Origin of the sequence: Streptomyces sp. NPDC058307, from assembly GCF_042880295.1 — a bacterium.
In the GTDB taxonomy this organism is placed as follows: domain Bacteria; phylum Actinomycetota; class Actinomycetes; order Streptomycetales; family Streptomycetaceae; genus Streptomyces.
In genome coordinates, this window is the sequence record NZ_JBHVYZ010000050.1 from 1 (window position 1) to 55466 (window position 55466).

Consider the following 55466-nt stretch of genomic DNA (forward strand, 5'->3'; position numbering starts at 1 on the left):
CAGCGCCGATGGTACTGCAGGGGGGACCCTGTGGGAGAGTAGGACACCGCCGAACTCCTTTTAGAGCTCCGGCTCTTGGGCACCAGCCCAAGAGCCGGAGCTTTTTTGCGTTGAGGTAGGGTCAGGGGGCATCATCGGCACGTTTCCCACAGGAGGCCCCCGGGTGGAGGTCCAGGAGACCCGAGTCCAAACAGACCGGGTCCTCACCATCCCCAACATCCTCAGCATGGCGCGGCTCGCTGGGGTGCCGCTCTTCCTGTGGCTGATCCTCAGGCCCGAGTTCGGAGGGCCGAAGAGTGACACCTGGGCGTTGCTGGTACTGGCTCTGAGCGGGATCAGCGACTACCTGGACGGCAAGCTCGCCCGGCGGTGGAACCAGATCAGCAGCCTCGGCCGGCTGCTCGACCCCGCTGCCGACCGCCTCTACATTCTCTCGACTCTGGTCGGCCTCACCTGGCGCGAGATTCTGCCAATCTGGTTGACGGCTGCACTGCTCTTGCGAGAGCTGATGCTCCTGGTGATGGTGGGCATCCTCAGGCGTCACGGTTATCCGCCGCCCCAGGTGAACTTCCTCGGCAAGGCCGCCACCTTCAACCTGATGTACGCCTTCCCGCTGCTCTTGCTCAGTGACGGAACTGGATGGATCTCGTCACTCGCTGCTATTTTCGGATGGGCGTTCGCCGGATGGGGTACAACGCTCTACTGGTGGGCAGGAGTGCTCTACGTGGTACAAGTCCGCCGCCTGGTCCGTGCGGACGCCAAGGCCGACTGAACTCGCCCATTGGCACGGCCGTGGCGGCTTGATGGCCCCCGGCAGAAAAGTGCGGGACAATCTGGACGGGTGAAGTCGGCTAGACCGTATCTCTCAAGGAGGACGCTTCCGACATGAAGGCCGTCGTGATGGCCGGAGGCGAAGGCACACGCCTTCGTCCCATGACCTCGAGCATGCCCAAGCCGCTCCTGCCGGTGGTGAACCGGCCGATCATGGAGCATGTGCTGCGGCTGCTCAAAAGGCATGGGCTCAACGAGACCGTCGTCACCGTCCAGTTCCTGGCCTCACTGGTCAAGAACTACTTCGGTGACGGTGAAGAGCTCGGAATGGAGCTCACCTATGCCAATGAGGAGAAGCCACTCGGTACCGCCGGAAGCGTCAAGAACGCCGAAGAGGCGTTGAAGGACGATGCTTTCCTCGTCATCTCCGGTGATGCCCTGACCGACTTCGACCTCACCGAGCTCATCAACTTCCACAAGGAAAAGGGCGCGCTGGTCACCGTCTGTCTGACCCGTGTGCCCAATCCCCTCGAATTCGGCATCACCATCGTCGACGAGGAAGGCAAGGTCGAGCGCTTCCTGGAGAAGCCGACCTGGGGCCAGGTCTTCTCGGACACCGTGAACACGGGCATCTATGTCATGGAACCCGAGGTCTTCGACTACGTCGACCCCGATGTGCCCGTGGACTGGTCCGGCGATGTCTTCCCGCAGCTGATGAAGGAAGGCAAGCCGGTCTACGGCTATGTCGCGGAGGGGTACTGGGAGGACGTCGGCACGCACGAGAGCTATGTGAAGGCACAGGCCGACGTCCTGGAGGGCAAGGTCGACGTCGAGATCGACGGCTTCGAGCTCTCCCCGGGCGTATGGGTCGCCGAGGGCGCCGAGGTGCATCCCGATGCCGTTCTGCGTGGTCCGCTGTACATCGGCGACTACGCCAAGGTCGAGGCCGGCGCCGAGATCCGCGAGCACACCGTCGTGGGCTCCAACGTCGTCGTGAAGAGCGGGGCGTTTCTGCACAAGGCCGTCGTGCACGACAACGTGTATGTCGGGCAGCAGAGCAACCTCCGTGGCTGTGTCGTCGGGAAGAACACCGACATCATGCGGGCGGCTCGAATCGAGGACGGCGCGGTCATCGGCGACGAGTGCCTCATCGGCGAGGAATCGATCATTCAGGGGAATGTGCGGGTCTACCCGTTCAAGACCGTCGAAGCCGGTGCCTTCGTCAATACCTCGGTCATCTGGGAGTCCAGGGGCCAGGCGCATCTCTTCGGCGCCCGTGGCGTCTCCGGCATCCTCAATGTCGAGATCACCCCGGAACTCGTGGTCCGGCTGGCAGGCGCCTACGCGACGACCCTCAAGAAGGGTTCGACCGTCACCACCGCCCGCGACCACTCCCGGGGCGCTCGGGCGCTGAAGCGGGCGGTCATCTCCGCTCTGCAGACCAGCGCCATCGACGTACGCGATCTGGAGAACGTGCCGCTGCCCGTGGCGCGGCAGCAGACCGCGCGGGGGAGCGCCGGCGGGATCATGATCCGGACCACGCCCGGGGTGCCGGACTCCGTGGACATCATGTTCTTCGACGGGCAGGGCGCGGACCTCTCGCAGGGCAGCCAGCGAAAGCTGGACCGGGTGTTCGCCCGGCAGGAGTACCGGCGGGCGTTCCCCGGCGAGATCGGGGACCTGCACTTCCCCGCCAGCGTGTTCGATTCGTACACCGGTTCACTGCTGCGGAACGTCGACATCACCGGCGTTTCCGAGGCTGGGCTGAAGGTCGTCGTGGACGCGTCGAACGGCAGCGCCGGGCTCGTGCTGCCCAGCCTGCTCGGGAAGCTCGGCGTGGACTCGCTGACCATCAACCCGGGTCTCGACGAGTCCAGGCCGACGGAGACGGCGGATGCCCGACGGTCGGGGCTGGTGCGGCTGGGCGAGATCGTGGCGTCCGCGCGGGCCGCGTTCGGGGTGCGGTTCGACCCCGTGGGTGAGCGGCTGTCCCTCGTCGACGAAAAGGGACGGATCATCGAGGACGACCGGGCGCTGCTCGTCATGCTCGATCTTGTCGCCGCCGAGCGGCGCAGCGGCCGGGTTGCGCTGCCGGTGACCACCACGCGGATCGGCGAGCAGGTGGCGGCGTACCACGGGACGCAGGTCGAGTGGACGACCACGTCGCCCGACGATCTGACAAGGGTCGGACGCGATGACTCGACGATCTTCGGTGGTGACGGCAAGGGTGCCTTCATCATCCCGGAGTTCAGCAGCGTCTTCGACGGTACGGCGGCCTTCGTACGGCTGATCGGGCTCGTCGCGCGGACGCAGCTGACGCTGAGCCAGATCGACGCGCGGATTCCGCGGGCCCATGTCCTCAAGCGGGATCTGGCGACCCCGTGGGCCGTCAAGGGGCTGGTGATGCGCAGGGTCGTGGAGGCGGCGGGCGATCGCTTTGTCGACACGACCGACGGTGTCCGGGTCGTCGAGACCGACGGACGCTGGGTGATGGTGCTGCCGGACCCGGCGGAGGCGGTCACCCATCTGTGGGCCGAGGGACCCGATGACGCGTCCGCGCAGGCCCTGCTGGACGAGTGGTCGGCGGTCGTGGACAGCGCCGGCCGCTGAGCCACGCACGCGCGCGTGCCGGACATGTGTCCCCAAAGGGGCCTGTCCGGCACGCCGATGGGGCCATTCGGAGGTAGGGGCCGCGACGTGCGACGATGTGCGGCATGCCGCAGCAGCCCCCCGTTCGGAGCACCCCCACGCGCCCGTCGCGCCCGGACGCCTCCATGTCGCTGCTCACCAACGTCATGGACCACAGCCTCGACGACGGGTACGCCGAGGCCGCGGCCCGCAAGAAGGCCGTCGGCGACGGCAAGTTGCCCAAGACATTGCGGGCGAGGCTGGGTCTGGCCCTCGGCCTGGTGCTCGCCGCTCTCGTGGTCACCGTGGGGGCGGCGCAGGCACGGGTGGCCGCCCCGGTCGTGGCCAAGGAGCGCGAGGAGCTCATCGACCGCATCGACCGCGAGACCGGGACGGCGGACAAGCTCGAGAAGAGCGTCGACCAGCTGCGTGACGACGTGAGCACACGGCAGCGCGAGGCTCTCAAGCACAGTGGCGACAGTGGCCAGGCCGATCTCGTGGGCATCCTGTCGGGGGCCGTGGAAGTGCACGGCCCGGGCGTCAAACTGGTCGTGAACGACGCCAAGGAAGCCAGCACGGGCGGCGGTGACGGGAACCCGCGGGAGACGACGGGGTTCTCCGATACCGGACGGGTGCGCGACCGCGACATGCAGCGGGTCGTGAACGGGCTGTGGGCGTCGGGCGCCGAGGCCATCTCCATCAACGGGCAGCGGCTGACCGCGCTGTCGGCGATCAGGGCCGCGGGTGACGCGATACTGGTCGACAACAAGCCGCTGGTTCCGCCCTATACGGTGCTTGCCGTGGGGGACGGGCAGCGGCTGAGCACCAGGTTCCAGGACAGCGCCGACGGGTTGTATCTGCACGCCCTGGAAGAGAACTACGGCATCCGGACCGCCATCTCCGTGGAGGACGACCTCCGGCTGCCGGCCGCACCGAGTGTGATCGTACGTACAGCAGAGCCGAGAACTGAGAAGGGCACATCGTGATCGCCGTACTGGGCCTCGTCGTGGGAGTCGTGGCCGGCCTGTTGGTCCGGCCTGAGGTTCCGGCGGTTGTCGAGCCTTATCTGCCGATCGCCGTGGTGGCGGCGCTCGACGCCGTCTTCGGGGGGCTGCGGGCCATGCTGGACGGCATCTTCGACGACAAGGTCTTCGTGGTGTCGTTCCTGTCGAACGTGGTCGTGGCCGCGCTGATCGTGTTCCTGGGCGACAAGCTGGGCGTGGGCGCCCAGCTGTCGACCGGTGTCGTCGTGGTGCTCGGCATCCGGATCTTCTCGAACGCCGCGGCGATCCGCCGGCACGTCTTCCGGGCGTGAGGCCGATGAGCGAACAGGAAGAGACGCCCGGCAACGGCCTGCGCAAAGAACTGCCGGAGGAACTCCCGGTGACGCCCGCCGAGGAGACCGAGGCGCCCCCCACGGCTGCTGTCGAGCCCGGGCTGACCGGCCGTCAGCGGCTGGTGCAGGGGCTGTGGCCGCCGCGCCTGACGCGGGCCCAACTCATCGTCGCGGTGTTGCTGTTCGGCCTCGGATTCGGCCTCGCGGTCCAGGTGGCGTCGAACAGCAACAGTGACAGTGCGCTCCGGGGGGCGAGGCAGGAAGATCTCGTACGCATCCTCGATGAACTGGGCGACCGTACTCAGCGTCTTCAAGACGAGAAGCAGGGCCTCGAGAAGCAGCGGGACGAGCTGGAGAACAGCTCTGACCAGGCAGAGGAGGCCCGGAAGCAGACGGTCGAGAAGGAGCGGCAACTCGGCATCCTCGCGGGCACGGTGGCCGCGCAGGGGCCGGGCATCACGATGACGATCGAGGACACCAAGGGGACGGTCGAGGCGGACATGCTGCTCGACGCGATCCAGGAGCTGCGAGCGGCCGGGGCGGAGGCGATCCAGGTGAACGGCGTACGGGTCGTCGCGGGCACCTATCTGTCGGATTCGGACAAGAGCGTGAGCGTCGACGGGAACAAGATCACCGCGCCTTTTCGTTTCAAGGTCATCGGTAATCCGCAGGACCTCGAACCGGCGCTGAACATCCCTGGAGGCGTGGTGCAGACTCTCGAGAAGGAGCAGGCCACCGTTGCCGTCGAGCGGTCGGACAAGATCGTCGTGGACGCCTTGCGAGCGGTGAAGCGGCCTGACTACGCTCGGTCGTCCTCCCGGTGAACCGGCGGCGCATGGGGGGCATTCGGCCAGGGCATGAGCTTGCGGGGGGTCGGCGCACCGAATGGGTGGTGCGTGGTGGAAACTGTCTGGTGGAAACGGACGTTGTGAGGGTGTCCGGGTCGACCGGTGTGTTCAATCAGGGTTCGTCCTGCCCCACGGGCGGGTCTGTTTCGGTCAAGGGGAATCGCCCGTGAAGTTGTTTGCGAAGTTGTTCGGCAAGAGCGCGCGAGAAGGTAGCGACAACGCGACCGCTCGTCATCGCGCACAGCCCGAGGCCGAGGGCCAGCGCCCGCTGTTCCGGGACCAGGTCGGCGGTCAGGGCGGTGACGTTTCCGGAGGTCAGGGCGTGCCGTCTGTTGACCCTGCCCAGTCCGGCGGCATAGGTTTCGGACAACCGTCAACCTCAAGTACGGGTGGAGGGTTTTCCCCTATGTCGGCCCTGGTGTGTACGAGGTGCGGTAACCGCAACGCGGAGAACAGCCGCTTCTGCTCCAACTGCGGCGCCCCGCTGCGCGCCGGAGCCGTGCCCGAGCGCCCCTCGGAGACGACCTCCACCATCTCCATCTCGGGACTCGAGGCCTACGACTCCGAGGTCACCGGCCAGACGCAGATGCCGGCGCTCTCCCCGGAGGCACAGGCGGCCGTCGACGCGCTCCCGCTGGGCTCCGCGCTCCTGGTGGTGCGCCGCGGGCCCAACTCAGGCAGCCGCTTCCTGCTGGACGGCGAGCTGACCACGGCCGGCCGGCACCCGCAGAGCGACATCTTCCTCGACGACGTCACGGTCTCGCGCCGGCACGTGGAGTTCCGCCGCGGTCAGGACGGCTCGTTCACGGTGTCCGACGTGGGCAGTCTCAACGGCACGTACGTCAACCGCGAGCGGATCGACTCGGTCGCTCTGAACAACGGCGACGAGGTGCAGATCGGCAAGTACCGGCTGGTGTTCTACGCGAGCCAGCAGGGCTACTGACCCTCCCAGGGAAGGTCCATGCTTCAAACACCGAGCGGCGGTGCCGGACACGGCACCGCCGCCACGGACAGTGGGCTGATGAGCATCGGCACAGTACTGAACGTGCTGCGCGACGAGTTCCCCGAAGTCACCATCTCCAAGATCCGGTTCCTGGAGTCCGAGGGCCTCATCGAGCCGCAGCGGACCCCTTCCGGATACCGCAAGTTCAGCAACCGGGACGTCGAGCGCCTCGGCCACGTCCTGAGGATGCAGCGGGACCACTATCTGCCGCTCAAGGTGATCCGGGAGCACCTGGACGCCATGGAGCGCGGCGAGGCCGTCGCGCTGCCCACGGTGGGCCGCCAGCGGGACGGAGAAACGGTCCTGGAGGTCTCCGAAGGCCCCACCGCCGTCCGGATCGGCCGCTCCGAGCTGCTGGCCGCCGCCGAGATCGACGAGTCGCAGCTGGCGGAGTGGGAGGCGTACGGCCTCATCACGCCGCTGCCGGACGGGGCCTACGGCGCCGAGGCGGTGACGGTGGCGGCGCTCGTCGTGGAGCTGGGGCGGTTCGGGATCGAGCCGCGGCATCTGCGCGCGATGAAGGCGGCCGCCGACCGTGAGGCCGGGCTCGTGGACCAGGTGGTCGCCCCGCTGAAGCGCCACCGCAACCCGCAGACCCGCGCACACGCGGAAGCCCGTGCCAAGGAGCTCGCCGGGCTGACGGTGAAGCTGCACGCGGCACTTGTACAGACCGCGCTCGGCGTGCGCCTGCCCTGAGGTCGCCGGGCGCCGGATCGGCACCCGTTTCCTGCCCGACTACCCAAACGTCCCGGGCACGGCCTAGGGTTGCTGTGTGAACGAGCTCGATGTCGTAGGTGTCCGGGTCGAAATGCCCTCCAACCAACCGATCGTGCTCCTGCGTGAAGTGGGAGGCGACCGCTACCTCCCCATCTGGATCGGGCCGGGGGAGGCGACGGCCATCGCCTTCGCGCAGCAGGGCATGGCCCCCGCACGACCGCTGACCCACGACCTGTTCAAGGACGTACTGGAGGCGGTCGGCCAGGAGCTCACCGAAGTGCGCATCACGGACCTGCGTGAAGGCGTCTTCTACGCGGAGCTGGTCTTCGCCAGCGGGGTCGAGGTGAGCGCGCGGCCGTCCGACGCCATAGCGCTGGCCCTGCGCACCGGAACGCCGATCTACGGCAGCGACGGGGTGCTCGACGACGCCGGTATCGCCATTCCGGACGAGCAGGAGGACGAGGTGGAGAAATTCCGCGAGTTCCTCGACCAGATCTCCCCCGAGGACTTCGGCACCAGCAGTCAGTGAGACGGATGCGGCCGAGTCGGCGGATCAGTGGTCCGTGACGGCTGGGCCGTGTCCGGTCGTCACGGAAATGCCGGCATTTGCCACCGGCGCGTGAGAGCGTCCTGCGGCCCGTTCGGAGCGCATTCGGCTAGCCTTTCCCCGCGGTGGGGTACGGGAAACCACTCCTAGGGTGATTATCACTCGGCGTGCCGAGTGTGGCGATCGTTGACGCACCCCTGGTGACTGCCTACCGTCGAGAAGGCAGGTCAAGGACGGAGGTCGGCGTGAGAAGCAGCGGCGACGGTACGGCTGGGGGTGCCCCCGGACGGAGTCTCGGGGCAAGCGGTCCGTACCCTCCCCCAAGCTCTCAACTGCGTTCGAGTTGGGGGGATCCCCATCACGGCAGCCCGTTTCAGGGCAGCGCGGCCGATCACGCTCCGCAGCGACCGGCGGCCGTGCCGAGCAGCGGAGGGGCGACGTCCATGGCGTCCGAGGAGATCGGCTATCGCGGTCCTACGGCCTGCGCGGCGGCCGGCATCACCTACCGGCAACTGGACTACTGGGCGCGCACCGGGCTCGTGGAGCCGAGCGTGCGGCCCGCCCACGGGTCGGGGACGCAGCGGCTCTACAGCTTCCGGGACGTCGTCGTCCTGAAGATCGTCAAGCGATTTCTGGACACCGGTGTGTCGCTGCAGAACATCCGCACCACGGTCCAGCACCTGCGTGAGCGCGGTTTCCAGGACCTGGAGCGCATGACGCTCATGAGCGACGGTGCCACGGTCTACGAGTGCACCTCGCCCGACGAGGTCCACGCGCTGCTCCAAGGCGGCCAGGGGGTCTTCGGGATCGCCGTGGGCGTCGTGTGGCGGGATGTCGAGAGCGCCCTGTCGCAGCTGCACGGGGAGCGCGTCGACACCGGAGAGACGCTCATCGGACACAACCCGGCGGACGAGCTGGCCAGACGCCGCAACCGAGCGGTCTGACGCCTGCCCCGATCGCCTCGGCGGGGCATTGTCAGTGGCGTAGGGCAGCATCGGACATGTGAGAAAAGCGCCCACGATCCTGCATCTCGACATGGACGCCTTCTACGCCTCGGCGGAGCAGGCGTCCAAGCCGAGCCTGCGCGGGAAGGCCGTCGTCGTGGGAGGGCTGGGGCCGCGCGGTGTGGTGGCCACCGCGTCCTACGAGGCCCGGGTGTTCGGGGTGCACTCGGCGATGCCCATGGCCCAGGCAAGACGCCTCGCGCCGAACGCCGCGTATCTCGTGCCGCGCTTCGGGCTCTACAAGGCGATCAGCGAGCAGGTGATGGCGCTCCTGCGGGAGCTGTCGCCGCTGGTGGAGCCACTGAGCCTGGACGAGGCGTTCGTGGATCTGGAGGCCGCTGGAGCGGCTTGGGACGAGGCGTCGGCGCGACTGGTCGGGGCGAAGCTGCGGGCCGACATACGGACCGGCACGGGGCTCACGGGGTCGGTGGGGCTGGCCGCGTCCAAGATGCTCGCGAAGATCGCCTCCGAGCAGGCCAAGCCGGACGGCTTGGTGGTGATCGAGCCGGGCACCGAGCGGGCGCTGCTCGGACCGATGTCGGTACGGACCCTGCCCGGGGTGGGGCCGGCGACCGGGGACCACCTGCGGCGGGCCGGGATCCATACCGTCGACGAGATCGTCGAGGCGGGTGAGGACGAGCTCGTACGGCTGCTCGGGAAGGCGCACGGGCACGGGCTGTACGCCATGGCGCTGGCGCGGGACGAGCGGTCCGTGGTGGCGGAGCGGGAGACGAAGTCGGTGTCGGTGGAGGACACGTACGACGTGGACATCCATGACCGGGTCCGGGTGGGCCTTGAGGTGCAGCGGTTGGCGGACCGGTGTGTCCGCAGGTTGCGGGAGGCGCGGTTGTCGGGGCGGACCATCGTGTTGAAGGTGCGGCGGTACGACTTCTCGACGCTGACGCGGTCCGAGACCTTGCGGGGGCCCACGGATGATCCCGCGGTGGTGAAGGAGGCCGCTCTGCGGTTGCTGGAGGGAGTCGACTCGACGGGGGGTGTGCGACTGCTGGGGGTGGGGGTTTCCGGGCTTGCCGACTTCACCCAGGAGGATCTGTTCGCCCAGGCCGCGGGGGAGAGAGTGGATCATCACGCCGTCGAGGAGGTGGGTGATGAGGTCCCGGTGGAGGAGCGGGACGTGGTCGTCGAGCGGCGGTGGGTGGCCGGGCATGACGTGCGGCACGCCGAGTACGGGCATGGGTGGGTGCAGGGCAGTGGGCTGGGGCGGGTGACCGTGCGGTTCGAGACGCCGACGGATTCCGAGCCGGGGCGGGTGCGGACGTTTCCTGTCGACGATCCTCGGCTGGAGTCGGCCGAGCCGTTGCCGTTGGTCGAGGTGATGAGTTCCCCTAGGGCGGTCGGGGGGCCCGGGGCGGGCGCCTGACGGGGCTCGCGCGGGCGGCCGCTGAGGGGACGGGTCGGTGCATGCACAGCGTAGGGGTGCTGGTGGCGCCGGGATCGAAGAGGTCAGGCCTCCACGTCCCCCGTGCCCGCCAGCTTGCCGAAGTTCCGGTCCGGGAACGGGGGCGGGGCCGCCGCGTCGAGGCCGTAGTGGTGGTAGAGCTGGAGTTCCTGCTCGGGCGAGAGGTGGCGGCCCACGCCGAAGTCCGGGGCGTCCTTGATGAGGGTGCGGTCGAAGGGGACGTGCAGGGTGCCGTCGACCAGTTCGCTCGGCTCCAGGGGGACGAAGGCGTCCCGGGAGAAGAGGCCGGTGCGTATGGCAGCCCACTCCGGTACGCCCGTGGCGTCGTCGAGGTAGACCTCGTCGACGGTGCCGATCTTGGTGCCGTTGCGGTCGAACGCCTTGCGGCCGATCAGGTTGCGCGGATCGATGTCGGTCTGCACGGGTCCTCCACTGGTCGCACCTCATCCGAAGCGGTCGTAAGCACTACGAAAGAGCACATCGGGGTGTGCGGCCACTCGAAGACTCGTGCGGCGGCCTCGCTGGTAGGCTTGCCAGCGGCTGCTGATCCCGTGCGGGAGAGTCCTCCGGACACCATCGGAGGCGCCGAAGGAGCAAATCCTCCCCGGAATCTCTCAGGCTCACGTACCGCACGGACGAGGTCACTCTGGAAAGCAGGGCGGGTGTCGACGGCTTCCGCTCTCACCGACGGGGAAAGCCGGCGGCCTTCGGGCGGCCGGTGAAGCTCTCAGGTCGAGATGACAGAGGGGGAGGCCGTCGGGGTACCCGTGCCGGGGTACCCCTCGAAGGTCGCGTCAGACCAGGAGGCCTCCGCAATGACCGCCCACCGCATTCCGCTCTCCGAGCTCGAACAGGGCATCCCCTTCGAGCAGCGTCACATCGGCCCTGATCACGAGGCTTGCGCCAAGATGCTCGCGCAGGTCGGCTACGGCTCGCTGGACGAGCTCACCGCGGCCGCGGTGCCGGATGTGATCAAGAACGCCGATGCGCTGGAACTGCCCGGTGCGCGCACCGAGGCCGAGGTGCTGGCCGAGCTGCGGTCGCTGGCCGACCGGAACCAGGTGCTCGACTCCATGATCGGGCTCGGGTACTACGGCACCTTCACTCCGCCCGTCATCCTGCGCAACGTCATGGAGAACCCGGCCTGGTACACGGCCTACACGCCGTATCAGCCCGAGATCTCGCAGGGACGGCTCGAGGCTCTTCTCAACTTCCAGACCATGGTCGCCGACCTCACCGGGCTGCCCACCTCCGGTGCCTCGCTGCTCGACGAGGGGACCGCGGCGGCCGAGGCCATGGCACTGTCCCGCCGGATGGGGAAGAACAAGAAGGGCCTCTTCCTCGTCGACGCCGACGCGCTGCCGCAGACCATCGCCGTGATCCAGACCCGCGCCGAGCCGACCGGTCTGGAGGTCGTGGTAGCCGACCTCAGCGACGGGATCCCGGCCGAGGTCGCCGGGCGTGAGATCAACGGGGTGCTCGTCCAGTACCCCGGCGCCTCCGGGGCCGTACGGGACATCAAGCCGCTCATCGACCAGGCTCACGAGCTCGGCGCGCTCGTGACCGTGGCCGCCGATCTGCTCGCGTTGACCCTGCTGAAGTCGCCGGGCGAGCTCGGGGCGGACATCGCGGTCGGGACCACGCAGCGGTTCGGTGTGCCGATGGGATTCGGCGGACCGCACGCCGGATACATGGCCGTGCAGGAGAAGTTCGCCAGGAGCCTGCCCGGGCGGCTCGTGGGCGTGTCCGTGGACGCCGACGGCAACAAGGCCTACCGGCTCGCGCTGCAGACGCGTGAGCAGCACATCCGGCGGGAGAAGGCGACCAGCAACATCTGCACCGCGCAGGTGCTGCTCGCGGTCATGGCCGGGATGTACGGCGTCTATCACGGGCCCGACGGGCTGAAGGGCATCGCGCGGCGGACGCACCGCTACGCGAACATCCTCGCCGCGGGGCTGACGGCCGGCGGGGTCGAGGTCGTGCACGGGTCCTACTTCGACACGCTGACCGTGCGGGTGCCCGCGAAGGCCGCCGAGGTCGTCGCCGCGGCCCGGCGCAACGGCGTCAACCTCCACCTCGTCGACGCCGACCATGTGTCCATCGCATGTGACGAGACCACCGCGCGGGCCCAGGTGAGCGCCGTGTGGAACGCCTTCGGGGTCGAGGCCGACATCGAGGCGCTGGACGCGGCGACCGAGGAGGCGCTGCCGGACGCGCTGCTGCGCGGCGACGCCTTCCTCACCCACCCCGTCTTCCACCAGCACCGCTCCGAGACCGCGATGCTGCGCTACCTGCGCCGCCTGGCCGACCGGGACTACGCGCTCGACCGGGGCATGATCCCGCTGGGCTCCTGCACCATGAAGCTCAACGCGACCACGGAGATGGAGCCGGTCACCTGGCCCGAGTTCGGCCAGCTGCACCCCTTCGCTCCCGCCGAGCAGGCGCAGGGCTACCTCACCCTCATCCGCGAGCTGGAGGAACAGCTCGCCGAGGTCACCGGGTACGACAAGGTGTCGCTGCAGCCCAACGCGGGGTCGCAGGGCGAGCTGGCCGGGCTGCTCGCCGTACGCGGGTACCACCGGGCCAACGGTGACGAGCAGCGGACCGTGTGTCTGATCCCGTCCTCCGCGCACGGGACCAATGCCGCCAGCGCCGTGATGGCGGGCATGAAGGTCGTCGTCGTCAAGACCGCCGAGGACGGTGAGATCGACGTCGAGGACCTGCGGGCCAAGATCGAGCAGTACCGCGACGAGCTCTCGGTGCTGATGATCACGTACCCCTCGACGCACGGGGTGTTCGAGGAACACGTCGCCGACATCTGCGCCCAGGTGCACGAGGCGGGCGGGCAGGTGTACGTCGACGGGGCCAACCTCAACGCCCTGGTGGGGCTGGCCAAGCCGGGGCACTTCGGCGGTGACGTCTCCCACCTGAACCTGCACAAGACCTTCTGCATCCCGCACGGGGGCGGCGGTCCGGGCGTCGGCCCGGTCGGCGTACGGGCGCACCTGGCGCCGTATCTGCCGAACCACCCCATGCAGCCCGCGGCCGGTCCGGAGACGGGCGTCGGGCCCGTCTCGGCCGCGCCCTGGGGGTCCGCGGGCATTCTGCCGATCTCGTGGGCGTACGTCCGGCTCATGGGAGGTGAGGGGCTCAAGCGGGCCACGCAGGTGGCGGTCCTGTCCGCCAACTACATCGCCAAGCGTCTCGAGCCGCACTACCCCGTGCTCTACACCGGCCCCGGCGGGCTGGTCGCGCACGAGTGCATCGTCGACCTGCGGCCGCTGACCAAGGCGACCGGGGTGAGCGTCGACGACGTGGCCAAGCGGCTCATCGACTACGGCTTCCACGCGCCGACCATGTCGTTCCCGGTGGCCGGGACGCTGATGATCGAGCCGACCGAGTCCGAGGACCTGACCGAGCTCGACCGGTTCTGTGAGGCGATGATCGCCATCCGCGGGGAGATCGAGAAGGTCGGCACCAGGGAGTGGGCCGCCGACGACAATCCGCTGTGCAACGCCCCGCACACCGCCGGTGCGCTGGGCGGGGAGTGGGAGCACGCGTACACGCGCGAGGAGGCCGTGTTCCCGGCCGGGGTGTCGGTCGCGGACAAGTACTGGCCGCCGGTGCGGCGGATCGACCAGGCCTTCGGTGACCGCAACCTGGTGTGTTCGTGCCCGCCGCTGGACGCGTACGAGGACTGACGTCAGAGAGTGAGGCCCCCGCTTCGGCGGGGCCCTTTTCCGTTACGCCGTCGCCAGTGACACCTCGGTCGACTTGACGAGGGCGACCACGGGGGTGCCGACGGCCAGGGCGAGGTCGGTCGCGGCGTCCGCGGTGATCGCGGAGGTGAGTTCGCCGCCCTCGACGGCGATCTTCACGGTGGCCATGGCGGCGCCGGTGGCCACGGCGGTGACCGTGCCCGGCAACTGGTTGCGGATGGACAGGCCCCGGACGGGGGCGGCGGCGAGGGAGACCTCCGTCGACTTCACCAGGGCGTGCACGGAAGAGCCCTGGGTGAGGCCGAGATCCTCCACGGCGTCGAGGGTGATCGCGGCCGTGAGGTCCTGGCCGCCGTCGAGGCGGATCTTGACCGTCGCCATGGCCTCGCCCTGGGTGACGGTGGTGACGGTGCCGGGGAGCTGGTTGCGGATGCTCAGGGTCATGGCATCAACTTAGGGCCGTACGCGGCTCATGTCCGGTATGTGCGGGTCAGCCGGTGTGGACGCGAGGTCGGCGGGCGCGGTCGGGTTCCGCCTCGCGCAGGACCTCCCGGGTGACGGGGGCGACCTCGCCCTGGCCGAAGAGGAAGAAGCGCAGGAACTGGTGGAAGGGGCTGCCCTCGGTCCACTCGAAGTAGATGTGCGGGGTGCAGCCGGTGATGTCGCGGACATGCAGGAGGAGGGCGGCCAGGGCGTTCGGGATGGAGGAGGACTCCAGGGTCAGGACGCGGTAGCGGCCGTGCATGACCTCGCCGCGGACGGTGAGGCCCGCCTCGAACTCGGAGGGGTCCAGGACGGTGACCTCGACGAAGACGAAGTCCTCGCCGGGGATGTCGTTGTCGGCGCGGATCTGCTCGACCTTTTCGCGGTATTCGGCCTGGTCGCGCTGGTCGGGATCGTTGGCGATGAAGCGGATCTTGCGGCTGGCGATGTCCCGGATGAAACGTTCCGCCATGGCGTCCAGCCGCACGCTCGTCACGCGCAGCTCGAAGGCGCGGGCCAGCCGGGAGAGCAGGGAGACGAGGATGATGCCGGCGATGAAGCAGGCGCCGATCTTGACGCCGTCGGGGCGTTCGATGACGTTCGCGACGGTGACGTAGAGGAAGACCGCCGAGATGACCGCGAAGCCGATCGTCCAGCCCCGCTGGCCGGCCTTGCGGGCCGCGATGGTCACCGCGATCGCGGCGGAGCTGATGAGGACCAGGACGCCGGTGGCGTAGGCACCGCCTTGGGCGTCGACGTCGGCGTCGAAGATCCAGGTGACCAGGAAGCCGATGAGGGTGAAGACGATGACCATGGGGCGTACGGCGCGGGCCCAGTGCGGGGCCATGCCGTAGCGGGGCAGATAGCGGGGCATCAGGTTGAGCAGGCCGGCCATCGCGGAGGCGCCGGCGAACCACAGGATGGCGATGGTCGAGATGTCGTAGACCGTGCCGAAGACACCACCCAGGTAGTTGTGCGCGAGGTACGCGAGGGCACGGCCGTTGGCCTGGCCTCCCGACTCGAACTCCTTCTCCGGGATCAGGAGGGTGGTGATGAAGCTGGTGGCGATCAGGAAGACGCTCATGATCAGGGCGGCGGTGGTGAGCAGTTTCTTGGTGTCGCGGATCCGGCCGGCGGGACGTTCCTCGGTGTCGCCGGGGTCGCCCTTGACGTGAGGCATGACGGCGACGCCGGTCTCGAATCCGGACAGGCCGAGCGCGAGCTTGGGGAAGACCAGCAGGGCCACGCCGACCATGGCGAAGACGTTGCCGTGTTCGGCGGTCAGGGCGCTGGACCAGTCGGTGATCACATGCCCTGCCGTGACGACGTGCCACAGACCGACGGCGACCACCACGACGTTGAGACCGAGGTAGAGACCGACCAGGACGACCGCGACACCGATCGCCTCCAGGAACCCCTTGAGGAAGACCGCGCCGAGCAGGGCGACCAGGACGAGGGTGATCAGCATCTTCTGGTCGTGCAGGGTGCCGGTCAGATGGGGGTTCTCGATCAGGTGGGTCGAGGCGTCCGCCGCGGACAGGGTGATGGTGATCAGGAAGTCGGTGGCGGCGAAGCCGAGCAGGGTCAGGACGAAGAGCTTGCCCTGCCAGAAGGACAGCAGGCGCTCCAGCATGGCGATGGAGCCCTCGCCGTGGGGGCTCTCCTCGGCCACGCGGCGGTAGACCGGCAGGGCGCCGGCCAGGGTGACCAGGACGAGCACGATGGTGGCGACGGGGGAGAGGAGGCCGGCCGCGAGGGCGGCGATGCCGGGCTGGTAGCCGAGGGTGGAGAAGTAGTCGACGCCGGTCAGGCACATCACCCGGTACCAGGACTGGCCCTGGTGCGGGGGTTCGGGTTGGGCGTGCGGGCCCGTGTGGCCGCCGCCCCTGCCCATGTCGGACAGACCCTCCAGCATCCACGAACGCAGACGACCGGAGGGAGGGTCTTCGGTGAGGGCCATCGGGGGTGCTCCTGGGGTGCTGCTCGGCTCGGATCCGGCCGCCCGTCTGACGGCGGGAACAGCGTAAGCGGAGAGTGACGTTCGGGCCTCTGGATGGAGGGCGTAGAGGCGTCAAACTTCCGTTAAGACTCGGGCCGCGGAGGTCAGCGGCGGGTGATGGGCCAGATGAGGGGGTGCTCGTTCCGAGTGAGCCGCGTGGGTGAGCCGCGTGGCTGGGACGGCGGAGGTGGACACGCAGCGTTATGGTACGGCCGGGGAACAGTGTGACGTTGCCGCCAACGGACGTGGACGTCACTGCCGGTCACCCCGTCGGTAGCGGTGCGAACCCTTCTGGGGCCCCGGTGATGCGGTCCGTGTGGAATCTCCGCCCGGACTTACTTCGTAATGTTCGCCCGTTCTACCGAATGTTTCGGCACCCCTGAGGGGTCAGGCAGAGACAGATGGGCGGCGACCAGGTCATCCGAGGTTATCTCCGCCCCGGTGCGCTGTGGGCCGATCCAGTCCCTGACACCTGCTCGGCGCGTGGTCGTCGCGAGGTGTCGGCGCCTCGACGGCATGTCGCCGGAAGGGACTGCGTGGAGCCTCGCGGATCGGTGCCCGCACGGCGAGTTGTTCGCACCGTCGATGGTCCCGTTCTCCGAAGCGAGCCCCTCTGGGGGCGAGTTGGCGACTCGATCCGCGAACATTCCCCACGCACAGGGGGTTGCCACCGTTCCGTAGCTGTCTCTAGGGTGCGGCAGCAGCGAAGCTTTCTGGATCTACTCCGAAACTTTCGGACCGCAGGACGGACAAGGACGGCTCCGTCCCGTACTCAAGGAGCGCATCATGGGCGACCCGGCACTGTCCCGCCGTGGCTTTCTGGCGGCGTCCGCCGCGGCCGGTCTGGGCATGACGACACTGACCGGCTGTGGCGGCGACTCGGACGGAGGATCGTCCGACGGGACGACCACGGTGGAGTGGTGGAACATCTCCACCACCGAGCCGGCGAAGAGTGTCTGGGCGGCCCTCGCCAAGAAGTTCGAGGCCGCGAACCCCAAGGTCAAGATAAAGATCGTTCAGCTGGAGAACGACGCCTACAAGTCGAAGATGACGGCGCTGACCGCCTCCGGGAAGCTCCCCGACATCTTCCACACCTGGGGCGGCGGCGTCCTCAAGCAGCAGGTCGACGCGGGGCTCGTCGAGGATCTGACCGACCGGACCAAGCCGTGGTCCGACGGCCTGCTGAAGGTCACCAAGGAGCCGTACATCCTCGACGACAAGCTCTACGGCGTTCCCTTCGACATGGGCATGATCGGCTTCTGGTACAACAAGAAGCTCTTCCAGCAGGCCGGCGTCAGCGAACCCCCCACCACCTGGGGCGGCTTCCTGGAGGCCGTGAGCAGGCTGAAGTCGAAGAACATCACGCCCATCGCCCTGGCCGGCAAGGAGAAGTGGCCCGGCATGTACTACTGGGCCTACCTCGCGATGCGCACCGCTGGCATCGACGCCCTCCAGAAGGCCAGCGAGGACAAGGACTTCACCGCCGCCGGGTTCGTCGAGGCCGGCCGGCACCTCAAGGAACTCGTCGCCCTCCAGCCCTTCCAGAAGGGCTTCCTGAACGCCGCCTACTCCACGCCCACCGGCCAGGCGGCCGCCGTCGGCAACGGCAAGGCGGCCATGGAACTCATGGGCCAGTGGGCCCCGTCCGTGGAGGCCGACTCCGGCAAGGGACTCGGCGACGACCTGGGCTTCTTCCCGTTCCCCGCGGTCGAGGGCGGCAAGGGCGCCATCACCGAGGTGTTCGGCGGCGGCGGCGGACACGCCCTGCGCCGGGGCGCCCCGCAGGCGGCCGTCGACTTCCTGAAGTTCTTCGCCTCCGAGGCCACCGAGCTGGAACTGGTCAAGAAGACCACCGTCCTTCCCGTGCTCCCGAACGCGGAGAAGGCCATGACCGACCCCAACCTCAAGCTCGTACAGGCCCAGTTGAAGGCCGCCACCGGCTTCCAGCTCTATCTCGACCAGGCGTACGCCCCCGCCGTCGGCCAGGAGGTCAACGACAGCGTGGCCGCGCTGATCGCGGGCTCCAAGTCCCCGGAACAGGTCGCCCAGTCGATCACGAAGACCGCGAAGGAAGAGCAGTAGCCCGCGATGACCTCCACGTTCCTCGCAGACAAGCGGAGCGGTCCGGGCACCGAACTCCCGCCCCCGGAATCGGTCAGGGCCCGGGGGCGGGGCCGCCGGCGCGTACTGCACTGGCTCACCGCGGTCGGCTTCCAACTGCCCGCGCTGGTCCTGTTCATCGGCATGGTCCTGCTGCCGATGCTGTTCGCGCTGTACGCCGCGTTCTTCCGGTGGGGCGGCTTCGGCATGCCCTCCGACTACGTCGGCATGGACAACTTCACCAATCTCTTCGACAACCCGGTCTTCCTCGGTGACCTGTGGCGCTGCCTGATCCTGGTCGTGCTCTCCCTCGCGCTCCAACTGCCCTTCGCGCTCGCGATGGCGGTCCTGCTCAACCAGCGGCTGCGCGGCCGGGCCGTCTACCGGATGCTGTTCTTCGCGCCCTACGTCCTGTCCGAGGCGATCACCGGCGTGCTGTTCAGCATGGTCTTCGCACCGGACTCCGGACTGGCCGACCACGTCCTCGGCGCGGTCGGTCTCGACGGCGTCGGCGGGCTGTGGTTCGCCGATCCCTCCTACGTCATGGCGACGCTCTTCCTGGTCATGATGTGGAAGTACTTCGGCTTCCACATGATGCTCTACCTGGCCGGACTCCAGTCCATCCCGAAGGAGTTGACCGAGGCGGCGCTCATCGACGGCGCCGGCGCCTGGCAGCGCTTCCGCAACGTCACCCTGCCGTTGCTCGCGCCCACCCTGCGGATCAGCGTCTTCCTGTCCGTCATCGGTTCGATCCAGCTCTTCGACCTGGTCTGGGTGGTCACCCAGGGCGGCCCCGACCACCACTCCGAGACCATGGCCGTGACCATGTTCCAGTACGGCTTCAAGCGCTACCAGGTCGGCTACGCCAGCGCGATCAGCGTGGTCATGTTCGGCATCTGCCTCGTCTTCGCCCTCGCCTACCAGCGGTTCGTGCTCCGCCGCGACCTCGAAGGGGCCACCACGACGATGAGGGGAGACGGCCGATGACCGCCCGCAACAGCACCGCACGGACCCTGCCCCTGCACCTGATCCTCGTCGCCGTCGGCGCGGTGATGATCGTCCCCCTGGTGTACGCCGTCCTGTCCGGGTTCAAGTCCACCGACGAGCTCTCCAGCAACCCCTTCGGACTGCCGAAGCACTGGCGGACCGGCAACTACACCGACATCCTTGCCGGTTCGGACTTCTGGCGGCTGCTCGGCAGCAGCACCCTGATCGCGGTCGGTACGACGGTGCTGGTGGTCGCCGCGTCCGCGCTGGCCGCGTTCTCCTTCGCACGGTTCGCCTTCCGGGGGCGGGAGGCGCTGTTCACGCTGTTCACGATGGGGCTGATGTTCCCCTTCGCGGTGGCGGTGCTCCCGCTGTTCCTGCTGCTGCGCTCGCTCGGCCTGCTCGACAACCCGCTGGGCGTGATCCTGCCGCAGGCCGCCTTCGGGCTGCCGATGACGATCATCATCCTGCGGGCCTTCTTCCGGGAGATCCCCGGTGAGCTGGAGGAGGCGGCCACCCTCGACGGATGCAGCCCCTTCGGATTCTTCTGGCGGGTGCTGCTGCCCATGGCGCGGCCCGCGCTCGGCACGGTCTCGGTGCTCGCCGTCGTCACCAGCTGGAACAACTTCATGCTGCCGCTGCTGGTGTTCACCGACAACACCTGGTGGACGCTCCCGGTCGGCGTGCAGCAGTTCCAGGGCCAGTACTCCGCGGAGTACGCCCGTGTCTTCGCCTATCTCGTCCTGGCGATGGTTCCCGCCCTCGCCTTCTACTCGGTCGCCGAGCGCCAGCTCGTCGGTGGCCTCACCGCGGGCGCGACGAAGGGATGACCCCGGCGCCTTCGGAAGTACGGCTCACACCCACCCGCACGTGAGGAGTCGCACCACATGCGCAAGAACCGTCTCAGACTCGCCGGAGCCCTCGCGGCCGTCCTGGTCGCCGCGGGCATCGCCACCGGGCCGGCCGCCCAGGCCCACGGCAAGCCGCAGACCCTCGCCGACCTCGCCCAGCGGCACGGCCGCTACTTCGGCAGCGCCACCGACAACCCCGAGCTCGTCGACGAGCCGTACAAGAAGGTCCTCGGCAGCGAGTTCGACCAGATCACGCCGGGCAACGGCATGAAGTGGTACGCCACCGAACCCCAGCAGGGTGTCTTCGACTGGACCGCGGGGGACGAGATCGTGAACCTCGCCCGCGCGCACCACCAGAAGGTGCGCGGCCACACCCTCGTCTGGCACAGCCAGCTGCCCGACTGGATCACCTCGCGGGAGTGGACGGCGGCCGAGCTGAGGCCCGTACTGAAGAAGCACATCCAGACCGAGGTACGGCACTACCGGGGCAAGGTGTTCGCCTGGGACGTCGTCAACGAGGCATTCAACGAGGACGGCACCTACCGGGAGACCGTGTTCTACAAGACCCTCGGCCCCGGTTACATCGCCGACGCGCTGCGCTGGGCCCGCCAGGCCGACTCCAAGGTCAAGCTCTACCTCAACGACTACAACATCGAGGGGATCGGGGCGAAGAGCGACGCCTACTACAACCTGGCCAAGCAGCTGAAGGCGCAGGGCGTCCCGCTCGACGGCATCGGCCTGCAGACCCATCTGGCGCTCCAGTACGGCTATCCGACCACCCTGGAGGACAACCTCCGCCGCTTCTCCAAGCTGGGCCTCGACACCGCGCTCACCGAGGTCGACATCCGGATGATCCTGCCCGCGACCGAGGATAAGCTGGCCCAACAGGCCGACTGGTACGCCGACTTGACCGACGCGTGCCTCGCGGTGCGGCGGTGCGTGGGCATCACCATCTGGGACTACACCGACAAGTACTCCTGGATCCCGGCGTTCTTCGAGGGCCAGGGCGCCGCGCTGCCCTGGGACGAGCAACTCCAGCCGAAGCCGGCGTACTTCGCGATCCGGGCGGCGCTGAAGTAGGGGGTGGGTGGTTGCGGCGTCCTTGCTTTTCGGCCGGGGCGCCGCGGCCGACTCGGATTGACGGTCCAAGGAGGTTTACGGGGCCCGGTTTGTGCCTGGCCGGCCGGGGTTCGCTGGACGCTGGGGACTTGCTGGGGGCCGCGTGCCGCGTGAGCCGGTGCCGGGCGATGCCCTTCGGGGGAGTCGTTCGTTATGGCTCGGGCTGGTTGGGTTGCGCGGGAGTCGTCCGCCCACAGCACTTGGCGGGGCGACCGTTCTCGCTCATCCTGATCGGGTTGCGTGAGAGCCGTTCGCTCGCGTCCCGCGGCGGGACGCGTTCATTCGGGCTCGGCCCGGTCAGGCCCCGCAGGAGTCGGCCGTCCCCATCCGCTCGGCGGGAGCCCGCCGCCGCATCGGGCACGCCCTCTGGAGGGCTCGGCGGATCGGCCGGGGTCCGCCTCGGCCGCCCGGCGGGTGATGGTCTGTCGTCGGCGGGGCCGCTTTGAGCGGGCGGGTGTGGCGGCGTCCGGTGGCATCGTCGTGGGCCGTCAGGCAGTGACCGGTGGTGCCGTGCTCGACCGCACCGCCAGGCCGGTCCCCAGTCCTACGTGCGGGCGGCTCGACAACTTGGCCGGCGGTCAGTGCGCTCAGGTCACGCCCTGGCCGGTGGTGCCGTGCTCGAGCGGATCACCAGTTCGGTGCCCAGTTCCACGCGGGGTGTGTGGGGGTGGTCGGCGCGGGCCAGTTCGAGGACTGTGCGGGCGGCCAGCTTGCCCATGTCGGCGAGGGGTTGGCGGACCGTCGTCAGCGGAGGTGCCGACCAGCGGACTTCCGGGAGGTCGTCGAAACCCACCACGCTCATGTCCTCCGGCACCCTCAGTCCACGCCTCCTCAGCGCCTCGATCGCGCCGAGGGCCATCTGGTCGCTGGCCGCGAACACGGCGGTCGGCGGGTCGGGCAGGTCGAGGAGCTTCTCGCAGCCCGCGAAGCCGGACTCCGGGTGGAAGTCGCCCGGCACGACCAGCGCCTCGTCGAGGGTGAGCCCGGCGCCTTCGAGGGCGGCGCGGTAGCCGTCCAGGCGGGCCCGCGAGCAGAGCAGCCGGGGTGGACCCGCGATCAGACCGATCCTGCGGTGACCGAGAGACAGCAGGTGCTCGGTGGCCGCCAGCCCTCCCGACCAGTTGGCGGCGCCGATGGTGGGGGCGTCCAGCGCGGGGGAGCCGGCCGGATCGACGACCACCAACGGGACGCCCAGCGCGCGCAGTTCCTCGTGGAGGACCGTGTCCAGCGCCGAGGTGACCAGGATGACCCCGCCGGAGGCGCGGGCGCGCAGGTTGCGCATCCACTCGCGGGCGTCGCCCGAGCGGCCGTGGATCGCGGAGACCACGGTACCGACGCCCTCCGCGTGGGCGACCTCCTCGACCCCGCGGATGATCTCCACGGCCCAGGGACTGTCCAGGTCGTTGAAGACCAGGTCGAGCAGGGCGACGCGGGCGCCGGGGGCCGGGGGCCGCTTGCGGTAGCCGTAGCGCTGGAGCAGTTCCTCGATCCGGGCGCGGGTGTGCGGGGACACGTCCGAGCGACCGTTGACCACCCGGGACACCGTCGGCACCGACACCCCGGCCTGCCGGGCGATCTCCGTGATGGTGACTCTGCCCCGGGGCTCGGCGCCGGCCTCGCCTGCTGTCACTTGCCCACCTCCGCGTCGGAGTCTCGAAAACCTCGCGCGTCGAAAGCATCGGGCTCGAAACTTCCAGGAGTCTTCCGGAAAAGTGGCCCCATACACAAGGCGTCACAGGGAGTGATCGCCGATCAACATGCGTCGGGGCCGGTGCGCAGACGGTGCTGCGAGCCGGCCCCTCAAGGTCTCCGGGCGGTACGGCGGCCCCGCCCGGTCCTGCTCAGGCGGCCGTGGCCCCCGCGAGCGGGCGGTGCGGGGCGATGACCCGACCGTCGGGCAGGAGTTCACCGGTGTCCTCGAAGAGCAGAACGCCGTTGCACAGCAGGCTCCAGCCCTGTTCCGGGTGGTGCGCCACGAGGCGGGCGGATTCCCGGTCGGCGGAGTCGGCTGTGGGACACGGTGACTGGTGCTGGCACATTGGTGGGATCTTTCGCTGTGTTGTGGTCATGACGTCCCCCGTCGTGATTACTCAGTCTGAACCCAGTGTTGCCCTACGGGCGCCAATCCGCAGGTATTTCGCATCACCACTTCTTCACAGGTTGGAGACGCATCACCCGGCCGGACGGTTCATCCCAACTGGACTGTCCCTTCGGGTGGTTCGAGGGGGTCGGAAAGGGCTAGTCCACCTGGACCGAATCCCGTGTTCGGCTCGTCCGAGCCGTTGTGCGCTCGTACGAGCAAATGCTTTCCGAGCGATCCCTGCGGATTCTCCACGACCGCAATGGCGCCCCAAACGGAGTCGTACCCCGCTACCCGGAATTTCGGGGCGGGGTACGAACGTCCGGGGCGAGGTTTCAAGCGGGCGAGCCGAGCAGCGGGGCCGGAGTCACCCGATGGGTCAGGACCGGGAGCAGCTCGGCGGCCCGGTGCGGACGGTGCGCCGCGATGCCGGGCGGGGCCGGTGCCAGCGGGACGAGCAGGTCGGTGGCGGCGAGGCGGCCCGTGCCGGCGTCCGCCGCGCAGTCGCCGTGCAGCCACAGCGCGAGCATGTACAGGCCCGGGATCGACAGCAGGCGCGGTTGGTAGGGCTGCTGCATCACCTCCGCCTGGCGCAGCGCGCGCTCGGTCGACGCGATGTAGGGGCCCTCGAAGAAGTGCGAGAACGCCCAGCCGTCCGGGGTGAGCATGGTCTCCGCCGCGGCCACCGAGCGCTCGCCGCAGCGGATCAGGAAACGCCACCCGGTCAGCCTGGTGGCGGTGCCGTCCAGGACGTGCACGGGCAGGGGGAGCTCGGGTGTGACGGGCCCCTGGGCGCGCAACAGGGAAGGGGTCCGGGCCTCGCGGACCGCGGTGGGCGAGGCGAGTGCGGTGAGTACGGAGCGAAGTGCTGGCGCGGGAGCCGGAGGGACATGCAGCGGCATGGTGGGTCGCCTCTCATTCGACAGGCACGGTGGCGCGAGGGCGGGGGCGGACGACGCTGTCAGCTCACGGGGTCAGAGAGGCGGGGGCCGGGGTCCGGTGACGCAGGTGCGGATGAGGACTGCCGTACGTCACCCGACGGCAGGATCCAGGACCGCGGGTGCCAACCCTCTGCCTTGTTCGCGGAGTTTATACGACATGTGTTGAGACGGTGTTTCGTCTAGCCGTTTCCGCTGTATCGGGCAAGGGGTCATTCGGTCGGCGATACGCGGGAATCATCCCGATACCGCGGCTACTTCGCGGCGGTGACCTCGGGGAATGTGCGGGAAGCGGTCGGCCAATTCTCGTCGGCGTTTTTCACGAGTTCTTCGGGGCACTCGAAACTGCTGACGGCCCCATGCCGAGTGAATGTGCCACCGGTCACATCCAGCAGAGTAGCGGGTCCGGGGCCCCGGCGGGACGTTACCGATCGTTCCAGCGGGGCATCATCCCACCTGACGCATGACGCAACGAGGAAGGACCCTTCCATGGGGGAGAAGGTCGTGGCAGGCCAGTTCGACCTGTCCGATCGCCAGCGCTACCGCGACAAGCTCCGCACCTGCCTGACGGGGCTGGAGCGGCTGCTGGCGGAGGAGCGGTTCGATCGTCCCAAGAACCTCATGGGGCTGGAGATCGAATTGAATCTGGTCGGCGCCGACGGTATGCCGAGAATGCTGAATGGAGAGGTCCTCGCACGCATCGCAAGCCGAGATTTCCAAACAGAACTCGCCATGTTCAACCTGGAAGTCAACATAGCCCCACACCGGCTGGGCGGCCGGGTATTCGACCGGCTCGCGGAGGAACTCCGTACTTCGCTGGCATATGCCGACCGTAAAGCGGGCGAGCTCGACGCGGGAATCGTGATGATCGGCATTCTGCCGACCCTCGACCGGGACGACCTCGTCTCCTCCAACCTGTCCGACGTCGACCGCTACACGCTGCTCAACGACCAGATCGTCGCCGCGCGCGGTGAGGACTTCGTCCTCGACATCGACGGGGTGGAACGCCTGACGTGCACCTCGAAGTCCATCGCCCCGGAGGCGGCCTGCACTTCCGTGCAGCTGCACCTCCAGGTGACCCCTGGGCGCTTCGCCGACGTGTGGAACGCCGCGCAGGCGGTGGCCGGGGTGCAGATAGCCGTCGGCGCCAACTCGCCCTTCCTGTTCGGCCGTGAGCTGTGGTGCGAGTCCCGGCCGCCGCTCTTCCAGCAGTCCACCGACACCCGTCCGCCGGAACTCCAGACCCAGGGCGTCCGGCCGCGCACCTGGTTCGGGGAACGGTGGATCTCCTCGGCGTACGACCTCTTCGAGGAGAACCTGCGCTACTACCCGGCCCTGCTGCCGATCTGCGACGACGAGGACCCGCTGAAGGTGCTCGACGAGGGCGGCGTGCCCTCGCTCGCCGAACTCGTCCTGCACAACGGCACGGTGTACCGCTGGAACCGGCCCGTGTACGACATCGCCGACGGTGTCCCGCACCTGCGCGTCGAGAACCGCGTGCTGCCCGCAGGACCCACCATCACCGACGTCATCGCCAACGCGGCCTTCTACTACGGCCTCGTGCGCGCCCTCGCCGAGGAGTCCCGGCCGGTGTGGACCCGGTTGCCCTTCGAGGCGGCCGCCGCCAACTTCGACGCGGCCTGTCGGCACGGCATCGACGCGCGCATGGTCTGGCCCCGGCGCGGTCGCCACGGCGGCACGGTCGAGGTCGACGCGGTGAGCCTCGTACGCGACGAACTGCTGCCGCTGGCCGAGGCGGGGCTCGCGGCGTGGGGCGTCGAGGCCGCCGACCGGGACCTGTATCTCGGGGTGATCGAGGAGCGGTGCCGGCGCCGGGCCAACGGGGCGTCCTGGCAGGCGGCGACGTTCCACCGGGCACTGGAGGCGGGACTGTCGCGGGACGCGGCGCTGGCGGCCACGACACGGCGGTACGCCGAACTGATGCGCACGGGAGAGCCGGTGCACACCTGGCCGGTGGGGCTGCCGGACCCGGTGCCGCTGGGGTGAGGGCCGGGCGTGCGACGGGCGCGGACCCGATGGGCGCCGCCGGGAGATCTCTGGCGGGAGAGCGCCGTCGCGACGGCCCATCGAGGCCGACGGAGGGCGGCGGACGGTTCGGGCCGGATCGGCCTGATCAGTGGATGTGCGGTTCGGGGCAGGCCGGGCATGGATCGGCGGGAATCGTGGAGCGGGTGTGGCTCGGCGGGATCGGTTGGTGCGCGGTGCGGGCACGGCGCCGGCCCGGGGCGGTGGGGCCGGTGCCGCACGGGACGGTCCCGCAGTGCGCGCCCTCGGCGGAGTCAGCCGCTGCCGCCCTGGGCGCCCGCGGCCACGATCGCCTTCAGGATCACCGTGTGGATCTGGGCCGGGTCGTTGACCTGCTGGCCGGACCCGCCGGTGGCCTCGGCGAGCTGCTCGGCTTCCGCACGGTCGGCGTCGGGACCCACCGCGATCACGATGAGCGGGACCGGGCGTGCGGGACTGGCGAGCTTCTCCAGTTCGGAGACCAGCGCTCCGCGCGAGATGCTGCCGGGGTCCTGGTTGACGCCGTCGGTCAGCACTACCAGCGCGTTGAACTTTCCCTCGGCGTACGAGGAGGTCGCCGCCTTGTACGCGGCGAGCGTGGTGTCGTACAACCCCGTCGCGCCGCCCGGCACCGGCTCCAGGCCGCCGAAGGCCGCCGACAGCCGTTCCCGTTGGGTGCCGCCCGCCGCCGTGCTGTCGCCCAGCCGGTCCGTCGGCACGAGGATCTTGTAGTCCTTGTCGCCGTCCAGCTTGGTGGAGAACTCCCACAGGCCGATCTCGTCCTCCTGGGTGAAGGTGGCGAGGGCTTGGAGCAGGGAGGACTTGGTGACGTCCATCCGGGAGCGGCCGGTGCCCGGGACGGCCTCCGACATGGAGGAGGACGCGTCCACGACCGTGGTGATCCGCGCGCTCTGCACGGTGATCGTCCAGGTGCCGAGGGCCTCCTGGAGCGCCGTCGCGGAGGCGCGCTCACCGGCCTCCGCCGCGTAAGGCTGCGGCACCTTGCCGCCGGCCTTCGCGACGAGTGAGGCCGACACCTGGTCGTCGGAGGTCCTGAACCCCCGGTCGGTCAGCAGCTGCTCCTGTTCGGGCTTGCGCAGATACGTCATGAAGCGGATCGCGGCCCGGCTCTCGTCCGTGCTCAACCGTGTCTGGTCGACGAGCGCGTACGGGTAGTCCAGGCGCGGTGAACCGTCCTTCGGGTAGAAGAAGTCCAGACCGCCGCCCCCGGATTCCGCCGAGGAGTTGTACGCGAAGGACGCCTGCTCGGACAGGACCAGCGCCTGGTTGCGCTTCGGGTTGCCCTGCTCGGTACCCGAGGAGTCCCGCGGCAGGGTCTCCACGAGCTGGCCGTCGCTGTCGGAGATGCGCTGCGAGAGCGACTTCATCATCGCTGCGGCCTGCGTCGGCCCGCCCTCGACCCGGCCCGCCGCACTGCTGAGCCGGGTCAGGGCGAGCAGCCCGGACGCGCTGCGCGCGGGATCGGCGGCGCCCAGCTTGAGCGAGTCGTCCCGCAGGGTGGCGCCCGCCAGTTCGAGCCAGCCGTACGTCTTCTTCGGCCAGCCCAGCGACTTCGCGGCGGCCGGCACCATCGCCATCCCGACCGGGCTGGAGGCCACGTTGCCGACGCGGGCCACCTCCGTCGCGCCCGCGTCCGCGGAGATCTGCTCCAGCCACACGTCCGAGTCCGGCACCCACACCTGCGCACCGGGGTCCTTGCCGGCCGCCAGCGTGTCCCTGACCTTGTACGACTCGCGCGCGGTCACCGAGATGTCGACGCAGCGCCCGTCGGAGGTGAGGTTCTCGTCGCGGGCCCGCTCGGCCGCGGCGCGCAGGGCGGGGGCCACGTCGGGGGAGGCGGCGACCTCGATCCGTACCGCCTCGTCCCGGCAGGAGGAGCCGAAGGAGAACAGACCGCCCTGGACGGCTGCGGCCGTACCCCCGGCGACGGTCAGGACGAGCACCGTCGCGATGGCCACCGTGCGGCGGCGCGCACGTGGGCGGGGGTCGCTGCCGCCCGCCCCATACTGATCGGGCAAGCTGTGACGTCCCATGACGGTGGTGCCCTCCCCTGATGCTCGTGCCGGCACGGCCGTGTACGGCAGGAAGAGGGAGGTACGCCCCCGTACGGCGTCCGTCCCCCCGACGGCCATGCGCACGATCTTCGTTATTTCTTTCGAAGGACCCTAGCGGGGCGGCGGTGGGGATGAGGCTGGATTACTCAACTGGAGGCAGGTGTGCAGGCGGAGGAAGGGGCAGTGGCCGATTCTTTTCCGCAGACGGCGCTCTCACGGAAGTTCTTCCGTGACGAGACGCTGCTCGTTCTGGGGCTTTCGCTCGGTGCGAGCGGTGTGTCCGCGCTGATCAGTTTTGTCGGATCGGTCACCAAACCGGGGGGTCTCAAGGACCAGGCGGCGACCCTCAACGCCTCGGCCGCGCCCGGCCGTCCCTGGCTGGATCTCGCCTGGCAGCTCTTCGGGATCGCGTCGGCCCTGGTGCCCGTTCTCCTGGTCGCGCACTTCCTGCTGCGCGAGGGGCGGAGCCTCAGGACTCTCGGCTTCGACCGCTCGCGGCCCGGGCACGACCTCGCCCGCGGGGCCGGGATCGCGGCCGTCATCGGCAGCACCGGGATCGCGTTCTACCTGGCCGCCCGCGGCCTGGGCTTCAACCTCACCGTGGTGCCCGAGGCGCTGCCCGACGTGTGGTGGAAGTACCCCGTGCTGATCCTCTCGGCGATGCAGAACGCGATCCTCGAAGAAGTGATCGTTGTCGGCTATCTGCTGCGCCGGCTCCACCAGTTGGGCTGGACCCCGGGCACCGCCCTGGTGGCCAGTTCCGTACTGCGCGGCAGCTACCACCTCTACCAGGGCGTCGGCGGCTTCATCGGCAACATGGTCATGGGCGTGGTGTTCGTCTACCTGTACCGGCGGTGGGGCCGGGTGGGCCCCCTGGTGGTGGCCCATTCCCTGCTCGACATCGGGGCGTTCGTGGGATACGCGCTCCTCGCGGGCAAGGTGGGCTGGCTGCCCACCGCGTGAGGCTCCTGGTCAGACGAGCAGCTCGCCCTCGATCACGGTGACCGCGCGGCCCGTCAGCAGTGTGCGCTCACCGCGCAGGGCGGTGCGGACCCGGCCGGAGCGGGGTGAGGCCTGCAGTCCGGTGAGATCCGTACGGCCGAGCCGCTGCGACCAGTAGGGCGCCAGGGCGGTGTGGGCGCTGCCGGTGACCGGGTCCTCGTCGATGCCGACCTTCGGGAAGAAGCAGCGGGAGACGAAGTCGTAGCCCAGGTCCGGGTTCTCGGCGCGGGCGGTGGCGATGACGCCGCGCTCGGAGTAGGCGGCCAGGGCCTTGACGTCGGGTCGCAGGGCGTGGACGGTCTTCTCGTCGGCCAGTTCGAGCAGCAGGTCACCGATGTTCGGCCCGGTGTCGAATGCGGTCAGCGGCTCGGCGCCCAGGGCCTCGGCGACGCCCTCGGGAGGTTCGACCGGGGTCAGCGGGGCGGTCGGGAAGTCCAGGGTGATCGAGCCGTCCTCGCCGGGTGCGGCGATGAGGACCCCGCTGCGGGTGGCGAACCGCACCGGGCCCCGGTGGGCGCCGGTGCCGTACAGGACGTGGGCCGTGGCGAGCGTCGCGTGCCCGCACATGTTCACCTCGGTGGCGGGCGTGAACCACCGCAGCGCCCAGTCGGCCTCGGCGTCCCCGGGGAGCCGGTGGGCGAAGGCCGTCTCGGCGTGGTTCACCTCCAGGGCGATGTTCTGGAGCCGGTCGTCGTCCGGGAAGGCGTCGTCCAGGAGCAGGACCCCGGCCGGGTTGCCGGCGAACGGGCGGTCGGTGAAGGCGTCGACGATTCGGATACGCATGCGCTGACGGTACGGCGTGATCTTGCGGCAGGGACAAGGCCAATCGCGGGCCGCTGGACCGATTTTCCGGAGACCGCGCCGACCCCGCGTCCGGCGCGAACGGGGGAGTGGCACTCAGCCCATTGCGCTCTCGTCGACGAGCATCCATCATCAGGAATCCTGTTACTTTAATCTTGTAGCGATGGGTGTCAGTCATGCCGTTCAGCCCCGGAATCCAGGCCAGGGGGATCCAGCTCCTGCTCGGCCGTGTGATGTCCCGTGTACACCAGGACCTGCGCTTCACCGACATTCCGGCGCGCACCGAGACCCTCCGGGTGGAGACCGGTGCCGGGCCGGTGACGTGCACCGTCTACCGCCCGCCGGTCACCACCGAGGCGCCCGCGCCGGTGTACGTCAACTTCCACGGCGGCGGGTTCGTGGTCGCCCGCCCCGAGCAGGACGACCACATCTGCCGCTACATCGCCGCCACGGTCGGCTGTGTCGTGATCAACGTCGACTACGCGGTCGCGCCGCAGCGGCCGTACCCCGTTCCCGTCACCCAGGCCTACGACGTCACCGCGTGGGTCGCCGAGAACGGCGCCGCCGGCGGCTGGGACGGCTCGCGGCTCGCCGTGGGCGGACACAGCGCCGGGGCCAACCTCACCGCCGTGGTCTGCCGCCTGGCCCGGGATCGCGGCACCTTCACGCCCCGCCTCCAGATCCTCGACTCGGCGCCGCTGGACCAGGTCGCCGATCCGGCCACGAAGCGGTCCCTCATCGCCAAGCCGCTGCTCGGCCCGCGGCTCATGCGGATCTTCACCGCCGCCTACGTCCCCGACCCCGCCGACCGCGCCCACCCCCACGTCTCGCCCGGCCTCGCCGACGATCTCGCCGGACTTCCCCCCGCGCTGGTCGTCACCGCGGAGAACGACCGCCTGCGCGACGAGGGGGACGCCTACGCCAAGGCCCTGGAGGCCGCCGGTGTCCCGGTCACCCACCGCGTCTTCGAGGGCGTCGACCACTACTTCACCCACACGGGCCCGGTGGCGGCCGGAAGGGAAGCGATCGACCTGATGGCCACCACGTTGCGGGCTGCCTTGAGGTGATGTCCTGCCTCAATGGTTCGTTGAGGCAGGACGGTCGCCTCCAGCGAGCGATGGTGATCCCGTCACGGTGTCCTGTCTCAACGAAGTTAGTCGTCCGCCCCTGCGCTGACCTGTACTGCTCGGGGCCTTCACTTTCTGGCGGCGGTGACGCCCAAGCCGTCCATGTGGTCGCGGACTCGCGTGATCAGTCCGTTACGGACGTGGAGTATCAGGAGGCCGGGGACGGTGAACGTGGTGGCCTTGGTCGGCAGCGTTCCCACCACGACATGCTCGGCGACGATCACTTCGGGATCGGCGGTCTCGTAGGCCGCGACCCTCATGACCTCCGCCACCTGGACGGGGCTGGCGCCCCAGGCTGCCCTGTAGCCGGCGCGCACGGCCTCACGCCCTTCGAAGCTCGGGGGGAAGCCGGGTGAGGAGAACGGGAACTCGTGCACCGCGTCGATGGCGTCGTCGACCAACCGCACCCGCGGCCCGGACAAGGCCAGGACGGTGTGCTCCCGGCCGGTGAACCGGACCCGGTCACTCACCGACAGCAGTCGCGGACACATCACCATCCCCGCCCCCTTGGGCGGGGTTCCGGCATGGGCGGGTGATGCGTGAGGACACCGGGGACGCTCTGCGGGAGGTGTTCGCGGGCTGAGCCGGTCTGCTGGCCGGGGCTCGGGCTTGCGGGGATCCGGTCCGGGTGCTTCCGGTGCTCTATCGCCTGTTGTGGTGCCAGCAGTTGACCGCAGACCCACCAGCGCAGATTCGCCGCAAACACCGGATCCAACATGCCCAACTCATAACCCCAGCCGACCAGACCGCACGCAGTACGAGTGCCGGCGAACTTCGCCGCGTCGCGCTCACTGATCCGCTCGTCCGGCCGGACATCCACCACCAGCGGCGTCCCGTCGGCCCGTTGCGCGAAGAAGTCCGGCGCATGCGTCAACGGGCCCAGCTCGTCATCCCGCCAGGACAGCGCGAACGGCCGGGCAGCCATGCCGACCACGGCAGAATCGAAGTCGAGCCGCATGAGGTGATCGCGCTCCGGCCAGGACTCATACGGAACGTGCCCATGGCCCGTCGCTGACCAGTACCAGCCGGTGAAGTTCTGCTGCCCGCGATACGAGGGAAAGGACCGCGACGGATGGCCGGCCTCGAACCGCACCGGCCACATCACGGACAACGGACCCTCACGCTTGGCACCATCCGGCCCGACCAGCCGCACCCAGAAGTCCGCTGCACCCATCCCGGCCCCCATGACCAAGCGCCGACGCGGTACAGCGACCGTAGGGAAAGCGCGGCAACGGTGTGCCTCAGAAGGACTGAGACACCGCACCACTTGCCCGAGAAAGACGGAGATTGCCCCAGTTCCGCTGAGACAGGACATCACGTGTCCCCCTCCGGGCCTTGTCATGCGATCGGTTCCGATATATCGTTGACGCATCGCGACAGATCAACGATGAACGGAGTGATTGCGATGCGTTCCCACGGATTCGAGCGTGGACATGGTGGAGCCGGTCGTCGGGGCCGTGGTGGTCCCGAGAACCTGCGGGGTGCCTTCGGGCCCTTCGGTCCGGGCGGTCCCGGTGGCCCCGGCTTCGGCCCCGGGCCCTGGGGGAGGGGTCGGGGCGGACCCAGGGGGAGGGCACGGCGCGGAGACGTGCGCGCCTCGATCCTGGCCCTGCTCAAGGACCGGCCGATGCACGGTTACGAGATGATCCAGGAGATCGCCGAGCGCAGTGGCGGGGCGTGGAAGCCCAGCCCCGGCTCGGTGTACCCCACCCTCCAGCTGTTGGAGGACGAGGGCCTGATCGCCAGTGCGAGCGAGGGCGGCAAGAAGCTGTTCTCGCTCACCGAGGCCGGCCGTACCGCGGCCGAGGAGGGCCCCGAGGCGCCCTGGGAGGAAGCCTCCCGCGGCATCGACTTCGAGGCACTCGGCGAGATCCGGCAGGCCGGCTTCGGCCTGATGGAAGCCTTCGGGCAGGTCTGGAAGACCGGCAGCAAGGAACAGCGCGAGAAGGCGGTGGCCGTCATCAACGAGGCCCGCAAGAAGCTGTACCTCATCCTCGCCGACGAGGGCTGAGACGAGCCCCGGGACGGGGACCGGCAGCCGTACGGCGATCAGAAGGCGCCCCGTGGAGCGATCCGCGGGGCGCCTTCGCGTGCTCACCGGGCGCCTGCGCGACGCTCACTCGTGCTCGGCGCGGTGCTCACTATTGCGTCGGCGCGGTGCTCACGCGTGTGCTGCCGTGGCGCTCACGTGTGCTGCCGTGGCGCTCACTCCACCAGTCCCGCCAGCTTCCGCAGCGACTCGTTCAGTGCGGCGGTCCCCGAGTCCTTCAGCTTGCCCGCCATCAGGGAGACGGCGGCGCCCGTGAACTCGCCGTCGATGCGGACCGTGGTGGCGTCGCCGTCGGGCGTCAGGGTGTAGCGCGTGGCCACGCTCACCGCCATCGGCCCCTTGCCCCGGATGGCGAACAGCCGGGCCGGCTCCACCTGGTCGATGGTCCACTCGACCTCGGCGGGGAAGCCCATCAGCTTCATGTTCTCCTGGAAGGTCCCACCCGGTTCGAGGACCGTCGGGCCGCCCTTGGGGAAGCTGGTGTGGGTCGCGTTCCACTCCCCGTACGCGGACCAGTCGGTGAGCTGGGCCCAGACCTTCTCCGCGGGTGCCGGGATGCGTGCCTCCGCGCTGATTTCCGCCATGCGGCCACCTCTTCGTGTCGGGCTGTGGTGCCGCGGAAAGTAGCCGCAGGGGGCCCAATATTCAATACTGATGAACCGTCAGAAAGCGCCGACGGGTGCTTCGGAGGGCGTTCAGCCCACCCGCCGTATCACCGCCGCGTCGAACAGGTCCCACGCGCGCGGGAACGCGCTCTCGTCGTGGCAGTGCCACGCCTCCCAGAACAGGTCGGCGAGCAGTGCGTCCTCGGGGGCGTACAGCCGGTACACGTACTGCTTTCCGTCCACGGCCGGCAGCGCCACCAGCCAGCTCCTGCTCTCCACGCCTGGGTGGGACGAATGACGTCGGTGTGGCGGTTGCGCCAGGGGTGCGCGACGAGGCGGCGCGCGCCCACCGGGACGGAAGGGCTTGATCTCATCCGCAAGGAGGAGATCCGGGCCCCGCCGTCCGCTCTCCGTGGGACGCGAAGATGCTTCCCCTCGGGGATGCCAGGATGCGGTGGGACTGATGAGGTGGGGGATGTGCACCCCCGTATCCCCCGGCAGTCGGCCCGAGAGCAGAGCGGCCCGCCGCCGGTCCGTCCGGACGGCGATGTCAGGCTCAGCGCGGAACTGGCAGCGGTGGTGTCCGGCGCCCGCAGGCGCGCGCTGAGGGACGGGGACCGGCAGATCGACACGGCCCATCTGCTGCACTCGCTGCTGGACGCCGACGCCGAGGCATACGCCGTCCTCGAAGCGGAACCCCAGCTGCCGCGGCTCCTCGGCTATCTCGTGCAGCGCAGCATCGGTTACGGACTGCGCTGGCAGGGCACCGTCGAGGACTCCGGCGCGGTCCCCGTGATGGCGGTGGCCGAGGGCTTCTCGCCGCTCGCCGCGGGCGCCATGGACCACGCCTGCGCCCGGGCTGAGGACCGCGCCGACGGGCCCGCCCGCGGGACCGACCTGCTCGCGGCGATCCTGGCGGACCCCGAGTCCCGGGCCGTCGAGGTGCTGACCCGTGCGGGAATCGACGCGCGGGCCGTGTTCGCGCGGATCGGCGGCCGCCTGCCCGGAGGGCTGTGGGGCGGGCCGCCGCGGTCCAGCCGCTGAGACAGGAGTCAACGGGGGTGACGCTCATGTCGTGCCCTGCCATCATGGGCCGGTGCATACGTCTGAGAGCAGCAGGGCCGGTGACGGCAGGGGAGTCGGGCTCGGTCTCGCGCTGGTGTCCGCACTCGCCTTCGGTGGATCCGGGGTCGCGGCCAAGCCGTTGATCGAGGCGGGCCTCGATCCGCTGCACGTGGTGTGGCTGCGGGTGGCGGGCGCCGCCCTGGTGATGCTGCCGCTCGCCGTCCGTCACCGGGCGCTGCTGCGCAGCCGTCCCGCTCTGCTCGCCGGCTTCGGACTGCTCGGCGTGGCGGGCGTACAGGCCTTCTACTTCGCCTCGATCTCCCGGATCCCGGTCGGTGTCGCCCTGCTCGTCGAGTACCTCGCCCCGGCCCTGGTGCTCGGCTGGGTGCGGTTCGTGCAGCGACGGCCGGTGACCCGCGCCGCCGCGCTCGGCGTGGTCCTCGCGGTCGGCGGGCTCGCCTGTGTCGTCGAGGTCTGGTCGGGCCTGAGCTTCGACGCCCTCGGACTGCTCCTCGCGCTCGGCGCCGCCTGCTGCCAGGTCGGCTACTTCGTCCTGTCCGACCAGGGCAGCGACTCCGGGGACCAGGCCCCCGACCCGCTCGGTGTGATCGCGTACGGCCTCCTCGTCGGCACCGTCGTCCTGACGGCCGTAACCCACCCGTGGACCATGGACTTCTCCGTCCTCGCGCAGCGCGCCGACATGAACGGCAGCCCGGTCGCGGCCGGACTGCTGCTCGGCTGGATCGTGCTGATCGCCACCGTCCTCGCCTACGTCACGGGAGTGGTCTCCGTCCGCAGGCTCTCACCGGCGATAGCCGGGGTCGTGGCCTGTCTCGAAGCGGTCGTCGCGACCGTCCTCGCCTGGGTGCTGCTCGGGGAGCACCTCTCGGCCCCGCAGATCGTGGGCGGCGCGGTCGTCCTGCTGGGTGCCTTCATCGCGCAGTCCTCGACCCCGGCCAAGGGTTCCGCGGAGCCGGTCGCGGGCGGCGGCGCCGAAAGTCGGTTGTCCGACCGGGAGAACGCCGCCTAGGCTCCCGGATCATGCATACACGCACTCTCATCGTCTCTCCGCCGGCCGCCTGAGGCGGGCCCTCCGGAGACCACACCCGGCCTTGCCGCCGGGCTGAACGGTGCTGCCCGCAGACGAAGTCCGCGGACCCCGCCGCCGAGCGGGCGTCCTCTTCCGAACTTCCGCGCCTCGGCGCGACTGCGGAGAGAACACGTGTCGCATGCTTCCTCAGGCCTGCCCGTCGGGCGAGGCCTCGTCTACCTGATCGTCGCCGGTGCCGCCTGGGGCACCGCGGGAGCGGTCGCCGCCCTGGTCTACCGGACCAGTGACCTGGGCCCGGTGGCCCTGTCCTTCTGGCGCTGCGCGGCCGGCCTGGCGGTGCTGCTCGCCGTCCGTCTCGTACGGCCACGCGCGCGTACGGCCGTCTCGGAACCCCTGGGACGCAGGGCCCTGCGCGTCGGCGCGTCGGGCGTCGGGCTCGCGGTGTTCCAGACCGCCTACTTCGCCGCCGTACGGTCCACCGGGCTCGCCGTGGCCACCGTCGTCACCCTCGGCGCCGGTCCCGTGCTCATCGCGCTCGGGGCACGCCTGGCCCTCGGGGAGCGGCTCGGGCGGGGCGGAGCCGTCGCCGTCGGCGGAGCACTCGCCGGACTCGGCGTGCTGACGCTGGGCGGTGCGGACGCGTCGGTACACCCGCTGGGTGTGCTGCTCGGGCTGCTCTCGGCGGCCGGCTGCTGTGTGATGACCCTGATCACCCGCGCCGCCCGGGCGGAGTCCTCGGGGACGTCCGTGGCGGTGTTCGCGGTCACCAGCCTCTGCCTGCTGCCCCTGGCGCTGGCCGAAGGACTGCTTCCGCACACGGCCAGGCCCGCCCTGCTGCTGTGCCTGCTGGCCTACCTGGCGACTGTCCCGACGGCTCTCGCCTACGGCCTCTACTTCGCGGCCGCCGCGGTCGTCCGCTCCACCACCGTCTCCGTGATCATGCTGCTCGAACCGGTGAGCGCGACGGTGCTGGCCGTCGTGGTGTTCGGCGAGAGGCTGACCCCGGCCGTCGTCCTCGGCACCCTGCTGATGCTGGGCGCGGTCGCGGGGCTGACGGTGACGGAGACGCGCGTACCCGCCTGACGAGCCGAGGGGCCCTTCACGCGAAGAAGGGCCCCTCCCGTCCAGGAAGAAGTGCCTCTCTCGTCAGACGCGCTGCCGCCGCAGCAGATGCTCACGGGCCGCCGCGTCCCCGGGACCGCCGCGGCCCGCCAACTCGTCCGCGATCCGGTCCCGCACCTCGGCGGTTCTCTTGCCCGCGTACTTGAACTTCGCCCGCACCCCGGTCACTTCGAGCCGCAGTCCGCGAATCCCCGACAGCATCCGCCCGTACGGCACCTCGCCCACCGCCACCCGTGCGGAGCCGCCCTCCGGCTGGAAGTGGCCGACCTGGTGGTTGAGGAGCACGGCCTTCTCGGCCGGGTCGTCCACCACGTGGGCCCGGCAGCGCAGTTGGACCGCCGCGTAGAAACTCGTGGGTGTGCCGTGCTCGGCCGGGCCGTCCGGGTCTGCCTGCCACGGGCCGGGGACGTACGCGTAGTCGTCGACGACGCTCAGCAGACAGTCCGGACTCGCCTCCAGCGCACTCCACAGCGGGTTGGGCCGCGCGAGGTGGGTGAGGACCTCGCCCCGCGAGGGGTCGTGGACGAAGTGCAGCGGCTGGACGAACGGCGGCTCGCCCGCAGGGCCGTTCACGGCGAGCTGCCCGAAGTCGTGCACGGCGAGCCACTGTTGCCACTCGGCGTCCTCACGGGCCGCGTCCCAGGGGTGGACCAGCATCACAGGACCGCCAGGTAGTCCGGGACCTCGGTGCCGGGGTCCAGGTCGCCGTCGGCGACCGGGGTGCCGTAGCCCTTGCGCAGTGGGACCACGCCGGCCCAGTGGGGGAGGGCGAGGTCCTCGGGCTCGTCGTTGACACCGCCGGTGCGGAGCTTGGCGGAGACCTCGTCGAGGTCGAGGCGGATGACGGCGGTGGCGGCCAGTTCCTTCTTGTTGGCCGGGCGGGAGTCGTGGGCCCGGCCTGGGACCACGTGGTCGACCAGCGCGTCGAGGGCGAGGCGCTTCTCCTCGGGGTCCGTCACGTCGTACGCGAGGCCGTGCACCACCACGGACCGGTAGTTCATCGAGTGGTGGAAGGCCGAGCGGGCCAGGATCAGCGCGTCGACGTGGGTGACCGTCAGGCACACCGGCAGCCCGGGGTCCGCCTGGCCGGTCATCCGCAGCGGGCGCGACCCCGTCGAGCCGTGGACGTAGAGCCGCTCGCCCACCCGGCCGTACAGCGTGGGCAGCACCACAGGGGCGCCGTCCCGGACGAAGCCGAGATGGCAGACGTACCCCTCGTCGAGTATCGAGTGCACCAGTTCCCTGTCGTACGAGGCCCGGTCGGGGGAGCGGGTCGGGACGGTGCGGTCGGTCGGCGCGTAGGCGGTCGGCTCCGGCGTGGTCGCTGCGGTCCCCTGCATTGCGTTCTCCATTGCACTAGTGCATAATATGCTTTGTGCTAGGAGAATATCGGATCGAAGGGCGACGCGCAGCAGAGATTGCGGCGAGCGTCGAGCGCGCGGTGGGTGCCGGGGGGCTGGAGCCCGGCCAACTGCTGCCTCCCATGCGGGAGTTGGCGGCCGAGCTGGGCGTGAATCCCAATACGGTCGCGGCCGCGTACCGCACCCTGCGTGAGCGCGGGGTCATCGAGACCGCCGGGCGCAGGGGCAGCCGGGTCCGGTCGAAGCCGGCGACCACGGGCCGCAACTACATCCGGGTGGAGGTACCGGAGGGCGTGCGGGACGTCGCGAACGGCAACCCGGACCCGGCGCTGCTGCCGCCGCTGGCGCCGGCCTTCGCGGCGGCCGCCGAACAGGGCGACCGGGAGCCGGTCCTGTACGGAGAGGCCACCGTGGATCCCGAGCTGGCGCGCCTGGCGCGCAAGGCGCTCGATGCGGACGGCGTTCCGGACGGCCCTCTCGCCGTCGCCTCCGGATCCCTCGACGTGATCGAGCGCGTCCTGGCCGCCCACCTCAAGCCGGGCGACACGGTCGCCGTGGAGGACCCCGGCTGGGGCAGCCTCCTCGACCTGGTCCCGGCGCTCGGCCTGCGCATCGCCCCGGTGGGCGTGGACGACGAGGGGCCGCGGGCCGAAGGCGTACGCCGGGCCCTGGAGTCGGGCGCCCGAGCCCTGGTCGTCACCGACCGGGCCCAGAATCCGACCGGCGCCTCGGTGACCGCCACGCGCGCGCGTGCCCTCCGCGCGGTCCTGAAGGATCACCCGGACACCCTCCTCATCGAGGACGACCACGGCCACGGCATCGTCGACCTCCCCGTGCACCCTCTGGCCGGAGTCACCCGCCACTGGGCCTTCGTGCGCTCGGTGGCCAAGGCCTACGGCCCCGATCTGCGCCTGGCCGTCCTCACCGGCGACGAGGTCACCGTCGACCGGGTCCACGGCCGCCACCGCCTGGGCCCCGGCTGGGTCAGCCGCATCACCCAGCGGGCGGTGGCGCACCTGTGGGCGGACGGCGTACTGGACACGGCGGAGGTGGCTGCCGCCTACCGTGAGCGCCGCGACCGGCTGATCGACGCGCTCGCCGAACGCGGAGTCGAGGCGCACGGCCGCAGCGGCCTCAACGTATGGATCCCGGTCCGGGACGAGACGGGCGCGGTGTCCCGCCTCCTGCACGCCGGTTGGGCAGTGGCCCCGGGTGCGCGCTTCAGGATGGGCGCGCCGCAGGGGGTCCGGGTGACCGTGGCAACGCTGGGGGGCGACGAAGTCTCCCCGCTGGCGGACGCGATCGCGAAGGCTCTGGGCCCGGCATCGACGCGAAACCATGTATAGAGGCGGAAGGTCAACCTGCCCAGGGGCGCGGGGAACTGCGCGACCAGCCACAACGAACCCGCGGCCGCCACCGATCCGCACACCCCACCGATCCGCACACCCCACCCCGCTAGACGCCCCGCCGCACCTGAGTCAGCGCGGCCCCCGCGAGAACGACCACCGCCCCCACCGGCGTCGGCCAGCCCACCGACTCCCCGAGCACCGCGATCCCCGCCCCCGTGGCGATGACCGGAATGAAGTACGTGACCATCTGCGCGGTCGTCGGCCCCACCTCCGCCACCAGCCCGTACTGCAGGAGCACGGCCAGCCCGGTACCGAGCGCACCCAGAGCCGCGACGGCAAGCAGAGGCAGCACCGCGACCCGCGTCGGCACGCCGGCGAACAACGGCGTGACGACCGCCAGTTGAAGCGTGGCCAGCAGCAACTGCGCCCCCGTCAGGGATATGTGGGAGTACCCCACCCCGGCCAGCGTCCGCCGCACGTAGATCCACCCGACCGGATAGCTCAGCGAGGCCAGCAGCGCCATGGTCGTCCCCCTGGCGTCCAGCCCGCTGAACCCCTGCCAGGCGCCGAGAACCGTCAGCACCCCCAGAAACCCGAGGCCGAGCCCGGCGACACGCACGCGCGTGGGTCGGTCCTCGGACAGTGCGACGAGCGACAGGACCATCCCCCACAACGGCGAGGTCGCGTTGCAGATCCCCGCCAGCGTGGACGGGATCGTCAGCTCCGCGTAGGCGAAGAGCGAGAACGGCAGCGCGTTCAGCAGGAACCCCGCGACCGCCAGATGCCCCCACGTCCGCACGCCGCGAGGGAGCCGCTCCCGCTTCACCACCATCGCCACCGCGAGCACCAGCGTCCCGAACACCAGTCGCCCGAGTGTCACCTGGAAGGGCGCGTACGCCTCGGTGCCCACCTTGATGAGCAGAAAACTGAAACCCCAGATCAGTGAGAGCACGCCGAAGCGCAGACGCCAGTCCAGGGCGGGTCGGCGGGAGGCCCGAACCGGGGCTTCGGTGACGGTCGCGGTGGTCATGCCGACCACGATCCAGCACCCGATCTCGTAGCACAAGCGAGTTTTCCCGCGAGATATCTCGTAGCATTGCTTACATGTTGAACCTGGAGCGCCTGCGCACCCTCGACGCCCTCGCCCGGCACGGCTCGGTCAGCGGCGCCGCCGAGGGCCTGCACATCACGACCTCGGCCGTCTCGCAGCAGATGTCCAAGCTGGAGCGCGAGGTCGGCCAGCAGCTCCTCGCCAAGAACGGCCGGGGGGTGCGGCTCACCGACGCCGGCCGGCTCCTCGCCGACCACGCGGCCCGCATCCTGTCCCAGGTCGAACTCGCCCAGTCCGACCTGGAGGCCCAGCGCGGCCAGGTGGTGGGGGAGCTGCGGCTCGCCGCGTTCCCGACCGCGGTGCGCGGACTGTTCCCGGCCGCGATCCGCGCACTGCGCTCGGCGCATCGGGGTCTGCGGATCAGCTCGCGCGAGATGGATCCGGAAGCCGCAGTCCTCGCCGTGATCCGCGGTGACTTCGACCTCGCGGTCGTCCTGGACTGGTACAACAAGCCGCTGCCCATGCCGGACGGGCTGGTGAAGGCCTCGATCGTCGACGACACGGCCGACGTGGCGATGCCCGTGACCCACCGCCACGCGCATCGGGCCGAGGTCGACCTGGAGGACTTCGCCGAGGACGACTGGGTCACCTGGGGCGAGGGCGAGTTCTGCGACGAGTGGCTGATGCACACCCTGCGTTCCAAGGGCATCGAACCGCGAGTAGCGCACCGCGCGGAGGAGCACCCGACACAGCTCGCCCTGGTCGGCGCAGGACTCGGCGTGTGCGTGGCGCCCCGGCTCGGGCGCGGGCCGGTCCCGGAGGGCGTGCGGACCGTGCCCGTACGGCAGTCGGTCAGCCGGCACATCTACGCCGTGTGGCGCGCGGACGCCGACCGCCGCCCGTCGATCCGGGCGGCGGTCGAGGCGCTGAAGTCGGCGGCGGACAGGGCCGTCTGAGTCAGGCCGGCCCCAGCTTGCGGAAGTCCCAGGAGACGATCTTCTCCGGGGTCAGTCGTATCCACGCGTGCCGTCCGTCGTGCGGCATCTCCTCCAGGCGGAAGTTCTTGCGGGCGAACAGCGTCTCGGGAACGTCGAGTTCGGCGCGGAGCTCGCCGGTGCGCGGGGCCTCGCCCACGAAGTCCACGGTCCCGGACAGCTCGACGCCCTGCAGCTCGTCGTACTCCTCGCCGGTGTCGACCACGATCGCGACCCGGGGATCGCGACGCAGGTCGGTCCAGCGCTTGCTTTTCACCACGGAGTACAGCCACATCGAGGTGCCGTCCCAGGCGAACCAGAGCGTGCTCACATGCGGAGCGCCATCGGCGGAGACCGTGGCGACCCGGCAGGTGCGCTGGCTGGTGAGGAACTCGTCCAGCTCGCCCGGCGTCATCATGATCTTCCGGCCCCGACGCTGAGTGACGGTCATGCGTCCCCCCTCTTTCTCTCACGTCGTGTCAGAGGAGAGATCCTCTGACATCACGTCAGAAAAGGATGGGTCGTCTTCCGTCCCCACGCAATGGTGACTACTGTCACCGGCTCCGGACCACCGGCGACGAGGAGCCACCGTGCCGTCGTACGAACGACTCAGCGAACTGCTCGATCCCGCGGCCACCGTCCTGCTCACCGTCGAGTGCCAGCAGGGCGTCGTCGGACCGGACAGCGCCCTGCCCGAACTCGCCCGTGCGGCACGGACCTCGGGCGCACTCGCCAACGTCGCCCGACTGGTCGCCGCCGCGCACGAAAGCGGGGTCCAGGTGATCCACGCGATCGCCGAACGCCGTCCGGACGGGCGCGGCGCCAACCGCAACGCCCGCCTCTTCCACGCCGCCGAGCGCCTGCCCGTCCAGCAGCTGTCCGGGACCACCGCGGTGCGGGTGGCGGCCCCGATCGAGGTGAGCGAGCAGGACTTCGTCGTACGACGCCTGCACGGACTCTCGCCGATCCAGGGCACCGAGGTCGACGCGCTGCTGCGCAACCTCGGCTGCCGCACCCTGGTGGTGACCGGGGTCTCCGCCAACGTGGCGGTCCCCAACGCCGTCTTCGACGCGGTGAACCGCGGCTATCGGGCCGTGGTGGTGACGGACGCGATTGCCGGGGTGCCCTCCGACTACACCCCGGCGATGATCCGTCACACGCTCGCCCTCGTCGCCACCCTCGCGACCACGGACGAGGTGTTGGCCGCCTTCGGGACCACCCGGCGCACACGGGTCACGCAAGCGTGATCGAGTCCCCGCTCACCGTGATCTGCTCGGCCGGCAGCGCCGTGGTCGCGGGTCCCTTCTTGACGCTGCCGTCCGCGACCGAGAACTCGCTGTTGTGGCAGGGACAGTGGATGACGCCGTTGGCCACACTGCCCACCGCGCAGCCCTGGTGCGTGCACTTGGACGAGAAGGCCTTGTAGGTGCCGGCCGTCGGCTGGGTCACCACGACGCCCTGGTCCTTGAAGATCTTTCCGCCGCCCTCGGGGATGTCGGAGGTCTTCGCCAGGACGGTGCCGCCGGAGCCGCTGCCGGAGCTCGCGCTCGAACCTCCACCGCTCGCGTTCGCACCCGCCTGGGGGCTCGAGGAGGAGTCGGAGGAATCGTCGCCCGATCCGCACGCGGTCAGCGCGACGGCGAGTCCCGCCGCGCCCACCGCCGCCACGACGGTACGGCGAGCAGGAGCCGGAACGGGGTGGGGCAGTTCGCTGGTCATGCTGACATTCCTTCCAACGCGGACGTGGTGCAGCTGTCCATGGGTACGGTCGTCCGACGCGGGGTGTTCAGACGATGTCGAGATCTAAACGCGTTCGAGACCAGCGCCGGGTAAAGCGGAGCTATCGCTTCGCTGTCGGCCAGTAACCTGGGGCGATGCTCAAGGAAGCCATCGCGACCCGCTACATCACGCCCCTGCGTGAGGGCGGCTCGCTGCCGGGGCTCGTCGAGGCCGACGACCACGGGACCTACGTCATCAAGTTCACCGGCGCCGGACAGGGCCGCAAGACGCTGGTCGCCGAGGTGGTCGCCGGGGAACTCGCCCGCCGGCTCGGCTTTCGGGTGCCGCGGCTCCTGACGCTGGACCTCGACCCGGACCTGGGGCTCGGCGAGCCCGACGAGCGGGTGCAGGAGCTCCTCAAGTCCAGCGGCGGCACCAACCTCGGCATGGACTTCCTCTCCGGAGCGCTCGGCTTCGACCCGCTCGCCTTCCCGGTGGACGCCGAGGAGGCCGGCCGGATCGTCTGGTTCGACGCGCTGGTCAACAACGTCGACCGCTCCTGGCGCAACCCCAACCTGCTGTGGTGGCGGCGCGAGGTATGGCTCATCGACCACGGCGCGACCATGATCTGGCAGCACAACTGGCCCGGCGCCGAGAAGTCCGCCGCCCGTCCCTACGACGCCTCGGACCACGTCCTGACACCCTTCACGCCGGATGTCGCCGCTGCCGCCGCCGAACTGGCACCCCGGGTCACCGAGGACCTGCTTGCCGAGGTCACCGCCGAGATCCCGGACGCCTGGCTGGCGGACGAGCCCGGTTTCGAGTCGCCGGACGAGCTCCGGCGGACCTACGCACGGCCACTGCTCGCGCGCGCGGCCGTCGTCCACGAGCGGATCGAGGGGATCCAGTGACCGAGCGCCACATCATCAGGGGCGGCCGCACCGACGACCGCGAGGTCTTCGAGTACGCGCTGCTGCGGGTCGTCCCCCGGATCGAGCGCGGCGAGGGCATCAACGCCGGGGTGCTCGTGTACTGCCGTGCCAAGGCCTACGTCGGTGTGCGCACCCACCTCGACGAGGCCCGGCTGCGGGCGCTCGACCCGCACGCGGACGTGGCCGGCGTGCGGGCCGCGCTGCAGGCCGTCGAAGGGGTCTGCGCCGGGGGCGCGGCGGCCGGGCAGGCGGCGCGCGACGACGCCGGACGGCGCTTCCGCTGGCTGATCGCGCCCCGCTCCACCGTCGTCCAGCCGGGCCCCGTGCACACCGGCCTCACCACCGATCCGGCCGCCGAGCCGGAGCGTCTGCTCGATCTGCTGGTCAGGTAATGGATCACACCCCGCTCGTGTGACGTTGACACCGCGTGCCATGGCTTCTAGCGTCACGGGTGGCTGAAGGTACTAAGCGGTCGCTCACCGAATGGGCCGTACCTTCTCAGGTCGATTTCCCAGGTCGATTTCCCCAGGTCGTTTTCTCAAGGGCGAGGAGAACCAGCAATGTCCACCACTGAGCAGCGGGTAGCCGTGGTCACGGGCGCCGCGCGCGGCATCGGCGCGGCAACCGCCGTACGACTGGCGGCCGAGGGCCGCGCGGTCGCCGTGATCGATCTCGACGAGGCCGCCTGCAAGGACACCGTGGAGAAGATCACCGCGGCCGGCGGCCGGGCGATCGCGGTCGGCGCGGACGTCTCCGACGAGGCGCAGGTGCAGGCCGCCATCGCGCGCGTGGCCGAGGAGCTCGGCGCGCCGACGATCCTCGTCAACAACGCGGGCGTCCTCCGCGACAACCTGCTGTTCAAGATGAGCGTCTCCGACTGGGACACCGTCCTGAACGTGCACCTCAGGGGCTCCTTCCTGGTGACCAAGGCCGTCCAGAAGCACATGGTGGACGCGGGCTTCGGCCGGATCGTCAACCTGTCGTCGTCCTCTGCGCTCGGCAACCGCGGCCAGGCCAACTACTCCGCCGCCAAGGCCGGGCTCCAGGGCTTCACCAAGACCCTCGCCATCGAGCTCGGCAAGTTCGGCATCACCGCCAACGCCGTCGCCCCCGGCTTCATCGCCACCGACATGACCGCCGCGACCGCCGAGCGCGTCGGCATGGGCTTCGAGGAGTTCAAGGCCGCGGCCGCCACCCAGATCCCGGTCGCGCGCGTGGGCGAGCCCGACGACATCGCCAACGCCATCGCCTTCTTCACGGGCGAGGCGGCCGGATTCGTCTCCGGCCAGGTGCTGTACGTCGCCGGCGGACCGCTGAACTAGGGAAACAGGACCATGACTTCGCAACTCCCCGAGCTTTCCGGCAAGGTCGCGCTCATCACGGGCGCCAGCCGCGGTATCGGCTACGGCGTCGCCGAGGCGCTCGTCGCGCGCGGTGACCGGGTGGTCATCACCGGCCGCACCGAGGACGCCCTCAAGGAGGCCGTCGAGCAGCTCGGCGCCGAGCGCGCCGTCTACGTCGCCGGCAAGGCGCACGACGAGGAGCACCAGGCCGTCGCCGTCGAGCGCGCCATGGAGGCCTTCGGGCGCGTCGACTACCTCATCAACAACGCCGGTACCAACCCGGTGTTCGGGCCCATCGCCGACCTCGACCTGAACGTGGCGCGCAAGGTCTTCGAGACCAACGTCATCTCCGCGCTCGGCTTCGCCCAGAAGACCTGGCACGCCTGGCAGAAGGACAACGGCGGCGCGATCGTCAACATCGCCTCCGTCGCGGGCCTCGCGCCCTCGCCCTTCATCGCCGCGTACGGCGTCAGCAAGGCCGCGATGATCAACCTCACCCAGCAGCTCGCGCACGAGTTCGCCCCCAAGGTGCGGGTCAACGCGATCGCCCCGGCCGTCGTGAAGACCAAGTTCGCGCAGGCCCTGTACGAGGGCCGGGAGGAGGAGGCGGCCGCGTCCTACCCGCTGGCCCGGCTCGGCGTGCCCTCCGACATCGGCGGTGCCGCGGCCTTCCTCACCTCGGCGCAGTCCGACTGGGTCACCGGCCAGACGCTCGTCGTCGACGGCGGCATCTTCCTCAACGCCGGCGTGGGCTGACCGTCGTCGCCTCGGCACGGGCGCCCGTTGACACCGGCGGCGCCCGTGTCGACTCACAAAAGCCTCACAGCGGCCTTACGGGGTCATCACCGGTGCGACGTCAAGCCGCCTGTGACCGAACCGGTTGAGTGTGCGTGGTGCTGCGGTATGTTTTGCCGACTCTCGGCACGGCATTTCGAGGAGCAAGCGCGTGTTCAAGCGGAACCGATATCTGCCGCCTCTCGCGGCGCTCGTGTCCATATCCACGGTGGCCGGATGTGGTGTGTTCTCCTCGGACTCCTCCGACAGCGGGAAGGCGATCGTCGTGGGGACCACCAGCGCCCCGGCCACCCTGGACCCCGCGGCCTCCTGGGACAACTCCTGGGAGCTGTTCCGCAACGTCTACCAGACGCTCCTGAACTACTCGCCCGGTGTGTCCGACCCCGAACCCGACGCCGCCGAGCGCTGTGAGTTCACGGACGCGACCAGCACCGTGTACAGCTGCACGCTGCGTGAGGGCCTGAAGTTCTCCAACGGGCACACCCTGGACGCCAAGGCCGTCAAGTACTCGATCGACCGGATCAAGAAGATCAACGTCAACGGCGGCCCCGCGGGTCTGCTGGGCACGCTCTCCCGGGTGCAGGTGAAGGGCGACCGCGAGGTCGTCTTCCACCTCAGTCAGCCCGACGCCACCTTCCCGCTCGTGCTCACCACCCCGGCCATGTCGATCGTGGACCCCGAGGAGTACTCCGCGAACGCGATCCGCAAGGACGGGAAGATCAGCGGCTCGGGGCCCTACAGCCTCGACTCCTACCAGGAGGGCGAGAAGGCCGAGCTCGTCCGCAACGACAACTACAAGGGCATAGCGGACCTCAAGAACAAGGCCGTCACCATCCGCTACTTCCAGCGCTCCGACGACATGGTCAAGGCCCTCAAGGACAAGGAGATCTCGGTCGTGTACCGGGGGCTCGGCGCCTCCGACACCGTGGACATCGAGGTCAACCAGCAGAAGGAGGGGCTCCAGCTCGTCGAGAACCCCACCACCGAGATCAGTTACCTGGTGTTCAACCCCCGCGACCCGTGGTCCGCGAAGCCCGCGGTCCGCAAGGCCGTCGCCCAGATCGTCGACCGCCCGGCGCTCGTGCACTACGTCTACAAGGACACCGTCGAGCCGCTGTACTCCATGGTCCCGGCCGGACTCACCGGCCACACCACGGGCTTCTTCGACGACTTCGGAGACCCCAGCGTGGCCAAGGCCAAGAAGTTCCTCAAGGAAGCGGGGATCACCGAGCGCGTCCCGCTGACCCTCTGGTACACCAGCGACCGCTACGGCTCGACGACCAAGCCCGCCTTCCAGGAACTCAAGCGGCAGCTGGAGGCCTCCGGTCTCTTCACGATCACCCTCAAGAGCCGTCCGTGGAAGACCTACGTAGAGGGCTACCAGAAGGGCGAGTACCCGGTGTTCGGGCGCGGCTGGTTCCCCGACTTCCACGACGCCGACAACTTCATCGCGCCCTTCGTGGGCAAGCAGAACGCGCTCGGCACCCCGTACAACGCCCCCGAGATCACCGGCAAGCTGCTCCCGGAGTCGCGCGCGGAGAGCGACCGCGGGGCCGTGACGCCGCAGATCAAGGAAGCCCAGCAGGTCTTCGTGAACGACGCACGGCTGGTGCCGCTGTGGCAGGGCAAGCAGTACGTGGCCGCCAACGAGGAGGTCGGCGGCCTCGAGAAGGTCATCGACCCGGCGACCATGATGACGATGTGGGAGCTGTACTGGAAGACCAGCTGGTAGCAGCGGATGTCAGTGGCCGCCTGTAGGTTCTGAAGTCTGCAAGTGACCGCACATCGTGAGGAATTGACGTGACCGACATCGCCATGCTGCCCGAGTCCTGGCGCGGGGTTCTGGGCGACGAACTGCAGCAGCCGTACTTCAAGGAGCTGACGGAGTTCGTCGAGGACGAGCGGGCGAGGGGTCCCGTCTATCCGCCGCGCGAGGAGGTCTTCGCCGCCCTCGACGCGACGCCGTACGACCGGGTGAAGGTCCTCATCCTCGGTCAGGACCCGTACCACGGCGAGGGCCAGGGACACGGGCTGTGCTTCTCGGTCCGCCCGGGCGTCAGGACCCCGCCCTCCCTCCGGAACATCTACAAGGAGATGAAGGAGGAGCTGGGCCTGGAGATCCCGGACAACGGCTACCTCATGCCGTGGGCCCGACAGGGCGTCCTGCTGCTCAACGCGGTGCTCACGGTCCGTGCCGGTGAGGCCAACTCCCACAAGGGCAAGGGCTGGGAGAAGTTCACCGACGCGGTGATCCGCGCGGTGGCCGAGCGGCCCGACCCGGCGGTCTTCGTGCTGTGGGGCAACTACGCGCAGAAGAAGCTCCCCCTGATCGACGAGAGCCGGCACGTGGTGGTCAAGGGTGCGCACCCCTCCCCGCTGTCGGCGAAGAAGTTCTTCGGCTCCCGCCCGTTCACGCAGATCAACGAGGCGATCGCCCGGCAGGGCCACGAGCCCGTCGACTGGACGATCCCGAACCTCGGCTGACCCCTCCACCGGCGACCGGGCCGGTGCCGCACCGACCCGGCCCGGTCCCGCCTGACCGGGATTGTCAGTGGCGGCGGCTAGCGTCGAAGGAACAGCGACGACAGTCGGCCAGGGGCATGGAGGACGTGTGACGGAGCGACAGGAGCAGACGGCGCCGGATGCCGTGATGACACGGATCGGGCAGGTCGTCATGCTGTGTCACGCGGGGGACCGGGAGGAGGCCCGCCACCGCTTCCTGGCCCTGTGGGCGGAGATCGGCGAGGACGGCGACCCGCTGCACCGCTGTACCCTGGCCCACTACATGGCCGACGCCCAGGACGACCCCTGCGACGAACTCGCCTGGGACCTCAGGGCGTTGACGGCCGCCGAGGAACTCACCGACGACCGGCCGGCCCGGCACGAGAGCGCGCTCGCCGTGCGCGCCCTGTATCCCACGCTGCACCTCAACCTCGCCGCCGACTATGTGCGGCTCGCCCGCGCGGACGCCGCCCGCACCCATCTGCGCCGGGCCCGCAGGGCGGCGGACGTCCTGGGGGAGGACAGCTACAGCCACGGCGTGCGGGCGGCGATCAGCAGACTGGAGCTGCGACTCGGCGACGGGGGATCCGGCGGTGACGGACGGTGGGGGCCGCCGCGGCAGCGGCCCTGAGACCTGGGGGTCTCACCGTCCGTAGGTCTGCTCGCAGATGACCCTTTCGGGGCTGCCCTCCTGCCAGCGGCCGTACTTCCTGCCGAGCGCGCAGACGTCCTTCGCCCCCTTGGGAACCGACTTGGGAACCGACCTGGCCACGTCCGGGATCTCGACGCGCGGCTGCCGGTGGTGCGAGGAGCCCGGGTGCCACGGCTCCGGGTGGGCCCGGCGCCCGGGGCGCTCGGGGTGCGCCGGATGCGCGTGCGCCGGCTGTCGGTCCCGCGGCTGCGCGGGAGCCGCCGCGGCCCCCGGGGCCCTGTCGTCGCGCGGCGCGGCTCTTCCCGGCTTCGAGGACGGGGACGGGCCGATCATGGACAGCGCCTCCTGGGCCGGGGCCTGCACGATCTGCGGCTCCGCCTGACCGTCCGGACGGGCGTCCACCGGCCCCGGCGGCTGCGACGGTGCCGTCGTCGGGGGCGGCCCCGACACGGGTGGACGCTGGACTGTCACACAGCCGGTGAGGGCCGAGACAGCCACGGTGACCAGGAGCGTTGCGGTAGTCGTGGTTCGATGCACCCACGTCACTCTGCTGGTTCGGGCGGCCTTGGCGACAGCGGACGAGCGGAGGTTGCCCCGCACGGGTGATCTCCGTCCCCGTACGGTGTGCTCCCGCCTCCCGGTGCTGACGTCAGTCGCCGGTGGCACCGTCGATGCGCTCGCGGATCAGGTCGGCGTGGCCGTTGTGCCGGGCGTACTCCTCGATCATGTGGGTGTAGAGCCAGCGCAGGTTGAACCGCTCACCGGTGCGGCGGTGCTTGCCCACGGTGACGTCGTCCAGGCCGAAGCGGGCCGCGTTCTCCCGGCTCTTGTCGATCTCGGCCTGCCAGGTGCCGTAGGCCTCCTGCCAGGTGTCGGACTCGGTGAGACGGAACTCGCCGTCCGGGTCGGCCTCGCTGTAGTAGATCGGCCCCGCGTCCTCGTCGGTCAGGACCCGGCGGAACCAGCTGCGCTCCACCTCCGCCATGTGCCGTACCAGGCCCATCAGGGACAGCGTGGAGGGCTCCACCGAGGCGGTCCTGAGCTGGGCGTCGGTCAGGCCTTCGCACTTCCAGGCGAGGGTGCTCCGGTGGTAGTCCAGCCAGCCCTCCAGCATGCTGCGTTCGTCGGCGGTGGTCGCGGGTTCGGGGCGCTGAGTCGTCATGCTCGCATCCTGACCCACCTCACCCCTCACCACCAGCGAATTCCCGGCCGCCGACCGGGGTTCGCAGCCGCCGCCGTATGCTTCCGGCAAGGCCCTGGCCGGACAACCTGGAGGAGTCCACGTGAAGGTCGGCTGCATCGGACTCGGTGACATCGCGCAGAAGGCGTATCTGCCGGTGCTCGGCGGCCGGCCCGGCGTCGAACTGCACGTGCAGACGCGGACCCCGGCCACCCTGACCCGGGTCGCCGACGGGCTCCACCTGCCCGAGGGGCAACGGCACCGGGACCTCGACTCGCTGCTCGCCCAGGACCTCGACGCCGCGTTCGTGCACGCGCCGACGAGCGTGCACCCCGAGATCGTCGAGCGGTTGCTGGAGGCGGGCGTACCGACGTACGTCGACAAGCCGCTCGCCTACGAACTCGCCGCCTCGGAACGGCTGGTGGCGCTCGCCGAGCAGCGGAACGTGAGTCTGGCCGTCGGCTTCAACCGACGCTTCGCCCCCGGGTACGCGCAGTGCGCCGACCATCCGCGCGAGCTGATCCTCATGCAGAAGAACCGGATCGGGCTCCCGGAGGAGCCGCGCGCGATGATCCTCGACGACTTCATCCACGTCGTGGACACCCTGCGCTTCCTGGTGCCGGGGCCGGTCGACGACGTGACGGTACGCGCACGCGTGGCGGACGGCCTGCTGCACCACGTCGTGCTCCAGCTCGCCGGGGACGGCTTCACCGCGCTCGGGGTGATGAACCGGCTCAGCGGTTCGGCCGAGGAGATCCTGGAGGTGTCCGGGCAGGACACCAAGCGGCAGGTGCTCAACCTCGCCGAGGTGATCGACCACAAGGGCCAGCCGACCGTGCGCAGGCGCGGCGACTGGGTGCCGGTGGCCCGGCAGCGCGGCATCGAGCAGGCGGTGCTCGCCTTCCTCGACGCCGTGCGCGCGGGGAAGGTGCTCAGCGCCCGGGACGCGCTGGCGACCCATGAGCTGTGTGAGCGGGTGGTACAAGCGGTTCTGGAGCGGTCCGCCTGAGCCGCAGCACGCGCAGGCCGTCGGTGACGCACCACGCCAGGAGGATCAGCAGGGCCGCGTGGACGGTCCAGTCCCCGAAGCGGACGTACGGCGTCGTGCCGGTCGCCAGCGGTACGTCGTACACGCGGGAGGCGCTGGCATCGGTGCCGAGCCACCGGCCCACGCGCCGGCCGTTCGCGTCGTACACGGCGGAGACGCCGGTCAGGGTCGCGTGCACCATCGGGCGGCCCGTCTCGGCGGCGCGCAGGGCGGCGAGCGAGGCGTGCTGCCCGGGGGCCCAGCTCTGCTGGAAGGACGAGGTCGACGACTGGGCGATCAGCAACTGGGCGCCGTCCTCGGCGAGATGACGGCTCATGTCGGGGAACGCCGACTCGAAGCACACCATCGGGCCGACCTTCAGCCCGTGGCCGACGTTCATCACGACCTGCTGGGAGCCGTGCCTGCGGTCCTCGCCCGCGGCCTTGCCGACCGAGGTGGCCCAGCCGAGCAGCGAGCGGGCCGGGATGTACTCGCCGAAGGGGACCAGCCGCATCTTGTCGTAGCGGTCGCCGGTGAGTCCGCCGGGGCCCACGAGCACCGAGCTCTTGTAGATGCCGGGCTTGTCGGAGCGGCGGGCGTCCACGTTGACGAGGATGTCGGCGCCGGTCTCCTCGGAGAGGGCCGCGATCCGCTTGGCCAGGTCGGGCCGGTCCCCGAGGTCGAAGCCGACACTGCTCTCGCCCCAGACGACGAGATCGACGTGCTGCCCTGCGAGATCGCGGGTCAGCTGCTCCTCGCGGGCGAAGCGCCGGTCGGGGCCGTCGACGACACCGGGCTGGACGACGGCGATCCGGGTGCTGCCCCCCGTGTCGGGACGCGGCGACCACATCCAGGCCGCCGAGGTCACGGCGGCCGTGGCGACCAGGCCCGCCACGGCGGGGACCCGGGAAGTGCGGACCGTCACCAGGACGGCGACCGCCACGTTGACGGCCACGAGCAGGAAGCTGACCAGCCACACCCCGCCCACCGAGGCCAGCCGCAGCGCCGGTTCCACCTCCCACTGGCTGGCGCCGAGCACGCCCCAGGGGCCGCCGAGTCCCTGCCAGGAGCGGACCAGCTCGATGCCGAGCCAGCCTGACGGCAGCACGGCCAGGGCGGCGGCGATCCGGCCGCGTGAGGGCGTCCCGGCCAGGAAGTGCCGGACCAGCGCGCCCCACGGGGCCCACAGCGCGCCGAGCAGGGCGCCGATGACGAAGATGAACACGCTCAGGGTCGGCAGCAGCCAGTGGTGCATCCCCACCATGAACCCGAAACCGCCGGCCCAGCCGTCGTACGCCGCCCGTTTCGCCGTGGGCGCCGAACGGATCAGCGCGATCCACGGGACGAGGGCGACGTAGGCGAACCACCACAGGGACGGTGCCGGGAACGCGAGGAGGGGGAGGGCGCCCGCCAGCGCGGCGACGGCGGAGCGTCGCCAGGGGGAGGCAAGCCAGTGGCCGAACGTGTTCATACGGCGCCTCCTACCCCGTGTGGGTCCCGGTGCTGCGTGCGGTTGACCACCCGAGGGCGTCGGATCAGTTGATCACAGGTGCGGGCCGGGGGTCCGGCAGACGCCGGCACTTCTCCCGCACCACGACCTCGCGCAGCCGCCAGCCGTCGTCCGTGCGCAGCAGGGCGAAGGCGTAACGGCCGCCGCAGACGAAGTCGGGGGCGGTGGCGGAGGTGTCGTCGGCGAGGCGCATGGGGTTGATGTAGTCGGCCTGGACGTGGGCCGTGTCGGGGTCCTGGTCCACGGCGTCGAACCGGATGCGGCGGTTGACGATCAGATGCTGGCGCATCGAGAACAGCCGCAGGCTCTCCGCGAGCCACGCGGCGACGTGCTGCGCGTCCCCCTCGATCCCGCCCGCCGAGCGGTAGTCGGCCCGCCCGTCGGCGGTGAACAGTCCCCGGTACGCCTCCCAGTCACCGTCGTCCACGGCCACGGCGTAGTCGGTGACGAGGGCGTCCACGGCCAGCCGGTCCATCACGGTCGCGAGCTCCACACGCTGCGTCATCGGCTCAGTGTTGGGCATGGCGCGTGCCGCGCCAAGGGGCGTGCGGTGACATTCGGAGGGCGGGGCGGGGGCGGTCGGGGATCGCCGGGTCGGTCAGCCGTCGGCCAGGACGTCGACCGGCCAGGCGGCCGAGTGCGGGCCGAACCTGTTCTCGGCCGCGAGGGTGACCAGGCGGGCGTTGCGCGCCTCGGCCTCGGGGCCGTCCGGCACGTGGTAGTCGTGGCCCGCACGCGCGGAACTTGCCTGTACGGCCGTGGCGGCCGGGGCCCGTCTGCGCACGTACCGGTCCAGGGCGTCGGGCACCTCGTCCGGTGCCGTGTCCGTGAGGCAGTCGCCGAGCACGGCCGCGTCCATGATGGCCTGGGCCGCGCCCTGGGCCTGGAAGGGCACCATCGCGTGGGCGCTGTCGCCGAGCAGGGTGATTCGGCCGACGTTCCAGCGGGGGAGTGGGGCGCGGGTGTGGATGCCGTACCGGAAGACCTGGCCCGCGCGCTCGAGGACGGTCAGCAGCCGGGGGTCCCAGCCGGCGAAGGCGCGCAGCTGCTCGCCGGGGTCCGCCCGCGCGGTCCACGACTCCTGGGCCGCCCGGTCCGTCACGAAAACGGCCACGAAGTTGAGGAGTTCACCGCCGCGCAGCCAGTAGTGGACGACGTGGCGGTCCGGGCCGAGCCAGCCGGCGTACTCCGGGAGGTCCAGGTCGGCGACCTCGGCGGCGGGGAGCAGGGCCCGGTAGGCGGCGGTGTGCGAGAACACCGCCTCGTCCGCGCCGAAGAGCCACCGGCGGGCGGCGGAGCGGATGCCGTCGGCGGCCACGACGAGGTCGGCGTCGAGGCGTTCGCCGCTCGCGGTGGTCACATGGGCCGCCTTGTCGTCCTGGTCGATCCCCACGACGGCGGTGTCCAGGCGCAGCGCATCGGGCGGTACGGCGGCGGCCAGGGCCCGTTGGAGATCGGCCCGGTGGAGCTGGAGGTACGGCGCCCCGAACTCCTCCTCTGCCTCCCGGCCGATGACATAGCGGCAGATCTCGGAGCCGTCGGACCAGGTGCGGAAGCTGATGTGAGACGGGCGCATGGCGTGTTGGGCAACGTTGTCG

General features: G+C 70.2%; 55 protein-coding genes and 1 riboswitch (1 of these 56 running past the window's edge). Of the genes, 33 read left to right on the plus strand and 22 right to left on the minus strand.

What is annotated here, in order from left to right:
- The first annotated feature begins 163 nt into the window (after positions 1-163).
- The 10 genes from ACFVYN_RS29640 (at position 164) to ACFVYN_RS29685 (ending at position 10235) form a co-directional block, all read left to right on the plus strand.
- Positions 164-772 carry a CDP-alcohol phosphatidyltransferase family protein gene (locus ACFVYN_RS29640; protein WP_352392108.1) on the plus strand — a complete coding sequence of 203 codons (609 nt, stop codon included), beginning with the start codon at positions 164-166 and terminating at the stop codon, positions 770-772.
- 113 nt (positions 773-885) lie between these two features.
- Positions 886-3381, plus strand: coding sequence for a sugar phosphate nucleotidyltransferase (locus tag ACFVYN_RS29645; protein WP_390003833.1), 2496 nt, complete (start codon positions 886-888; stop codon positions 3379-3381).
- Between the two features lie 104 nt (positions 3382-3485).
- Positions 3486-4385 (plus strand): DUF881 domain-containing protein, encoded by a 900-nt coding sequence (locus tag ACFVYN_RS29650; RefSeq protein WP_390003836.1) that lies wholly within the window; start codon positions 3486-3488, stop codon positions 4383-4385.
- The gene (locus ACFVYN_RS29655) at positions 4382-4714 is read left to right on the plus strand and encodes a small basic family protein (protein ID WP_003988855.1); all 333 of its coding nucleotides are present in this window, start codon (positions 4382-4384) and stop codon (positions 4712-4714) included. Before ACFVYN_RS29650 ends, ACFVYN_RS29655 begins: the two co-directional genes overlap by 4 nt.
- Positions 4715-4719: 5 nt before the next feature.
- Positions 4720-5559, plus strand: a complete 840-nt coding sequence (locus ACFVYN_RS29660) for a DUF881 domain-containing protein (RefSeq protein WP_390003837.1) — start codon at positions 4720-4722, stop codon at positions 5557-5559.
- A gap of 61 nt (positions 5560-5620) precedes the next feature.
- Positions 5621-6526, plus strand: a complete 906-nt coding sequence (locus ACFVYN_RS29665; RefSeq protein ID WP_390003839.1) for an FHA domain-containing protein — start codon at positions 5621-5623, stop codon at positions 6524-6526.
- Positions 6527-6544: 18 nt separating this feature from the next.
- On the plus strand, positions 6545-7282 hold the full coding sequence (locus ACFVYN_RS29670) for a MerR family transcriptional regulator (protein ID WP_390003841.1): 738 nt from the start codon (positions 6545-6547) through the stop codon (positions 7280-7282).
- Between the two features lie 76 nt (positions 7283-7358).
- Positions 7359-7832, plus strand: coding sequence for a bifunctional nuclease family protein (locus tag ACFVYN_RS29675; RefSeq protein ID WP_004002801.1), 474 nt, complete (start codon positions 7359-7361; stop codon positions 7830-7832).
- Positions 7833-8095: 263 nt separating this feature from the next.
- Complete coding sequence (locus tag ACFVYN_RS29680) at positions 8096-8794, plus strand: MerR family transcriptional regulator (protein WP_390003843.1); 699 nt, start codon at positions 8096-8098, stop codon at positions 8792-8794.
- Between the two features lie 58 nt (positions 8795-8852).
- Positions 8853-10235, plus strand: a complete 1383-nt coding sequence (locus tag ACFVYN_RS29685) for a DNA polymerase IV (protein ID WP_390003846.1) — start codon at positions 8853-8855, stop codon at positions 10233-10235.
- An 83-nt stretch (positions 10236-10318) separates the two neighbouring features.
- Here ACFVYN_RS29685 and ACFVYN_RS29690 read toward each other — a convergent pair whose 3' ends face one another.
- Positions 10319-10696, minus strand: a complete 378-nt coding sequence (locus tag ACFVYN_RS29690; RefSeq protein ID WP_390003848.1) for a PRC-barrel domain-containing protein — start codon at positions 10694-10696, stop codon at positions 10319-10321.
- A 122-nt stretch (positions 10697-10818) separates the two neighbouring features.
- A riboswitch (glycine riboswitch) is annotated at positions 10819-10914 on the plus strand.
- Positions 10915-11089: 175 nt separating this feature from the next.
- Between ACFVYN_RS29690 and gcvP the strand changes: the two genes are divergently transcribed.
- Positions 11090-13975 (plus strand): aminomethyl-transferring glycine dehydrogenase, encoded by a 2886-nt coding sequence (gene gcvP / locus ACFVYN_RS29695; protein ID WP_390003850.1) that lies wholly within the window; start codon positions 11090-11092, stop codon positions 13973-13975.
- A 42-nt stretch (positions 13976-14017) separates the two neighbouring features.
- Here gcvP and ACFVYN_RS29700 read toward each other — a convergent pair whose 3' ends face one another.
- Together ACFVYN_RS29700 and ACFVYN_RS29705 are read right to left on the minus strand one after the other, a co-directional pair.
- Complete coding sequence (locus tag ACFVYN_RS29700; protein ID WP_390003852.1) at positions 14018-14437, minus strand: molybdopterin-binding protein; 420 nt, start codon at positions 14435-14437, stop codon at positions 14018-14020.
- Between the two features lie 46 nt (positions 14438-14483).
- The gene (locus ACFVYN_RS29705; protein ID WP_390003855.1) at positions 14484-16436 is read right to left on the minus strand and encodes an amino acid transporter; all 1953 of its coding nucleotides are present in this window, start codon (positions 16434-16436) and stop codon (positions 14484-14486) included.
- Positions 16437-17261: 825 nt separating this feature from the next.
- Between ACFVYN_RS29705 and ACFVYN_RS29710 the strand changes: the two genes are divergently transcribed.
- Genes ACFVYN_RS29710 through ACFVYN_RS29725 form a run of 4 tightly spaced genes read left to right on the plus strand, consistent with a single transcriptional unit; the run spans position 17262 to position 21493 of the window.
- Complete coding sequence (locus ACFVYN_RS29710; protein ID WP_390003858.1) at positions 17262-18557, plus strand: extracellular solute-binding protein; 1296 nt, start codon at positions 17262-17264, stop codon at positions 18555-18557.
- A gap of 6 nt (positions 18558-18563) precedes the next feature.
- The gene (locus ACFVYN_RS29715; protein ID WP_390003861.1) at positions 18564-19562 is read left to right on the plus strand and encodes a carbohydrate ABC transporter permease; all 999 of its coding nucleotides are present in this window, start codon (positions 18564-18566) and stop codon (positions 19560-19562) included.
- Positions 19559-20392 (plus strand): carbohydrate ABC transporter permease, encoded by an 834-nt coding sequence (locus ACFVYN_RS29720; protein ID WP_390003864.1) that lies wholly within the window; start codon positions 19559-19561, stop codon positions 20390-20392. The genes ACFVYN_RS29715 and ACFVYN_RS29720 overlap by 4 nt, the downstream gene beginning before the upstream one ends.
- A 57-nt stretch (positions 20393-20449) precedes the next feature.
- Positions 20450-21493 carry an endo-1,4-beta-xylanase gene (locus tag ACFVYN_RS29725; RefSeq protein WP_390003867.1) on the plus strand — a complete coding sequence of 348 codons (1044 nt, stop codon included), beginning with the start codon at positions 20450-20452 and terminating at the stop codon, positions 21491-21493.
- A gap of 631 nt (positions 21494-22124) precedes the next feature.
- Here ACFVYN_RS29725 and ACFVYN_RS29730 read toward each other — a convergent pair.
- The 3 genes from ACFVYN_RS29730 to ACFVYN_RS29740 form a co-directional block, all read right to left on the minus strand.
- Entirely contained in the window at positions 22125-23162 is a 1038-nt protein-coding gene (locus tag ACFVYN_RS29730) for a LacI family DNA-binding transcriptional regulator (protein ID WP_390003870.1), read from the minus strand.
- Between the two features lie 211 nt (positions 23163-23373).
- Complete coding sequence (locus ACFVYN_RS29735) at positions 23374-23571, minus strand: DUF5999 family protein (protein WP_352392092.1); 198 nt, start codon at positions 23569-23571, stop codon at positions 23374-23376.
- Positions 23572-23947: 376 nt separating this feature from the next.
- Positions 23948-24514 (minus strand): hypothetical protein, encoded by a 567-nt coding sequence (locus ACFVYN_RS29740; RefSeq protein WP_390003873.1) that lies wholly within the window; start codon positions 24512-24514, stop codon positions 23948-23950.
- Positions 24515-25039: 525 nt separating this feature from the next.
- Here ACFVYN_RS29740 and ACFVYN_RS29745 point away from each other — a divergent pair.
- Positions 25040-26557 (plus strand): glutamate--cysteine ligase, encoded by a 1518-nt coding sequence (locus ACFVYN_RS29745; protein ID WP_390003875.1) that lies wholly within the window; start codon positions 25040-25042, stop codon positions 26555-26557.
- A 293-nt stretch (positions 26558-26850) separates the two neighbouring features.
- Here the strand turns inward: ACFVYN_RS29745 and ACFVYN_RS29750 are convergent, their stop codons facing one another.
- Entirely contained in the window at positions 26851-28629 is a 1779-nt protein-coding gene (locus tag ACFVYN_RS29750; RefSeq protein WP_390003971.1) for a substrate-binding and VWA domain-containing protein, read from the minus strand.
- A 183-nt stretch (positions 28630-28812) separates the two neighbouring features.
- Here ACFVYN_RS29750 and ACFVYN_RS29755 point away from each other — a divergent pair, with 183 nt between their 5' ends.
- Positions 28813-29613, plus strand: coding sequence for a CPBP family intramembrane glutamic endopeptidase (locus ACFVYN_RS29755; RefSeq protein WP_390003878.1), 801 nt, complete (start codon positions 28813-28815; stop codon positions 29611-29613).
- Between the two features lie 9 nt (positions 29614-29622).
- Here the strand turns inward: ACFVYN_RS29755 and ACFVYN_RS29760 are convergent, their stop codons facing one another.
- Positions 29623-30435, minus strand: coding sequence for a PhzF family phenazine biosynthesis protein (locus tag ACFVYN_RS29760; RefSeq protein WP_390003880.1), 813 nt, complete (start codon positions 30433-30435; stop codon positions 29623-29625).
- Between the two features lie 194 nt (positions 30436-30629).
- On the opposite strand from ACFVYN_RS29760, the gene ACFVYN_RS29765 reads away from it, so the two are divergent.
- Entirely contained in the window at positions 30630-31520 is an 891-nt protein-coding gene (locus ACFVYN_RS29765; RefSeq protein ID WP_390003882.1) for an alpha/beta hydrolase, read from the plus strand.
- A 128-nt stretch (positions 31521-31648) separates the two neighbouring features.
- Here the strand turns inward: ACFVYN_RS29765 and ACFVYN_RS29770 are convergent, their stop codons facing one another.
- The gene (locus tag ACFVYN_RS29770) at positions 31649-32077 is read right to left on the minus strand and encodes a nuclear transport factor 2 family protein (RefSeq protein ID WP_390003885.1); all 429 of its coding nucleotides are present in this window, start codon (positions 32075-32077) and stop codon (positions 31649-31651) included.
- Complete coding sequence (locus tag ACFVYN_RS29775) at positions 32071-32754, minus strand: TnsA-like heteromeric transposase endonuclease subunit (RefSeq protein ID WP_390003888.1); 684 nt, start codon at positions 32752-32754, stop codon at positions 32071-32073. Before ACFVYN_RS29775 ends, ACFVYN_RS29770 begins: the two co-directional genes overlap by 7 nt.
- 231 nt (positions 32755-32985) lie before the next feature.
- On the opposite strand from ACFVYN_RS29775, the gene ACFVYN_RS29780 reads away from it, so the two are divergent.
- Positions 32986-33591, plus strand: coding sequence for a PadR family transcriptional regulator (locus tag ACFVYN_RS29780; RefSeq protein WP_390003890.1), 606 nt, complete (start codon positions 32986-32988; stop codon positions 33589-33591).
- Between the two features lie 194 nt (positions 33592-33785).
- Here the strand turns inward: ACFVYN_RS29780 and ACFVYN_RS29785 are convergent, their stop codons facing one another.
- Positions 33786-34214: an SRPBCC family protein gene (locus tag ACFVYN_RS29785; RefSeq protein ID WP_057610521.1), complete on the minus strand. Its 429-nt coding sequence runs from the start codon at positions 34212-34214 to the stop codon at positions 33786-33788.
- Between the two features lie 111 nt (positions 34215-34325).
- A complete protein-coding gene (locus tag ACFVYN_RS29790; protein WP_390003980.1) occupies positions 34326-34514 on the minus strand; it encodes a hypothetical protein in 189 nt (62 codons plus the stop codon).
- Positions 34515-34712: 198 nt separating this feature from the next.
- Between ACFVYN_RS29790 and ACFVYN_RS29795 the strand changes: the two genes are divergently transcribed.
- The 3 genes from ACFVYN_RS29795 (at position 34713) to ACFVYN_RS29805 (ending at position 37434) form a co-directional block, all read left to right on the plus strand.
- Positions 34713-35279: a Clp protease N-terminal domain-containing protein gene (locus tag ACFVYN_RS29795; protein WP_390003894.1), complete on the plus strand. Its 567-nt coding sequence runs from the start codon at positions 34713-34715 to the stop codon at positions 35277-35279.
- A gap of 52 nt (positions 35280-35331) precedes the next feature.
- A complete protein-coding gene (locus ACFVYN_RS29800; protein WP_390003896.1) occupies positions 35332-36330 on the plus strand; it encodes a DMT family transporter in 999 nt (332 codons plus the stop codon).
- Between the two features lie 192 nt (positions 36331-36522).
- Positions 36523-37434, plus strand: a complete 912-nt coding sequence (locus tag ACFVYN_RS29805; RefSeq protein WP_390003898.1) for a DMT family transporter — start codon at positions 36523-36525, stop codon at positions 37432-37434.
- A 63-nt stretch (positions 37435-37497) separates the two neighbouring features.
- Here ACFVYN_RS29805 and ACFVYN_RS29810 read toward each other — a convergent pair whose 3' ends face one another.
- Positions 37498-38130 (minus strand): FMN-binding negative transcriptional regulator, encoded by a 633-nt coding sequence (locus ACFVYN_RS29810; RefSeq protein WP_390003901.1) that lies wholly within the window; start codon positions 38128-38130, stop codon positions 37498-37500.
- Entirely contained in the window at positions 38130-38813 is a 684-nt protein-coding gene (locus tag ACFVYN_RS29815; RefSeq protein ID WP_390003903.1) for a pyridoxamine 5'-phosphate oxidase family protein, read from the minus strand. Before ACFVYN_RS29815 ends, ACFVYN_RS29810 begins: the two co-directional genes overlap by 1 nt.
- A gap of 35 nt (positions 38814-38848) precedes the next feature.
- Here ACFVYN_RS29815 and ACFVYN_RS29820 point away from each other — a divergent pair, with 35 nt between their 5' ends.
- Positions 38849-40180, plus strand: a complete 1332-nt coding sequence (locus tag ACFVYN_RS29820; protein ID WP_390003906.1) for an aminotransferase class I/II-fold pyridoxal phosphate-dependent enzyme — start codon at positions 38849-38851, stop codon at positions 40178-40180.
- 109 nt (positions 40181-40289) lie between these two features.
- Here the strand turns inward: ACFVYN_RS29820 and ACFVYN_RS29825 are convergent, their stop codons facing one another.
- Positions 40290-41213, minus strand: a complete 924-nt coding sequence (locus ACFVYN_RS29825) for a DMT family transporter (protein WP_390003908.1) — start codon at positions 41211-41213, stop codon at positions 40290-40292.
- Positions 41214-41287: 74 nt separating this feature from the next.
- On the opposite strand from ACFVYN_RS29825, the gene ACFVYN_RS29830 reads away from it, so the two are divergent.
- Positions 41288-42190: a LysR family transcriptional regulator gene (locus ACFVYN_RS29830; RefSeq protein WP_390003910.1), complete on the plus strand. Its 903-nt coding sequence runs from the start codon at positions 41288-41290 to the stop codon at positions 42188-42190.
- A gap of 1 nt (position 42191) precedes the next feature.
- Here the strand turns inward: ACFVYN_RS29830 and ACFVYN_RS29835 are convergent, their stop codons facing one another.
- Positions 42192-42659 carry a pyridoxamine 5'-phosphate oxidase family protein gene (locus ACFVYN_RS29835; RefSeq protein ID WP_390003913.1) on the minus strand — a complete coding sequence of 156 codons (468 nt, stop codon included), beginning with the start codon at positions 42657-42659 and terminating at the stop codon, positions 42192-42194.
- A gap of 139 nt (positions 42660-42798) precedes the next feature.
- On the opposite strand from ACFVYN_RS29835, the gene ACFVYN_RS29840 reads away from it, so the two are divergent.
- A complete protein-coding gene (locus tag ACFVYN_RS29840; RefSeq protein ID WP_390003916.1) occupies positions 42799-43455 on the plus strand; it encodes a cysteine hydrolase in 657 nt (218 codons plus the stop codon).
- Here the strand turns inward: ACFVYN_RS29840 and ACFVYN_RS29845 are convergent.
- On the minus strand, positions 43442-43927 hold the full coding sequence (locus tag ACFVYN_RS29845; RefSeq protein WP_390003919.1) for a Rieske (2Fe-2S) protein: 486 nt from the start codon (positions 43925-43927) through the stop codon (positions 43442-43444). The two genes, ACFVYN_RS29840 and ACFVYN_RS29845, sit on opposite strands and share 14 nt — an antisense overlap.
- Before the next feature lie 155 nt (positions 43928-44082).
- Between ACFVYN_RS29845 and ACFVYN_RS29850 the strand changes: the two genes are divergently transcribed.
- The 7 genes from ACFVYN_RS29850 to ACFVYN_RS29880 all read left to right on the plus strand — a co-directional run bounded on the left by ACFVYN_RS29850 (position 44083) and on the right by ACFVYN_RS29880 (position 50130).
- Positions 44083-44838: a HipA family kinase gene (locus tag ACFVYN_RS29850; protein WP_390003922.1), complete on the plus strand. Its 756-nt coding sequence runs from the start codon at positions 44083-44085 to the stop codon at positions 44836-44838.
- Positions 44835-45251, plus strand: coding sequence for a DUF3037 domain-containing protein (locus tag ACFVYN_RS29855; RefSeq protein WP_390003924.1), 417 nt, complete (start codon positions 44835-44837; stop codon positions 45249-45251). The genes ACFVYN_RS29850 and ACFVYN_RS29855 overlap by 4 nt, the downstream gene beginning before the upstream one ends.
- A 168-nt stretch (positions 45252-45419) precedes the next feature.
- Positions 45420-46181 (plus strand): 3-oxoacyl-ACP reductase FabG, encoded by a 762-nt coding sequence (fabG, locus tag ACFVYN_RS29860; RefSeq protein ID WP_352392070.1) that lies wholly within the window; start codon positions 45420-45422, stop codon positions 46179-46181.
- 12 nt (positions 46182-46193) lie between these two features.
- Positions 46194-46958, plus strand: a complete 765-nt coding sequence (locus tag ACFVYN_RS29865) for an SDR family oxidoreductase (RefSeq protein ID WP_390003927.1) — start codon at positions 46194-46196, stop codon at positions 46956-46958.
- 190 nt (positions 46959-47148) lie between these two features.
- Positions 47149-48729 carry an ABC transporter substrate-binding protein gene (locus ACFVYN_RS29870; RefSeq protein WP_390003930.1) on the plus strand — a complete coding sequence of 527 codons (1581 nt, stop codon included), beginning with the start codon at positions 47149-47151 and terminating at the stop codon, positions 48727-48729.
- A gap of 68 nt (positions 48730-48797) precedes the next feature.
- Positions 48798-49481 carry a uracil-DNA glycosylase gene (locus ACFVYN_RS29875; protein WP_390003932.1) on the plus strand — a complete coding sequence of 228 codons (684 nt, stop codon included), beginning with the start codon at positions 48798-48800 and terminating at the stop codon, positions 49479-49481.
- 127 nt (positions 49482-49608) lie between these two features.
- Entirely contained in the window at positions 49609-50130 is a 522-nt protein-coding gene (locus tag ACFVYN_RS29880; RefSeq protein ID WP_390003935.1) for a hypothetical protein, read from the plus strand.
- Between the two features lie 12 nt (positions 50131-50142).
- Here the strand turns inward: ACFVYN_RS29880 and ACFVYN_RS29885 are convergent, their stop codons facing one another.
- Entirely contained in the window at positions 50143-50601 is a 459-nt protein-coding gene (locus ACFVYN_RS29885; RefSeq protein ID WP_390003938.1) for a hypothetical protein, read from the minus strand.
- A gap of 199 nt (positions 50602-50800) precedes the next feature.
- Positions 50801-51313, minus strand: a complete 513-nt coding sequence (locus ACFVYN_RS29890; protein ID WP_390003940.1) for a DinB family protein — start codon at positions 51311-51313, stop codon at positions 50801-50803.
- A gap of 121 nt (positions 51314-51434) precedes the next feature.
- Here ACFVYN_RS29890 and ACFVYN_RS29895 point away from each other — a divergent pair, with 121 nt between their 5' ends.
- On the plus strand, positions 51435-52340 hold the full coding sequence (locus ACFVYN_RS29895; RefSeq protein ID WP_390003942.1) for a Gfo/Idh/MocA family protein: 906 nt from the start codon (positions 51435-51437) through the stop codon (positions 52338-52340).
- Here the strand turns inward: ACFVYN_RS29895 and lnt are convergent.
- From lnt to ACFVYN_RS29910, 3 genes are all read right to left on the minus strand, one after another.
- Complete coding sequence (gene lnt / locus ACFVYN_RS29900; RefSeq protein ID WP_390003946.1) at positions 52264-53829, minus strand: apolipoprotein N-acyltransferase; 1566 nt, start codon at positions 53827-53829, stop codon at positions 52264-52266. The two genes, ACFVYN_RS29895 and lnt, sit on opposite strands and share 77 nt — an antisense overlap.
- A 64-nt stretch (positions 53830-53893) precedes the next feature.
- Positions 53894-54373 (minus strand): nuclear transport factor 2 family protein, encoded by a 480-nt coding sequence (locus ACFVYN_RS29905; RefSeq protein ID WP_390003949.1) that lies wholly within the window; start codon positions 54371-54373, stop codon positions 53894-53896.
- A gap of 93 nt (positions 54374-54466) precedes the next feature.
- Positions 54467-55466: the 3' portion of an FAD-dependent monooxygenase gene (locus tag ACFVYN_RS29910; RefSeq protein WP_390003952.1), read on the minus strand. 173 nt of this gene lie beyond the right edge of the window; 1000 of the gene's 1173 nt are visible here — the last part of the coding sequence; the start codon falls outside the window, past its right edge — the gene reads right to left on this strand; it ends in the stop codon at positions 54467-54469.

Bases quoted from the DNA above. Each gene is read 5' to 3' on its own strand.
- ACFVYN_RS29715 (WP_390003861.1), top strand. From the start codon at position 18,564: ATGACCTCCACGTTCCTCGCAGACAAGCGGAGCGGTCCGGGCACCGAA.
- lnt (WP_390003946.1), bottom strand. From the start codon at position 53,829: ATGAACACGTTCGGCCACTGGCTTGCCTCCCCCTGGCGACGCTCCGCC.
- gcvP (WP_390003850.1), top strand. From the start codon at position 11,090: ATGACCGCCCACCGCATTCCGCTCTCCGAGCTCGAACAGGGCATCCCC.
- ACFVYN_RS29850 (WP_390003922.1), top strand. From the start codon at position 44,083: ATGCTCAAGGAAGCCATCGCGACCCGCTACATCACGCCCCTGCGTGAG.
- ACFVYN_RS29765 (WP_390003882.1), top strand. From the start codon at position 30,630: ATGCCGTTCAGCCCCGGAATCCAGGCCAGGGGGATCCAGCTCCTGCTC.
- ACFVYN_RS29905 (WP_390003949.1), bottom strand. From the start codon at position 54,373: ATGACGCAGCGTGTGGAGCTCGCGACCGTGATGGACCGGCTGGCCGTG.
- ACFVYN_RS29670 (WP_390003841.1), top strand. From the start codon at position 6,545: ATGCTTCAAACACCGAGCGGCGGTGCCGGACACGGCACCGCCGCCACG.
- ACFVYN_RS29710 (WP_390003858.1), top strand. From the start codon at position 17,262: ATGGGCGACCCGGCACTGTCCCGCCGTGGCTTTCTGGCGGCGTCCGCC.
- ACFVYN_RS29845 (WP_390003919.1), bottom strand. From the start codon at position 43,927: ATGACCAGCGAACTGCCCCACCCCGTTCCGGCTCCTGCTCGCCGTACC.
- fabG (WP_352392070.1), top strand. From the start codon at position 45,420: ATGTCCACCACTGAGCAGCGGGTAGCCGTGGTCACGGGCGCCGCGCGC.
- ACFVYN_RS29775 (WP_390003888.1), bottom strand. From the start codon at position 32,754: ATGGGTGCAGCGGACTTCTGGGTGCGGCTGGTCGGGCCGGATGGTGCC.
- ACFVYN_RS29760 (WP_390003880.1), bottom strand. From the start codon at position 30,435: ATGCGTATCCGAATCGTCGACGCCTTCACCGACCGCCCGTTCGCCGGC.
- ACFVYN_RS29750 (WP_390003971.1), bottom strand. From the start codon at position 28,629: ATGGGACGTCACAGCTTGCCCGATCAGTATGGGGCGGGCGGCAGCGAC.
- ACFVYN_RS29770 (WP_390003885.1), bottom strand. From the start codon at position 32,077: ATGGTGATGTGTCCGCGACTGCTGTCGGTGAGTGACCGGGTCCGGTTC.
- ACFVYN_RS29735 (WP_352392092.1), bottom strand. From the start codon at position 23,571: ATGTGCCAGCACCAGTCACCGTGTCCCACAGCCGACTCCGCCGACCGG.
- ACFVYN_RS29830 (WP_390003910.1), top strand. From the start codon at position 41,288: ATGTTGAACCTGGAGCGCCTGCGCACCCTCGACGCCCTCGCCCGGCAC.
- ACFVYN_RS29810 (WP_390003901.1), bottom strand. From the start codon at position 38,130: ATGCTGGTCCACCCCTGGGACGCGGCCCGTGAGGACGCCGAGTGGCAA.
- ACFVYN_RS29725 (WP_390003867.1), top strand. From the start codon at position 20,450: ATGCGCAAGAACCGTCTCAGACTCGCCGGAGCCCTCGCGGCCGTCCTG.
- ACFVYN_RS29825 (WP_390003908.1), bottom strand. From the start codon at position 41,213: ATGACCACCGCGACCGTCACCGAAGCCCCGGTTCGGGCCTCCCGCCGA.
- ACFVYN_RS29720 (WP_390003864.1), top strand. From the start codon at position 19,559: ATGACCGCCCGCAACAGCACCGCACGGACCCTGCCCCTGCACCTGATC.
- ACFVYN_RS29815 (WP_390003903.1), bottom strand. From the start codon at position 38,813: ATGCAGGGGACCGCAGCGACCACGCCGGAGCCGACCGCCTACGCGCCG.
- ACFVYN_RS29650 (WP_390003836.1), top strand. From the start codon at position 3,486: ATGCCGCAGCAGCCCCCCGTTCGGAGCACCCCCACGCGCCCGTCGCGC.
- ACFVYN_RS29745 (WP_390003875.1), top strand. From the start codon at position 25,040: ATGGGGGAGAAGGTCGTGGCAGGCCAGTTCGACCTGTCCGATCGCCAG.
- ACFVYN_RS29665 (WP_390003839.1), top strand. From the start codon at position 5,621: ATGGGTGGTGCGTGGTGGAAACTGTCTGGTGGAAACGGACGTTGTGAG.
- ACFVYN_RS29660 (WP_390003837.1), top strand. From the start codon at position 4,720: ATGAGCGAACAGGAAGAGACGCCCGGCAACGGCCTGCGCAAAGAACTG.
- ACFVYN_RS29785 (WP_057610521.1), bottom strand. From the start codon at position 34,214: ATGGCGGAAATCAGCGCGGAGGCACGCATCCCGGCACCCGCGGAGAAG.
- ACFVYN_RS29835 (WP_390003913.1), bottom strand. From the start codon at position 42,659: ATGACCGTCACTCAGCGTCGGGGCCGGAAGATCATGATGACGCCGGGC.
- ACFVYN_RS29705 (WP_390003855.1), bottom strand. From the start codon at position 16,436: ATGGCCCTCACCGAAGACCCTCCCTCCGGTCGTCTGCGTTCGTGGATG.
- ACFVYN_RS29645 (WP_390003833.1), top strand. From the start codon at position 886: ATGAAGGCCGTCGTGATGGCCGGAGGCGAAGGCACACGCCTTCGTCCC.
- ACFVYN_RS29700 (WP_390003852.1), bottom strand. From the start codon at position 14,437: ATGACCCTGAGCATCCGCAACCAGCTCCCCGGCACCGTCACCACCGTC.
- ACFVYN_RS29780 (WP_390003890.1), top strand. From the start codon at position 32,986: ATGCGTTCCCACGGATTCGAGCGTGGACATGGTGGAGCCGGTCGTCGG.
- ACFVYN_RS29740 (WP_390003873.1), bottom strand. From the start codon at position 24,514: ATGCCGCTGCATGTCCCTCCGGCTCCCGCGCCAGCACTTCGCTCCGTA.
- ACFVYN_RS29865 (WP_390003927.1), top strand. From the start codon at position 46,194: ATGACTTCGCAACTCCCCGAGCTTTCCGGCAAGGTCGCGCTCATCACG.
- ACFVYN_RS29890 (WP_390003940.1), bottom strand. From the start codon at position 51,313: ATGACGACTCAGCGCCCCGAACCCGCGACCACCGCCGACGAACGCAGC.